This window comes from Ruegeria sp. K7, assembly GCF_056531785.1.
On record NZ_JBQFMJ010000005.1, the window covers coordinates 172058 to 229376 of the forward strand.

The following is a 57319-nucleotide window of genomic DNA, read 5'->3' on the forward strand; positions in this document are numbered from 1 at the left end:
TGATGCTTGCGAGGCTTGCGGCGCGCTACAGCGTGCCACATGTCGTATCGACCGTGGCCTCGACGCCGATGGAAGAGATCATTACCGAGGCCGAAGGTAATGCCTGGTTTCAGTTGTATTTCAGCGGAGACGGGACGGGATCTTTCAAACTGGCCGAGCGTGCGAAACAGGCCGGGTATGACGTCCTTGTCCTGACCGTCGATGTCCCCGAGGTCGGCCGTCGCCCGCGCGAATTGCGCCATGGGTTCAAGATGCCGTTCCGCATTGGCCCGCGCCAGTTCATCGACTTCGCGCTGCACCCGTGCTGGTCATTGAACACCCTTCTGAAGGGCAAGCCTGTGATGGCCAATTTCGAGATGGAAGGCTATGACTTCGATCGCACCGAAAGCCGGGCGCGTGCCACATGGGACACTTTGGTGCAATTGCGCGAGCTTTGGCCTGGAAAACTTGTCGTCAAGGGCGTGCTGGACGTCGAAGATGCCCGCAGCCTGATGTCGGCAGGCGTGGATGCCATCCAGGTTTCAAGCCATGGCGCGCGGCAGCTGGATTCCGCGCCTGCGCCGATTGACATGCTTGCAAGGATCCGTGCCGATCTTGGGCCAGACTTTCCCGTGTTCTACGACAGCGGCGTCCGGTCAGGCGAAGATGTTCTCAAGGCATTGTCGGTCGGGGCGGATTTCGTATTTATCGGAAGGATCCTGCAGTATGCCATTGCGGCCGCGGGTGAATCCGGTCTGGAGCAATTGTGGGACGCGCTTAGCGAAGAACTGAGCATTGCCATGGCGCAGACCGGGAAGACCTCTCTGACCGGACCCTGACTGCGAGCACTGCGCGCCTAAAACACCCGACAATCCGGCCGAAATAGCGGTCGCTTACGGCTTGACCTATTTTGCGGAGCTGCGACGCTTGGGGGAGGCCGTTGAGTTCGGCTCGGGCTGGCGCTGCACCACCTCTTTTGCGGAACTGCGGGACAGAAGGGACTTCATGTCGTGCCCCACACGGAGTGGTTTGATCAGCGCCTTGACAAGATCTCGGGTTCAATTAATTTTATCAACTAAAATAAAAACGGGGATTTGCGTCGAATGTACCTTGGGTTGGATTTGGGAACATCTGGTCTCAGAGGGATTTTGGTAGATGAAAACGGCTTGGTCGTAAGCAGCGCCGAGGTCAGTGTTTCAACTTCGACGCCGAAGCCTGGATGGTCCGAACAGAACCCATCAGATTGGATCGATGCGTGCGAAGAAGTTGTCAGGCAAATCCGCGTCAGCAACGAAAGTGCCTTCGCAAAACTGCTGGGTATCGGTCTTAGCGGACATATGCACGGTGCCACCCTTCTGGATAAAGCCGGCAATGTTTTGCGACCATGTATTCTTTGGAACGACACACGGTCCGCTGATGAAGCGAGGATGTTGGATCAGACACCGCAGATGCGCGCCATATCAGGGAATATCGTGTTCCCGGGGTTCACGGCGCCAAAATTGGAATGGGTGCGCTCACATGAGCCGGAGGTATTCGCAAAGACCGCTAAAGTTCTGCTGCCAAAAGACTATTTGCGATTCTGGCTGACGGGCGAATATGTCTCGGACGTGTCAGACAGTGCGGGGACCTCCTGGTTGGATGTTGGCGCTCGGCAATGGTCCGAAACCGCGCTGGCCGCTGGCCACATGCGCATGGACCAAATGCCTCGATTGGTTGAAGGCAGTGAGCCCGGTGGAGAGTTGAAAGCCGAGTTGCGGCAGGAGTGGGCGCTTTCCGATCGTGTTGTCGTAGCCGGAGGAGCAGGGGACAACGCCGCAGCTGCTTGTGGTATTGGCAGCATTCGGGATGTGGCAGGCTTTGTCTCACTGGGAACCTCCGGCGTTTTGCTTGTTGCCAGGGATACCTATGCGCCCGCACCTGAAACTGCTGTGCACTGCTTTTGCCATGCTATCCCGGACAAGTGGATACAAATGGGGGTTATCCTGTCGGCCACAAACAGCATGAACTGGCTGTCAAGGAACCTCGGCACACCAGTGGAAGAACTGGTTGCGGCGTTGCCTGAAGGGGTGACTGGTCCCTCGTCGGTTACGTTCCTTCCCTACCTGTCCGGCGAACGAACCCCGCACAACGACAGCAAGATCCGGGGCGCATTTCTGTGCGTGGACGTGGCAACCGAACCTGTCGATCTTACCCGGGCGGTGATGGAGGGTGTTGCATTTGCGATGAGAGATTGCCTGGAAGCCCTGAAAAGTACAGGGACAGAACCAAACAGCCTGATGGCCGTAGGAGGGGGCGCGCGGTCGAGGTTTTGGTTGGAAACACTCGCCACCGTTTTGCAGGTGCCGCTGGACGTGCCCAAAGGCAGCGAATTCGGAGCGGCCATGGGCGCCGCGCGCCTTGCCATCTGTGCTGCCAACAACACAAATCCGGCAGATGTCATGACGCCGCCGGAGATCGAGGAAACTATAGAGCCGCGTAGTGACCTGATCGACCTTTATGAAAGCGAATACGGGCGATACCGGCAATACTACAAGGCGCTCGCGCCGTTGGCGGCAAGATGACACCGGACACGGAAAAGCTCTCTCGGGTCGAATCAGCTGTGTTGACGGATGGGGAAATGCGTGCCTCGGTCCTGAATTACGGCGCAATCACGCAAGAGTGGTTGTACAAGGACAGGCCGCTCATTCTGGGGTTCAATGACCTGTCCGCGTACTTCGCGGATACAAGTTATACGGGCGCAATTGTTGGGCGCGTCGCGAACCGGATTGGCGGTGCGCGCTTTGATCTGGAAGGCACTGGTTTTGAACTGAGCGCCAATGAAGGTGAAAACACCCTTCATGGTGGAGTGGAGTGCCTTTCCACGCAATTCTGGTATCTCAAGCAGATTGCACTGAACGAGGTCGCGCTGAGCTATCTTTCGCGCGACGGGGAAAGCGGTTTTCCGGGGGAGGTCAGGTTCGAAGTCCGGATCTCGCTGCAGTTTCCGCGATTGATTTATTCGTTCACAGCCAATCCGGACCGGCCCACGCCCATTAGCTTGACGCAACACAACTACTACACCTTGGGAAGCTCAGACGGGGTCGACGCGCACAGGTTGAAACTTGCTTCAAACCAGTATCTGGAAATCGACCATCAAGGAATTCCTTCCGGTCGGGTCTGTTCGACCACGGAAAACGAGTTGGACTTTGAAGAGTCAAAATCGATCGGAAGTATTTCTGCAGGGATCGATCACTACTTTTGCTTCGACCAAAACCGTGATCCAAAGGCTCCGGTAGCGGTATTTGCGTCACCTTCTGGTCTTGCTTTGACAGTCTATTCTGACCAGCCTGGGGCGCAGGTGTATTCAGGGGCGAAGATGGCAAAACCGTTTCGTGGTTCGTCCGGTCTTTGTATTGAGCCATCGGGATACCCCAACGCCCCAAATATCCCGTCGTTTCCGTCGATTATCTGTACGCCTGAGAACCCGTACCGTCAGGTGCTTGCCTTAGAGATCTCCGAGGGTTGGCATGAGGGCTAAGTCGCTAATCACAGTTTTTAGCCTGTCCATGTGGGGCACCGGTGGCATAAGTGCTCAAGAGCTTGGGCCGAGGCCGGAGTTCCTTGAGCCTGGTTTCGACAGCGTCGAGTTGGGACGGTTTCTTTTCTACGACCCGATCTTGTCGGGCAACAAGAACATCAGTTGCGCGACCTGTCATCATCCCAGGCTGGGTACGTCAGATGGTCTTTCCCTTGGCATCGGGGAAGGGGGAATAGGGCTGGGTACGGATCGCACGCTGGATCCCCTGAACACGCCCGAACAACGAATTCCCAGAAACTCGCCAGGTCTTTGGAACCTCGGAGCCATTGAATTCACGACGTTCTTTCATGACGGGCGGCTTGAGACGGACCCAAGCCAAGTCAATGGCATCAGGACGCCGCTGGGAACGCATATGAGGCCCGGGTTCCAGTCGGCACTGGCGGCACAAGCCATGTTCCCGGTTTTGTCGGCGGACGAAATGGCAGGTCATTATTCCGAGAATGACGTCAGCAAAGCGGTGCGACTTGGGTTTTTGACACAACCAGGCGGCGCATGGGATCTGATTGCAGCCCGTGTCGCGGCTGTTCCGGAGTACCGGCAAAGGTTCGATGAGATCACGCCGGGCAAAGAGATCACATTCACGGATATTGCCAACGCAATCGCGGATTTCATCGCATTTGAGTGGCGCGCGGATAACAGCCCGTTCGACCGCGCGATGAGAGGTGAAGGTGAGTTGTCGGAAAAGGCCACATTCGGCATGAGCCTGTTCTACGGCAAGGCTGAGTGCAGCAGTTGCCATTCGGGCTGGTTCCAGACGGATCACCAGTTTCATTCAATCGCGATGCCGCAAATCGGCCCCGGAAAAGCGGCGCGGTTTGAGAGCCACACGCGGGACGACGGGCGTCTCCGCGTGACTGGTCGCGCGGAGGATACATTCGCTTTTCGAACGCCCTCACTGCGTAACGTGACGCTGACTGCTCCGTATGGACATAACGGAGCTTTTGCCCGTCTTGAGGACATGGTGCGCCACCATCTGGATCCGGTGACGTCCTTGAAAAACTACTCGATTGAAATGGCCTGGTTGCCAGACTTCCCGGGTTCCGAAGATCAAAATCCAATGCTGGACCAGCAAAATGTGGATGCGATTGCCGAAAGTAACGGCTTGTCTAAAATCACCCTGACAGATCAAGAGATTGAGGCGCTGCTGAGCTTTCTGGCAAGCCTTGAACATCCGGCGGAGCGGCTCGGTGTGCCCGATCAGGTCCCCAGCGGCCTGCCCATTGACAAGTAACTAACGCCGAATTCGGAAGATCTGGTTGGCGGGGGGTTCCAGCCACTCGCTTTTCTTTCCATCCGGCCAGATCACACGAACCTGCACGCGGTCCTCATTCCCCAGGCCAAAATGATGGAACCCGGCTATGCCCCCGGCATGACCGCCGCCAACTGTTATTTCGCGGGTCTGAACACCTTTCGAGGTTCTGAGTTCTAATAAACCTCCTACGGCTGCTCGATTAGATTGATCCTGAGTAAGATCAATCAACAGCCAATTGCCACCCTGCGAGATGTTCTGGCTGACTTCGAGTGCCGAACCACGGTTCACGACCACCAGATCCAACCTTCCATCGTTGTTCAGATCTGCCAGGGCCGCACCGCGAGACTTTGCCATCGACGCCACCCTGGCATCGACTGAGGCTTCGACGAACTGACCTTCCGGGGTTTGCATGAGCAGGTTGTTGGGATCGTTCAGGGCGGCGTCGGGCATTTGCTCGACATTGCCTTTCGCAACGAAGATGTCGTCCTTACCATCGTTGTTGACGTCGCCAAATTGAGCGTGCCAGCCGGTCGACGGTCTTCCGTCACCGCCACTATGCGGTCTGTGGGCTGTTGTTCCCTTTTCGTAGGTCGAATCGCGCCATGTCGGGCCGTCGGCGCTTGAGTCAAAAACCTGAAGCTTCTGATCGCCCATGGACGTCAGATAAACCTCGGGAAAGCCGTCGCCGGTCAGATCCCTTGAAGCGATCCCCATTCCCCAGATCGAATAGGGTAACCAGCCTTCATCCAGATCATACAATCGCGGTTCGGCTTCCATGGCCCACAATTGCTCTTGTCCACCGCGGACGTAGTAATGGCGGTCATTGCTGACGCGAAGGTCCGCGCGTCCGGTCCGGGCCCAGTCTGAAAACAAAATTGAAAGCGAACAGTGGCCGGGTTCAAGGTGCAGCGGCTGCTGGTAGCCGTTGCCATGGGGGCGGTAGAGGAGGGTAGGTCCGCAAGTTTCAAAAGGGCCGTCGGGATCGAACCGATCAACATAAGCCCCGAATGCCAGCGTCGGCAAGGACTGCCCATCTTCCCAAGTGGCTGAAAAACCTGTGGTCCAGTGGTCTTCCGACAAGAAGCCAAGGTTATCAAAAGGGCCGAACCGACAATTTGGGCGGCCTTTGAGAAGAAGGTCCGGACCAACACGCAAAACCGCCAGATCCATCAAACCGTCGCTGTCGATATCCAGCGGATACGCGCCGGTTACGCCGGTCAGAGACAATTCATCGGGCGTCTCGACCTTAAAAGAAATCGTGCCCTGCGAGGTGTTGTGGAACAGTTGCGACCGGTTCGATCCGCCGGCCACGAACAGTTCGGGTAAAGAATCTCCGTTGCAATCGAACACGGCGACACCGCCGCCGACAAAATGCTCCCAGCCGCCATCGTAAATATGTTCAGGCACCTCGATGCCAACGAACTCGGGGGCGTTCGGCCCGGCATTTGCTGTGGTGACAAGAACCACAAGGGCAGCAAACTCAGGACGCATTCGCCGAGAGTTCCTTGACCTTTAGGATCGAAATCTGTTCGATCCCGTATGCTGCGGCGCCTTTGGCCCACATCAAATCGCCCCAATGGTGAACTTTGATATCCGGCAAGGGCGCATCGACTTTAACGACGCCGCTTCGGATGCGGGTCATAACCTCGCTTGAACACAGATGCTCAAAGCTTTTTTGCGTGCCCGAGACGATAATGCATTCTGGGTCAAAAAGGTTGATCAGATTGGAAACCCCAAGTCCAAACATCTGACCAGCACGGGCCAACACGGAAGACGCTCTTTCATCTCCAGAGTCGGCCAGATCATGAATGTCGGAAACAGCCTTCATTTCATTGGAATGGCCTGTGACCGTCATTTCACGGATCAGTGCATAATCTCCGACATAGGCTTCCAGACATCCGCGTTGACCGCATTGGCACAATGCGCCGTCAAGCTGTACCTTGGTGTGCCCAAACTCAGCTCCGCAGCCGCGCTCTCCTCGATATAGCTTTCCGTCCAGAACAATACCCAGACCGACCCCATGTTCGATCGTGACAACAAGGAAGTTGCTCAGCCCCTTACCAAGTCCGAACAACTGTTCAGCCTTTGCAACAAGGTTCGCGTCGTTATCCACGAAAGCAGGGCAGGACAGTTCTTTGGACAGCAGGCGATTGAAATCGATGTTTCTTTCGGCAATCGAAGATGACCAGTGCACGAAGTTTCCTCTGGCATCAACAAGACCAGCCACCCCGATTGAGACGCCAGCAAGGTCGCCGACAGAGGCATCAATCTTTCCGCAGGTCTCCTCGAGTGCCTCGCGGATCGCCAGCACAAAATCCGTCGACGACATTCTGGCGGATTCCAGCGCATACTTGTGTGAAGCCACCTCATTGCCTTGGAAGTCGACCAGAATGACCGAGATCACCTGACGCGCGACCTTGAGCCCTGCCACAAGGTAAGACTGACCGTCCAATTGCAGCAAAACCCTTGGTCTGCCTCTTTTCCCGGATTTCAGCTGCGCTTCGCTTTGGGTTTCTTTGATCAATCCGGCCGAGATGAGATCTGCCGTCGCCGCCGTTACCGTAGCAGGGCTGGTTTGCAAGGCCGAAGCGATATCGATCCGCGAGACGGATCCTTTTGTTCTGATGTGCTCCAACACCCGTAGCCGGGTTGCATTTCTTTGTTCCAAAGAAACCGGAGAGGCTTTGCTTTTCAGCATCTTGTCCTCGCGAATCTCACCGTTGGCTCAACTTATTTGAATTTCAGTTCGTCTAATAGAGTAAATATTTTACCGGCTGAAATAAATATGCTATTCAAAATTGTGAAGCCGCGAATCGAGAAGCGATGGCTCGGCATATGGGAGGAAATCATGAAACGAATTCTCAGCTTTTCGGCTGCGGCCACTATGCTGGCCACGGTTGCATTCGCAGAGCCGGTGGTCGGTGTAAGCTGGTCCAACTTTCAGGAAGAACGCTGGAAGACGGACGAAGCGGCCATCAAATCGGCGCTGGAAGCAGGGGGCGCCGAATACATTTCGGCAGATGCGCAATCGTCTTCCGCAAAGCAGCTTTCGGACATCGAAAGCCTGATCGCCCAGGGTGTGGACGCCCTTATCATTCTGGCGCAGGACGCACAGGCTATCGGACCGGCGGTTCAGGCGGCGGCTGACGAAGGCATCCCGGTCATTGCTTATGACCGCCTTATCGAGGACGACCGTGCGTTTTACCTGACCTTTGACAACGTCGAGGTTGGCAGAATGCAGGCCCGGGCCGTTTTTGCGGCCATGCCCAAGGGCAACTACGTCATGATCAAAGGTTCGCCGACCGATCCGAACGCTGACTTCCTGCGGGGCGGCCAACAAGAAATCATCGGAGCAGCCGTCGACAGTGGTGACATCGTAATTGTCGGCGAGGCCTATACGGATGGCTGGCTTCCCGCGAACGCACAGCGGAACATGGAGCAGATTTTGACCGCAAATGAAAACAAGGTGGACGCGGTTGTCGCTTCGAATGACGGAACTGCAGGCGGTGTTGTTGCGGCCCTGACGGCACAGGGCATGGAAGGCATTCCGGTGTCGGGTCAGGATGGCGACCACGCAGCGCTGAACCGGGTTGCACTGGGCACTCAAACCGTTTCGGTTTGGAAAGATGCCCGTGAATTGGGCAAAGCGGCTGGTGAAATCGCATTGGCGCTGAGCGGTGGCACAAGTCCTGCAGATGTTGAAGGCGCGGTCAGCTGGACTTCGCCAGGTGGCACTGCGATGAACTCGGTCTTCCTGGCGCCGGTACCGATCACCAAAGACAACCTGACTGTTGTGGTGGATGCCGGATGGATTCCGCTGGAAGACTTGTGCCAGGGCGTCGAAAACGGCCCGGCCCCCTGTAACTAAAACCTAAAGTCCCTGGCCCTTTTTGGGGGCCGGGGACTATTGCTGACTATGAAAGATCGGAAATGACCGAAACTTCGTCTCAGCCGGTACCTGAAAAAGCGAAACCCAGCCTGTTCCAGCAATTGGAACTGGATATGCGGCTTTTGGGAATGATCGGCGCGTTTGTCATCCTGTGCATCGGGTTCAACATCGTCACCGATGGGCGGTTCCTGACACCTCGCAACCTGTTCAACCTGTCAATTCAGACGGTTTCGGTGGCAATCATGGCCTGCGGGATGGTGTTCATAATCGTCACGCGTCACATTGATCTGTCGGTCGGCGCGTTGCTGGCAACGACTTCGGCCGTGATGGCAATGACGCAAACCGAACTTTTGCCACAGGTCCTCGGGATGGGTTTGAACAACCCGGCAACCTGGGCGATTACCATAGTCGTGGGGTTGTTTGTCGGCACATTGATCGGTGCTTTTCACGGCTGGATGGTCGGGTACCTGACGATACCGGCCTTCATCGTCACTCTAGGCGGGTTTCTGGTCTGGAGGAACGTGGCATGGTATTTGACCAGCGGCCAGACCATTGGTCCTCTGGACAGTAAGTTCCTGATGTTTGGCGGAACCAACGGAACCTTGGGGGCAACGACAAGCTGGCTGTTTGGCTTGTTTGCCACCGGGATCGCCATCTGGGCCTTGTGGAGCGGCCGTCGCGCAAAAGCCGCGCATGGCTTCCCCGTTAAGCCTGTTTGGGCCGAGGCCACCCTGGCCGGGATAATCGCAATTGCCATCCTTGGCTACGTCTACATCGTCAACAGCTACGCCATTCCGACGCGCCGATTGCAGCGGATGTTCGAGGCGCGCGGAGAGACGATGCCCGAAGGGCTGGTCGTCGGGTACGGCATACCGATTTCTGTCCTCATCCTGATCATCGTGGCGGTGACACTTACGGTCGTGGCGCGAAAAACCCGGTTCGGGCGCTACATCTTTGCCACTGGTGGCAACCCGGATGCGGCAGAACTTTCGGGCATCAATACACGTCTGCTGACCGTGAAGATTTTTGCACTGATGGGCTTTCTGTGCGCTGTTTCGGCCGTGGTCGCCTCGGCCCGCCTTGCAAACCATTCGAACGACATTGGCACGCTGGATGAACTGAGGGTCATTGCCGCTGCCGTCATCGGTGGAACCGCGTTGTCTGGCGGCATCGGCACCATATACGGCGCGATCCTTGGCGCATTGATCATGCAAGCGCTGCAATCTGGCATGGCCATGGTTGGCGTCGATGCACCGTTTCAGAACATCGTGGTCGGTAGCGTTCTTGTACTGGCCGTCTATATCGACATCGTCTATCGCAAGCGACTGGGGGCAAAGTGATGCAAGCTCAGGACACGCAGAAAACACCAACCAATGCTGGCCGCGGATCTGGCGCGCCCCCATTGGTCGAGATGCGCGATATCTCGATCTCCTTCGGCGGGATCAAGGCCGTCGACCATGTGTCAGTCGATCTCTACCCCGGTGAGGTGGTTGGTTTGCTCGGACATAACGGGGCCGGGAAATCCACGTTGATCAAGGTTCTGTCCGGTGCCTATCAAATGGATCAGGGCGAAATTTTGATCGACGGCAAACGTGTCGAGATCGGAAACCCCCGTGATGCCCGCGCGAACAACATCGAAACGATCTACCAAACGCTCGCCTTGGCCGACAATCTGGATGCAACGTCGAACCTTTTCCTGGGGCGCGAGATGACGACGCCTTTCGGGTTGGTCAACGATGCAGCCATGGAGGCCGAGTGCCGCAAGATCATGGCGCAGCTGAACCCCAATTTTCAGAAGTTCAATGACCCGGTTTCCGCGTTGTCGGGGGGGCAAAGACAATCCGTGGCAATTGCCCGGGCCGTCTACTTCAACGCACGTATTCTGATTATGGACGAGCCAACAGCGGCTCTTGGGCCGCATGAAACGCAGATGGTTGCGGATCTGATCCACCAGCTAAAGGCGCAAGGTATCGGTATCTTCCTGATCGATCACGATGTTCATGCCGTTATGGAGCTGTGTGATCGCGCTTCGGTCATGAAGAATGGGAAATTGGTTGGAACGGTCGATATCGCAGAAGTCACCGATGATGACCTTCTGTCGATGATCATTCTCGGCAAGAAGCCAGAACAAAAAGCAGAGTAGGGGGCAGAAATGCCAAGCGGATTTTTTGAAGGGATCGAGCGGATCCGGTTTGAAGGCGTGGACAGCACAAACCCGCTGGCCTTCCGGCACTATGATCCGGACGAGATGGTCATGGGCAAACGCATGGAAGATCATCTGCGGTTTGCAGTCGCCTGGTGGCACTCATTCGCGTGGGAGGGCGGAGACCCCTTCGGTGGTCCTACCTTTGAACGCCCGTGGCATCCTCAGGATGATATGGGGCGGGCTCGTTTGAAGGCAGATATTGCTTTCGAAATGTTCGAAGTTCTTGGCCAGCCCTACTTCTGCTGGCACGACGCCGACATCCGGCCCGAACAGGGAAATTTTGCCGACAACCTGAGAACTCTGGAAGAAATCACGGATTACATTGGCGAAAAGATGCAGGTGTCCGGGACGAAACTGCTTTGGGGCACGGCCAATATGTTCAGCCATCGCCGCTGGATGGCCGGCGCCAGCACCAATCCTGACCCCGACGTTTTTGCCTTTGCGGCGGCAACGGTGAAATCCTGCCTGGACGCGACCCACAAACTCGGTGGTGAAAACTATGTACTTTGGGGCGGGCGCGAAGGGTACGAGACCCTGCTGAACACGGATATGAAAACCGAACTGGACCACATGGGTCGGTTTCTGAATATGGTCGTGGAGTATAAACACAAGATCGGGTTCAAGGGCACCATTCTGGTAGAACCCAAACCACAGGAGCCGTCCAAACACCAATACGACTATGACGCGGCAACCTGTATCGGGTTCCTCAGGAAATACGGTCTGGAGAACGAGGTGAAACTAAATCTCGAGCAGGGGCATGCGATCCTTGCAGGGCACAGCTTTGAGCATGAAATTGCAGTGGCCGCAGCCGAGGGAATGCTGGGCTCGATCGATATGAACCGCAACGACTACCAGTCGGGTTGGGACACTGACCAGTTCCCAAATAACACGCCGGAAGTAGCCTTGGCTTATTATTACATATTGAAGGCCGGCGGCTTTACCACCGGAGGCACAAATTTCGACGCAAAAATCCGACGCCAGTCCATTGATGCAAAAGATCTGGTGGCTGCCCATGTCGGGGGAATGGATATCTGCGCCCGGGGTTTGAAGGCCGCTGCCGCCATGATTGAAGATGGCGGTTTGGAAGCTGAGCTGTCGAAGCGTTACTCGGGCTGGAACACGCCTTCAGCGGCGACGATGCTGGATAGCGGTCTGGAAGAGATTGCTGCGCGCGTTTTGCGTGAGAACATTTATCCGAGGCCGCAATCGGGACATCAGGAAATCCTGGAGAACTATGTAAACAGGTTTGTCTGAACAGGGGCTGCATTCAATAAGCGGGTACTGAGAGATTGACACATTTGGCAGTCCATAGCGCTTGCGGGACCTGTCCAACAAATTGATCCGCAGAACAATTCGACATGCCGACATGTCAGTCAATCTGCCCTGTATCTTTGCGTAGCGCCAATGATCGCTGAATAATTGAGCAATTCTGCCGCCGAAGGAAGGGGTGGAGGACTTTCCAATTGTGGTTGAGGTGGGCAGAGCTCAGTTGACTAGTCATGAGCCAAAACCTGACCGTCGTTGTGGTCGAGCAGAACCACGACCGCGCTTTCGCTATAGTTGACGCCTTGAAAGCGTATGGGGATGTAGATGTCTTTGTGATCGGCAATGTTTCGGGCCTGGCGCGCAAGATTGCCACCCACGACCCGGATATTGTGTTGATTGATATCGACAATCCGTCCCGCGATATGCTGGAGGAACTGACGGTCGCGTCCGGCCCGTTGGAGCGCCCGGTTGCGATGTTCGTGTCCGGCGCGGCAGGGGGATTGGCAAGGGCAGCGGTCGAGGCCGGAGTGTCGGCTTATGTCGTGGATGGATTGCAGGCCGACCGCATCAAGCCAGTGATGGATATTGCAATCGCCAGGTTCCAGGTCCTGCGCCAAATTCGCGTGGAACTGGCGGAAACGCGCCGCGCCTTGGAAGAGCGCAAGGTGATTGACAAGGCCAAAGGCTTGATAATGAAGTCCAGAGGCGTGCCGGAAGATGAAGCTTACGCCCTGTTACGAAAGACGGCCATGAATCAAAACCGTCGGGTGGCCGAAGTGGCCGACGCACTGGTGACGGCGTCGGGGTTGTTGTCATGAGAACCGTGACGCTCCCGGTTGCTTATATGCCTTTGGTGGATGCTGCCCCCTTGGTTGTCGCCCGCGAGATGGGCTTTGACCACGCCGAAGGGATCTCGCTGGATCTTCGTCCCGCACCGTCCTGGTCTTCGTTGCGCGACATGTTGGCTTTTGGGCACGTCGATGCTGCACATTTATTATCTCCGATCCCTGTCGCAATAGCACTTGGGCTGGGTGGGATCACGACCCCGATATCCGCTGTTTCCGTTCTGTCGCTGAATGGCAATGTCGTCGGAGTTGGCGCACAACTGGCCCGGAAGTTGGTGGATCAGGGATATGGTTTCGACTTCATCGATGCAAAAGCTGCCGGCGCTGCACTCGCAAAGGCCGCCGACGACACTCTGATCTTCGGGGTGCCGTTTCCATTTTCAATGCATGTCGAGTTGCTGCGATATTGGGTGGCCGGAACCGAGCTGGCTTCAAAAAACGTCGAGATCCGTACTGTTCCTCCACCTTTGATGGCGCAGGCGCTTGCTGCACGAGAGATTGATGCGTTCTGCGTTGGGGAACCCTGGGGGTCGTTTGCTGTCGAGGACCAGTTTGGGGCTTTGCTGTTGCCCGGTCGGGCAATCTGGAATTGCGCGCCGGAAAAGGTGCTGGCCGTCAGAAACGATTGGGCCCAGACCGAACCACATCTTCTGGGCAGCCTTATGCGCGCGGTTTGGCGTGCCGGGCGGTGGTTGTCCAATCCCGACAGCCGCTCTACGGCGTCCGAGATGTTGGCGCGCAAAGCCTATCTGAATGTGTCCCCGGAACTGGTCGATCGCGCCTTGATGGGGGAATTTGCGATCTCTCCAAGTGGAGAACACCGCCATGTTGAGGGGTTTGTAGAGTTTTTTGAAGGCGCGGCAACTTTTCCGTGGCGCAGTCAGGCCAAGTGGATTGCACATCAAATGGCGAAGCGAAACGGCCTTGAAGTGGGTGCTGCCGAACATGCAGCAGCCAAGGTCTTTCGGAGCGACTTGTACCGGCAAGCGATGCATCGATCAGGAATTGAGACCCCGGGTGCGTCCGAGAAACTGGAAGGTGCCTTGCCGGAACCAATGGCAGTTGCATCAGCCAAGGGCAGCCTGATTCTGTCTCGGAATGTCTTCTTCGATCGACGTATTTTCGAGCCTTCCGAGTAGGTGTGCACATTTTTTCCGCATTGCAGCATCGCGCAATGCTGCAATGCGGAAAAATTTCAGCCATCCTTCAAAATACAGATGACGCGACCAAGTTTTGTCGGCTTACTGAAGCCATCGGCAGGCAACGGAGCCATCCGACAGAATGCGCCCATGTCCATGGGCATCTATCAAGAGCAAAGCCGCTCGACCAACCGCCAACTCCTCCCGGCGGTGTGTGTCGGCGGCTTTTTTTGTGCCCGAAGGCAAACGGGCTGCCACGCGCCCTGATTGGGCCGAACCGAAGGGAAATGTGATGAAGAAACTGATCTTGAGCTTTGCGGCAACTACCGCGCTTGTTTCTCCCGCTCTGGCCGAACTTGAACTGGAAAAAGATGAACTGACCTTTGGTTTTATCAAGTTGACGGACATGGCACCGTTGGCAGTGGCCTATGAGCAGGGATATTTCCTGGACGAAGGTTTGTTCGTCACGCTTGAGGCGCAGGCCAACTGGAAAGTGCTGTTGGACGGTGTGATCGACGGGCAGCTGGACGGCGCGCATATGCTGGCGGGGCAGCCACTGGCTGCGACCATCGGATACGGGACCGAGGCGCATATCATCACGCCATTTTCGATGGATCTGAACGGCAACGGCATCACCGTGTCCAACGAAATCTGGGAAGAGATGAAACCGAATATCCCGGTGATGGAGGATGGTCGCCCGCAGCATCCGATCAGTGCCGAGGCTCTGGCCCCGGTGGTCGAGAAGTACAAATCCGAAGGCAAGCCCTTCAACATGGGCATGGTTTTCCCAGTTTCGACGCACAATTACGAATTACGCTACTGGCTCGCCGCTGGCGGTCTGCACCCCGGCTACTACAGCCCCGAGAACGTAACTGGCCAGATTGGCGCGGATGTGTTCCTGTCCGTAACCCCTCCGCCGCAGATGCCTGCGACGCTCGAGGCTGGTACGATCTATGGTTACTGCGTGGGGGAACCGTGGAACCAGCAGGCCGTGTTCAAGGGCATCGGCGTTCCGGTCATCACCGACTATGAGCTCTGGAAGAACAACCCCGAAAAGGTTTTTGGCATCACCGCCGAATTTGCGGAGGAGTATCCGAACACCACGCTGGCCGTGACCAAGGCCTTGATCCGCGCCGCCATGTGGTTGGATGAAAACGATAACGCCAACCGCCCCGAGGCCGTCGAAATCCTCAGCCGTCCGGAATATGTCGGCGCGGATTACGACGTTATCGCCAACTCGATGACCGGCACGTTTGAATACGAGAAGGGTGACAAGCGCGAAGTTCCTGATTTCAACGTGTTTTTCCGTTACAACGCGACTTACCCGTTCTACTCGGACGCTGTCTGGTACCTGACCCAGATGCGCCGATGGGGTCAGATCGCCGATGCAAAACCGGACAGTTGGTATGACGAGGTCGCCAAGTCCGTCTACAAACCCAAGATCTATCTGGAAGCCGCGCGCCTGCTGGTCGACGAGGGCTTGGCCAATGAGGCTGACTTCCCTTGGAACAGCGACGGTTACAAGGCGCCGACCCCGGTCGAGGATATCATTGACGGCATCGCCTATGACGGCCGCACCCCCAACGCCTACCTCGAAAGTCTGTCCATTGGTCTGAAGGGCGATCAGAAGATCGTCGGTTCGGACGTGCAAGGCTAACCCCGCAACACTGCGCCCGGCTTGGGTCAGGCGCGACGCTCACAAGTGCCCCGCAATCGCAAGGACACATCAGATGACAACGGTCGATCCAGAATTCAATGCAGACGCCGCCCGAGAGGAACGCCGCGCCCGCCTTTTTACCCGTATTAATGCCGCCGACAAATGGTTTCAGGTCCTTGGCCTCAGTTGGGCCACCCCGGTGCTGAAAGCAGCAGCGGGGGACAACCCGCGCGCCCAGATGACCGAGATCTGGCGGTTGCTGGTGGTCCCCCTTCTGTCGATTTGCGCATTTCTGCTGCTGTGGGCGACTTTGGCCCCCAAGGTGCAGACCTCTTTGGGTGCGGTCCCCGGACCGGCTCAGGTCTGGGCGGAAATGGTCAATCTGAACGAGGACGCGCAAGCCAAAGCCACCAAACGCGCCAAGTTCGAGGGGATGGTCGAGAAGCGAAACCAAAAGCTGATCGACGCGGGCCGCGCGGAAGAGGTCAAGCAGGTCGCTTACACGGGCGCGCCATCCTACTACCAGCAGATCTGGACCTCGATCAAAACCGTGTTCTTCGGGTTTCTGATCGCAACGGTGGTGGCCGTCCCGCTTGGCATTGCGGCGGGTCTGTCGCCAACAGCAAACGCTGCGCTGAACCCGCTGATCCAGATATTCAAACCCGTGTCTCCACTGGCATGGCTGCCGATCGTCACCATGATCGTCTCGGCAGTTTATGTCACCAATGACGGGTGGTTTGCCAAGTCCTTCCTGATCTCGGCCATCACCGTGACCCTGTGTTCGCTGTGGCCAACGCTGATCAACACTTCACTGGGTGTAGCCTCTATCGACAAGGACCTGGTTAACGTCTCCAAGGTACTGAAAATGAACACCTATACCAAGATCACTAAGCTGGTGCTGCCTTCGGCCCTGCCGTTGATCTTTACCGGTCTGCGCCTGTCGCTTGGTGTTGGCTGGATGGTCTTGATCGCGGCTGAAATGCTGGCGCAGAACCCCGGTCTTGGCAAGTTTGTCTGGGATGAATTCCAGAATGGCTCGTCCAGCTCTCTGGCCAAAATCATGGTTGCGGTTTTCACCATCGGCATCATCGGCTTCTTGCTGGACCGGGTGATGTACGCGCTGCAATCCCTCTTTACCTTTACGAATAACCGGTGATCGAGATGAGCATTCTGAGCTTCAAGAACGCCTCGAAATCCTTTGGTGAAGGCACCGCGCGGACCGTTGTTCTGAAAGGGATCGATCTGGATGTGCAAGAGGGCGAGTTTCTGGTGATCCTCGGCTTCTCGGGTACCGGCAAGACGACGCTGATCAATTTGATGGCCGGCCTGGATATGCCGACCAAGGGCGAGGTCACGTTCAAAGGCACTCCGATCAAGGGGCCGGGCCCGGAACGTGGCGTGATCTTCCAGAACTACTCGCTGATGCCGTGGTTGACGGTCAGCGGCAATGTGGGTCTGGCGGTGGATACGGTCTTTCCTGGCCTAAGCAAGGCCGAGAAAGCCGAGAAAGTGGCGGATTACGTCAAGATGGTTGGACTCAGCCACGCCGCCTCGCGCCGCCCGGCGGAGTTGTCCGGCGGGATGCGCCAGCGGGTTAACGTGGCGCGCGCGCTGTCGATGAACCCCGAAGTTCTTCTGCTTGATGAGCCTTTGTCGGCGCTGGATGCGCTGACCCGCGCCAATCTGGCCGATGAGATCGAACATATCTGGGAAGCCGACAAAAAGACCTGTGTCCTTATCACCAATGATGTGGATGAGGCGATCATCCTGGCCGACCGGATCATCGCTCTGAACCCGGACGGGACTTTGGGGCAGGAGTTCCGCGTGTCGATCCCGCGTCCACGGGATCGGGGCGCGATCAACAACGACGAGACCTTCAAACGTCTGCGTGCAGACGTCACCAAGTATCTCATGGATGTGGGTATCGAGGCCAAAGTCGAAGGCTCGCGCATCCTGCCCGATGTCACGCCAATCCACGGAGTCCCCACTGCTGTTGCCGAGGCACAGAAAGGAATGATCGAGAACCGCTTTCTCGATTTCTCGCAACTGCACAAGGTCTACCCGACGCCCAAAGGTCCGCTGACCGTGGTTGAGGATTTCGATCTGAAGATCGACAAGGGCGAGTTCATCTCACTGATCGGCCACTCCGGCTGTGGCAAGTCCACGGTTCTGACTATGGCTGCCGGGCTAAACGAAATCTCGAAGGGTGCGATCAAGTTGGATGGCCGCCACGTCGAAGGCGCCGATCCCGAGCGCGCCGTGGTGTTCCAGTCGCCCAACCTGTTCCCCTGGCTTAGCGCCAAGGAAAATGTCGCCATTGGCGTCGACAAGGTCTACCCCAAGGCAAGCATGGCCGAGCGGCAAGATGTGGTCGAATACTATCTGGAACGTGTCGGTCTAGCTGACGCGATGGACAAGTCTGCCTCCGATCTGTCGAACGGCATGAAACAACGCGTCGGCATCGCCCGCGCCTTTGCGCTGTCGCCCAAACTGCTACTGCTGGATGAGCCCTTTGGGATGCTCGACAGCCTGACGCGCTGGGAATTGCAGGAAGTCCTGATGGAGGTCTGGTCCCGTACCAAGGTCACCGCGATCTGTGTGACCCATGACGTGGACGAGGCGATCCTTCTGGCCGATCGCGTGGTGATGATGACCAATGGTCCGCAAGCGACCATCGGGAAAATCACCGAGGTCGACCTGCCGCGCCCAAGGACCCGTAAGGCATTGTTGGAACACCCCGATTACTACGCCTACCGGCAGGAAGTTCTGGACTTCCTTGAAGAATACGAACACGGCGCCAAGCCGAAATCGCCTGCCCCCAAGGCGATTGCAGCGGAGTGAAACCATGAAACAAAGACTAGTTGTCATAGGCGCAGGCATGGCTTCGGGCCGGGTGCTGGAGCACCTGACCGATGCTGCACCAGATGCGTTCGATATCACCCTGTTCAACGCGGAACCGCGCGGAAACTACAACCGCATCATGCTCAGCCCGGTTCTGTCGGGTGAGAAGACCTATGAAGAGATCGTCACCCATGACGACGCTTGGTACGCCGAGCGAAGGATCACCTGTCGCTTTGGCGAAAAGGTGGCCAGGATCGACCGCGAGATGAAGGTGGTCGAAGGGGCGAACGGCCATGTTCCATACGACAAGCTGTTGATCGCGACGGGGTCAAACCCGTTCATGATCCCTCTGCCTGGGCATGATCTGGATGGCGTGATCGCTTATCGCGATCTGGAAGATACCCGGCAGATGATGGGTATGGGCCCGGGCAACAAGGTCGTTGTGATCGGTGGCGGTTTGCTGGGTCTTGAGGCGGCTGCAGGCATGGCCGCCCACGGCGTGGACGTTACCGTCGTTCACATCATGGGCCACCTGATGGAGCGCCAGCTGGACGAAGCAGCCGGGTATTTGCTGAAGAAGTCGCTGGAGGACAAAGGCATCAGGATTTGCCTGCAGGCGAACTCCAAGGAAATCCTCGGACAGGATGGCAAGGTCCGCGCGCTTTTGTTGGACGATGGGACCGAGTTGCCCTGCGACCTGCTGGTCATGGCAGTTGGAATCCGCCCCAATACGGCACTGGCGCAGGAGGCCGGTCTGGCCACTGGGCGCGGCATTCATGTGGATGACCAGATGCTGACCTCGGACCCGGACGTTTTTGCCGTGGGCGAATGCGTCGAACATGACGGAGAAATCTTTGGCCTTGTCGCGCCGCTTTACGATCAGGCGAAGGTGGCAGCGCAGTCGTTGCTGGCGGAAGACGCTGCATTCGCACAGAAAACCCTCTCGACCAAGTTGAAAGTCACCGGCTGCGACCTGTTCAGCGCAGGCGATTTTGCCGAAGGCCCCGAGCGCGAGGATATTGTGTTCCGAGACCCCTCGCGCGGGGTCTATAAACGGCTTGTGATCGAAGAAGATCGTCTGGTTGGCGCCGTGATGTATGGCGACACTGCCGATGGCAGCTGGTTCTTCGGGCTAATCAAAGACGGCACCAGCATCGAAGAGATGCGCGAGACGCTGATCTTCGGCCCTGCCTATCAGGGGGGTGACACTGCGGACCCTCTCTCAGCCGTTGCAGCATTGCCGCTTGAGGCGGAGATTTGCGGCTGCAACGGCGTATGCAAGGGCAACATCGTCGAGGCGATCAATGCAGGGGCCGGCGATCTGGGCGCGGTGCGCGCTAGCACCAAGGCCAGTGCCTCCTGCGGCACATGCACGGGTTTGGTCGAACAGGTCTTGCAAGTCACTTTGGGTGATGACTTCCAAATGCCAACGGCGCAACCCGTCTGCCGCTGCACGGATCTGACCCATGAGGATGTGCGCCGCCTGATCAAAGGGCAGGAGTTGAAAAGCCAGGCTGCCGTCTGGCAGAAGCTTGGATGGAACACGCCCAACGGCTGCCATGTCTGCCGCCCCGCGATCAACTATTACTTGCTGGCTGATTGGCCGCTTGAGTATCAGGACGACCCGCAAAGCCGGTTTGTCAACGAACGCAAGCACGCAAACATCCAAAAGGATGGCACGTTCAGCGTGGTGCCCCGTATGTGGGGTGGGATTACCACACCAGAAGAACTGCGCGCCATCGCGGATGCGGCGGATAAATACGACGTGCCAACCGTCAAGGTCACTGGTGGCCAGCGGATCGACCTTCTGGGCGTGAAGGGTGAGGACCTGCCCGCGATCTGGTCGGATCTGAACAAGGCGGGTCTGGTCTCGGGCCATGCTTATTCCAAGGGTTTGCGCACGGTGAAGACCTGTGTCGGAACCGATCATTGTCGGTTTGGAACGCAGGACAGCACCGGGCTTGGGATCAAGCTTGAGAAAATCCTGTGGGGGTCGTGGACGCCTCACAAGCTGAAGCTGGCCGTGTCGGGCTGCCCGCGCAACTGTGCCGAGGCCACCTGCAAGGATATCGGCGTGGTTTGCGTGGACTCGGGCTTCCAAATCAGCATCGGCGGGGCTGCCGGCATGGATGTGAAAGAGACCGAATTGCTGTGCCAGGTGCCAACCGAAGACGAAGCAATCGAGGTTGTGATGGCCGTCACTCAGGCCTATCGGGAAGGCGGCAAGTACTTGGATCGTTTGTATAAATGGATGGGCAAAGTCGGCATGGGTTGGATCAGGGGGCATGTGGTCGACGATCTGGAAAACCGCGAGGCTCTGGTCGAAAGGTTCGAGCTGTCTCAAAGCATCTACCGCAAGGACCCGTGGGCCGAACATGTGCGGGACAAGGCGCAAACCTACGCGCCGATTGCAGATTTCACATTGGAGGCCGCGGAATGAGCTGGATCGACGTCGGGCATATCGATGAGGTGCCACTGCGCGGGGCGCGCCTGATAAAAACTCATATCGGCTGCATTGCGATTTTCCGAACTGCCGAGGCCGAAGTCTTCGCAGCTACCAATAATTGTCCCCATAAGGGCGGCCCGCTGTCCGAAGGCATCGTGCATGGTCAGTCGGTGACTTGTCCCTTGCACAATTGGGTCTTCGATCTGAACACGGGCGAGGCTCAGGGCGCGGATGATGGTCGCATCACCACCTATCCGGTGCGGCTGGAAGGCAGTCGTATCCTGCTGGACGACAAAGCGGCAACCCGGCGGAGTGCGGCCTGATGGACGGAACCGGGCTGCCTGAAATCCGGTCCACCTGCGCTTATTGCGGTGTTGGTTGCGGTGTTCTGTTGCGCCCTGATGGCGCCGGCGGTTTGGCGGTACGCGGCGATCCGGATCATCCGGCGAACCATGGGCGTTTATGCTCAAAGGGATTGGCATTGGGTGAAACGGTCGGGCTGGATCATCGCCTTCTGGCCCCGCAAGCATTTGGAAAGGATGTGCCGTGGGACGAAGCACTGCAACTGGTCGCCGATCGCTTTTTGTCCACTATCGAGGCCTACGGACCGGACAGTGTCGCGTTCTACGTGTCAGGGCAGATGCTGACCGAGGACTATTATGTCGCCAACAAGCTGATGAAAGGGTTCATCGGTTCGGCCAATATCGATACGAATTCCAGGCTCTGCATGGCCTCAACCGTGGCTGGCCACAAACGCGCCTTTGGGTCAGACACGGTGCCGGGAATCTACGAGGATATTGATCAGGCCGACCTGGTGGTTCTGGTCGGATCCAACCTCGCCTGGTGTCATCCGGTTTTGTACCAGCGCGTTCTGGCGGCGCGACAGTCACGTGGGACAAAGATCGTTGTTGTCGACCCGCGCCGTACAGCAAGCTGCGATCAGGCCGACCTTCATCTGGCTTTGCATCCGGGCAGCGATGTTGCTTTGTTCAACAGATTGCTGGTCAGCATTCACGAAGGCGGACACGTCGTGCCTGAATTTCTGGAGCAGACTGTCGGCTTTGATGAGGCGCTTAGAACGGCGCAGCGGGACGACCCGACAGTTACGGGCCTGACCACCGAAGAGATCGAGACATTTTGTGATCTTTGGACCGGGACCGAGCGTGTGGTCACCATCTTCAGTCAGGGCGTGAACCAATCCTCTAGCGGGACGGACAAAGTGAACGCGATCCTCAATTGTCATCTGGCGACGGGTCGGATCGGGCGCGAAGGGATGGGCCCGTTTTCCGTTACCGGTCAGCCCAATGCCATGGGTGGCCGAGAGGTGGGTGGATTGGCCAACATGCTGGCCTGTCACCTGGATATCGAGAATGAAAGCCACCGCACGGCCGTTCAACATTTCTGGAACGCGCCGAAGATCTGTGAAAAACAGGGGCTTAAGGCAGTGGACCTGTTTCGTGCCGTGAAAGCGGGTCAGATCAGGGCGCTTTGGGTCATTCACAGCAATCCTGCGGTTTCAATGCCTGATGCGGATAGCGTGCGACAAGCCCTTGAGAAATGTCCCTTCACCGTTGTCAGTGACCTGACGGTCCGGACGGATACGGCACGTCTTGCGGATGTGCTGTTGCCAGCGACAGGCTGGGCGGAAAAAAGTGGCACCGTAACCAATTCGGATCGCACAATCAGCAGACAGCGCGCCGTTCTGGCACCTCCCGGGCAGGCACGTGCAGACTGGGATATCCTTTCGGACGTCGGTCGTCGCATGGGGTGGAAAACGCCATTCAGCTACGACTCTCCGGCGCAGGTTTTTCGGGAATACGCGGCGTTGTCCTCAGTGGCTAAATCGTTTGGCAGGGATTTTGACGTCTCAAAGCTCGCGGATATTACGGAGGAAGAATACAATGAACTAAGCCCGACGCGATGGCCGGTGATACCTGGTGGAACGGACGGACGGTTCTTTGGTGACGGTCAGTTTTTCCATCCTGATAGGAAAGCACGTTTTGTGCCCGTTTCCCATAAGCCACCGGTTGCGAAAACATCAACGCAATACCCATTTCTTTTGAATACGGGGCGAAATCGGGACCAGTGGCACACGATGACCCGGTCCGGATTGTCACCTCGTCTATCGGCTCATCTCGCCGAACCTTATGTGGAAGTGAACCCCGAGGACGCGCGCCATCTGAGCCTCGGCTCTGCCGATTTGGTCGAGATCAATAGTTCGGTCGGAACTGGGATATTTCGACTTCGCATCACCGACACCGTCGCGCCCGGCCAAGTGTTCGCGCCGATTCACTGGACGGGGGAAACGGCCCCGGCGGCCCGTGTGGATGCGCTGATTCCAACTGTGACGGACCCCATCTCGGGACAACCGGAGAGTAAGGCAACGGCCGTGTCTGTTCGGCGCATGAATGCTGCCTGGTACGGGTTTGCAGTCTCTGTTGGGGGCCCATCGCCAAAGTCGGAGTATTGGGCGATTGCAAAGACGGACAAAGGTTACAGGCTGGAACTGGCAGGATACCATGTTGCCGAGGATTGGGAGAGTACTGCCCGAGAATGGTTCGGCCTGCCCGATGCCGTGTCTACTTTGATAGAAGATCAAAGGCGCGGGTCATTCAGAATTGCGTTCTCAGAGGGGCAACGCCTGTTGGCGGTGCTGTTTGTATCTTCTGAGCCGGTCACGCTGATGCGAGACTATCTTGCAACTTTGCCCGAGGTCGCACCACACCAGATTTTGTCCGGTCGGTCATCAGCGGAACTGGAAGACTGCGGCCCGATGATTTGTTCGTGTTTCGGCGTCGGGCTAAAAGCCATAATCCGCGCAATTCACGACGAAAAACTGGTTGATGTGGATGAAATCGGAGACGCCCTTCAAGCTGGAACGAATTGTGGTTCGTGTCGGCCGGAGCTTGCCGATTTGGTCGTTGAACATTCGGAACGGCTTTGCCAGACGAACTTGGCCTGAGGTGGAGTAGGGGGCTGTCCAGCGTCTGGAAACAGCGAAGCCAAGTTCTATTTTCTACGTCCATTTGGCTTGAGAGGGCACCCTTTTTTACGGTGCCAGATCAGTCTGGAGAGGGAGTCGAAGCCAGATACTCAGCTATCGCTGCCCGGCATCCCCGCTGCCAGATCGCTGTCAGCCAGCGGGCGAAATCGTTGGCGAAGGGAGTGTCTCGACCAAACGCACCACAGTACTGGCTTTGTTCGATCCACAGTTGCGGATTGGCCCTTGATGCCAGCGCCGTTTTTTTCAAGTCCTCCCAGTGAGGGTCGTTTGGGGCGATTTCGGATCCATTCTCGCGAACCCCCGCGCACATCCGGCACCAGAAAGCTTGGGACAGCGCAAGCCCGTTCAGGGATGAACCGGCCGCAAGCGCATCGCGCATCGAGGGTAGCAAGAACCCCGGATGGCGTGATGATCCGTCGAACGCGACCCGACGCGTCGAATCGTGGATTGCGGTATTCGAAAAACGCCCCTCGACCAATCCAAGATATTCAGTCGCGGTTGTTCCGGGGACAGGTTTGACATGGGGAAGAATTTCTTCGGCCTGAACTTTGCGGAAAAACGACACGATGTCGGGGTCCTGCATGCAATCTGCAATCGTGGGGACATTCAGAATTTCCCCGGCATTTGCCAGCAATTGGTGGCCGCCATTCAGTATGCGCAGTTTCATTGTCTCGTAACTATGGACATCTTGGGTCAGCGTCACGCCAACCTCATCCAGCGGCGGCCGCCCGTCACAAAAATCGTCCTCGATCACCCACTGGCGAAAGTTTTCATGCGAGACCGGCGCGCGGTCGTCGATGCCGAGGTTGCGGCATTGCGATATTAATTGTTCCGTCGTCGCGGGCACAATGCAGTCCACCATCGAGTTCGGAAACGCGCAATTCCGGTCTATCCAGTCGGCCAGATCGGGGTCGGACATACGGGTCAATCCAACGATACAGTTTCGCAAAATCGCACCGTTGCCCTGAAGGTTATCGCAGCTGAGCGCGGTAAAGGGTTTCAGACCGTTCGTCCGGCGCTGCCCGAGCGCGGCAACAATGGCGCCAAAAGCGGTGCGGGGCTGGTTGGGATTTGCCGCGTCATGGCGAATATCATCGTGGTTCAGGTTGAACGCACCGGTCTTGGCGTCCAGAAAATACCCGCCTTCGGTCACGGTCAGCGATACGATCCGGATGGCCGGATCAGCCATCTTCCGGATCAGAGATGCGTTGCCATCCTGAATCGGAAGGTAGTCGATCATAGGGCCGATCACCTCGGCAGATATTCCCTCGGGGTCCAGTTCGATCAATGTTGTCAGGCAGTCCTGCGCCAGCAATTTCTTTCGCATATCGGCGTCGTAGCTTCGCACACCCGCCCCGATAATCGCCCAGTCCAATGCCTGACCCTGCTGCATCAACTGGTGGATATACCAGGCCTGATGCGCACGGTGAAAATTACCCAAACCTATATGAACGATGCCCGGTCTCAGGTCCGCGCCATCATAATCCGGTGTTCTGACGGATGCCGGCAGGCCTTCAAGGCTGTCGCGCCGCACCCGAACCGGAGGTTTTGCGTTCGCCATGGGGTCCATCAGCTCATCCAGTTTCCGCCATCGACATTGTAGGTTTGAGCGACGATGTACTTGGCCTCGTCAGAGGCCAGAAACACCGCCATCCCGGTCAGATCTTCAGCGCGGCCCATCCGGCCATACGGAACGGCGGCCGCCACTTCGCGCTTTTTCTGACCCGGGGCCTTACCTTCGTGTTTTGCAAAAAACGCATCTACGCCGTCCCAGTGTTCTCCGTCGACAACGCCCGGGGCGATGGCATTCACGTTGATCCCATGGGAAATCAGGTTCAGGCCCGCCGATTGAGTCAGCGATATGATCGCGGCCTTGCTGGCACAGTACACAGCGACCAAAGGTTCGCCCCTTCGCCCAGCCTGCGATGCCATGTTGATGATCCGGCCCTTGATCCCGTGTTCGATCATGTGGCGCGCAACGGCCTGCATCGTGAACAATGTGCCAGCGACATTGATGTCAAAGACACGATTGTAGTCGGCACGCTCAATCTCAACGATTGGTGCGGCAGTGAAGATGGCCGCGTTGTTGATCAGAATGTCGATCGGACCGAAATGTGCGGCTGTTCGCGCGACGGCGTCATCTATGCTGTTCTGGCGGGTCACGTCCATCTCGACGGCCAGGGCAGCCTCGCCGATTTCACAGGCCGCCTCCTGCGCACGTTTGCTGTCAATGTCGGCGATTGCGACCCGCGCGCCTTCTGCAACATAGGCTTTGGCAAAGGCCAGCCCGATGCCTCGCGCGGCCCCGGTGATCAGGGCGGTTTTGCCTGTCAGACGTGTCATTCGAGCCGCAAGCCTTGCGCGTCAAACCGGTGGATCACATCTGCACGCGGCGTCAGGTGGATGCGGTCTCCGTGGCGGAACCCGACCTCGCCATCAGCTCGGACCGTGATTGTTTCTGCCAGACCGGTTTCGTGGACGTGAAAGAAGGTGTCCGAGCCCAAATGTTCGGAGACGCTGACGACACCGGACCATTCTCCTTCGGTCTCGGAAACGGCGATGTGTTCGGGGCGAATTCCGATGGTTTGCGCGCCATGTTTTGCGGCCTCTGGGCCTTCGATAAAGTTCATCCTGGGTGAACCGATGAACCCTGCCACAAACAGATTTCGGGGCGTGCGATACAGTTCCAGCGGGGTGCCGACCTGTTCGATCACACCGGCCTGAAGAACGACGATCTTGTCGGCCATTGTCATGGCTTCAACCTGATCGTGGGTCACGTATATCATTGTTGTCGCTAGGCGTTCGTGCAGTTCGCTGATCTCAAGCCGCATGCCGACGCGCAACGCGGCGTCAAGATTCGACAGAGGTTCATCAAACAGAAACGCTGCCGGCTCGCGTACGATGGCGCGACCAATGGCAACGCGCTGGCGCTGCCCGCCGGACAACTGCCCGGGGCGGCGGTCCAGATAGTCGCTCAGGTTCAGAACACTTGCCGCGCCTTCGACGCGTTTGTCGATCTCGGCCTGATCCAGCTTGGCCATGCGCAGGGGAAAGGCGATGTTCTTTCGTACAGTCATGTGCGGGTACAAGGCGTAGGACTGGAACACCATCGCCAGCCCCCGCTTGGCAGGTGGGACATCGGTGGCATCCGATCCGTCAATATCGATGGAACCCGACGTGATATCCTCCAACCCCGCGATCAGGCGTAATAGGGTAGACTTGCCACACCCCGACGGACCGACGAAGACGGTGAACTCACCATCCTCGATGGTCAGGTCCAGCGGGGGGATGACCTGTACGTCGCCGAAGCTTTTGGTCACGGACTTGAGTTGAATACGTCCCATGTGTCGTGTTCCTTATTTCACAGCGCCGAAGGTCAGGCCGCGGACAAGTTGTTTCTGGCTGAACCAGCCAAGGATCAGGATTGGTGCAATCGCCATGGTCGAGGCCGCGCTGAGCTTGGCAAAGAACAGGCCTTCGGGGCTGGAATAGCTGGCGATAAACGCGGTGAGCGGAGCCGCGTCGACGGCGGTCAGGTTGAGGGTCCAGAACGCCTCGTTCCAAGCCAGGATGAAGTTCAGCAGAACCGTCGAGGCGATGCCCGGGATGGCCATGGGCGTAAGGACATAGAGGATTTCCTCTTTCAGCGTCGCGCCATCCATCCGCGCGGCTTCCAGAATTTCACCCGGAATCTCGCGGAAATAGGTGTAGAGCATCCAGACGATGATCGGCAGGTTGATCAACATCAGAACCACGACCAGCCCCCCGCGCGTGTCCAGCAGACCCAACCGGATGAACAGCAGGTAGATCGGGTAAAGCACGCCAACGGCAGGCAACATCTTGGTGGACAGCATCCACAGCAGAATGTCCTTGGTGCGTTTCGAGGGGACAAATGCCATGGCCCAGGCGGCGGGCACTGCGATGATCACACCCAGAATGGTTGATCCGCCCGCGATGATGACCGAGTTCCACAGGAACCGCATGTAGTCCGAGCGCTCCTGTACGATCGCGTAGTTCTCCAGCGTCCAGTCGAAATTCAGGAACAGGGGTGGGCTTGCGATCGCCTGCGCCTCGGTCTTGAAGCTGGTCAGGATGGTCCAGAGGATCGGGAAAAAGATCAGCAAACCGACGGCCCATGCCAGGGCGGTGTTCAGCGATTTGCGGCGGGTTGTGACGGCGCGGGCCATGGTCTTACCTCCTCACGCGTCCAGGTTCTTGCCAACGATGCGCATCAGGAAGATGGCGACGATGTTGGCTAGGATGATGGCGTAGACACCTCCGGCTGATCCGAGGCCGACATTCTGGCTTTCCAAAACGCGCTGGAAGATCAGGTAGGTGAGTGTGCGGGTGCCGAACGCGCCGCCCGTGGTCACGAAGATTTCGGCGAAGATCGACAAAAGAAAGATCGTCTGGATCAGGATCACGATGGTAATCGCGCGGCTAAGGTGCGGCAGGATGATGTGATAGAACCGCTTCAGCACCGGCGCGCCGTCCATCTCGGCCGCTTCCAGTTGTTCACTGTCCAGCGACTGGATTGCGGTCAGCAGGATCAGCGTCGCAAAAGGCAGCCACTGCCACGACACGATCATGATGATCGAGGTCATCGACGCCTCGGACAGCCACGAAATTGGTTCGGCCCCGAAAAAGCGCCACAAGTGGGCAAGCAAGCCATTGACCGGGTCCATGAACATGTTCTTCCAGACCAGCGCGGACACAGTGGGCATGACAAAAAACGGTGCGATCACGAGGATCCGAACGACGCCTTGTCCCCACATTGGCTGGTCCAGCAACATCGCCAATAGAATGCCCAGAATAACCGTGATCACCAGAACGCCGCCGACAATAACCAGCGTTGCTTGCACCGCGGGCCAGAACGAACTGGATGAGACGAACCGGACATAGTTGTCGAAACCAACCCAGCCCAGATCACCGCCGCGCAGCGGCAGATACTTCTTGAAGGAAAAATACAGTGTCATCGTCAGAGGCACGAGCATCCAGCCAAGCAGCAGGACCACGGCAGGTGCCATCATCAGGCGCGCAACGGATCGGGAGTGTTGAGTAGCCATGATGCAAGACCTCTCTGTTCAGGCGTAAGCATAGCCTGCGAGAAAAACGGGAATTGTGGAAGTCAGAGTGGCGGGTGGGACATTGCCCACCCACCGGGGAGGGATGCCTCAGTATCCTGCGGCTTCCATTTCTTCAGCCGTGAAGGCCTGCGCTTTGGCAAGGGCCTCGTCCACTGTCTGCTGCCCGGCATAGACTGCCGAGAACTCCTGGCTTACCTGAGTGGCGATACCCGCAAATTCCGGGATCGCGACAAACTGGATGCCGGTATAGGGCGTCGGCTGTGCGCAGCAATTCTGCGGGTCGGCCATCAGGATCGATTCCAGCGTCATTTTTGCGAACGGGACCGCCTTGTAGTTGTCGTTCTCATAAAGCGACGTCCGCGCGCCCGGAGGCACATTGGCCCAGCCTTCATTTTCGGCCACCAGCTCGATGTAGTCTTTCGAGGTCGCCCATTCGATAAACTGTTTGGCAGCGTCTTCCTGCTGAGTGCCTGCCGGAATCGCAAGGGCCCAAGCCCAAAGCCAATTGGCGCGTTTGTCCACGCCTTCCGAATTGGGCGCCAGTGCGAAGCCCACCTTGTCGGCGACTGTGGAATCGTCGGGGTTGGTCACGAAAGAAGCGGCGACCGTTGCGTCAATCCACATGCCGCATTTGCCCTGCTGGAACAGCGACAGGTTTTCGTTGAAGCCGTTGGTGGCATAGCCAGCGGGGCCGGACTCACCCATCATATCGACAAAGAAGGTCAGGGCCTCTTTCCATTCAGGCTGATCGAACTGAGGTTTCCAGTTTTCGTCAAACCACCGCGCACCGAATGAGTTTCCGGTCACGGTGATGAAGGCGCCGCCTTCACCCCAACCCGCCTTGCCGCGCAGGCAGATGCCGTTGATGTCGTTGTCGCGGTCGGTCATTGCCGCCGCCGCTTCGCGAATGAATTGCCAGGTCGGTGCCTCGGGCATTTCCAGACCTGCCTTTTCCATCAGGTCCGTACGATACATGATCATCGAGCTTTCGCCATAGAACGGCGCCGCATAAAGCGTCCCTTCATGGCTCAGGCCACCGGCCATCGCGGGCAGAATGTCGTCGACGTCATATTCCGCGGACATTCCGTCCAACGGCACCAGCCAACCATTCGCACCCCAGATCGGCGTCTCGTACATGCCGATGGTCATGATGTCGAACTGACCGCCTTTGGTGGTGATGTCGGTGGTCACGCGTTGACGCAGGACGTTTTCCTCGAGCGTCACCCACTCCACATCGATCCCGGTCGCTTCGGTGAATTTATCGGTATAGCCCTGCATCCGGATCATGTCGCCATTGTTCACTGTAGCGATCGTGATGGATTGCGCGTGGGCTGCTGCCGTGGCGACGAATGTCAGTGCAGTCGCCGCACGAAGTGCGTTCTTCAGATACATCCCTGTCCTCCCTGAGCTTGGATGTCGTGCAGAGAGGTTAGAGCGTAAATTGTCGCGGCGTCAATAAAAACTTTACGCGCGTTAAAAAGTTGCGACTAAGCAGAATCCCTTAAAACAAGCCGTGCAGGGAACAGCGTCTCTGTCCTCGTTTCAAATTTCCCTCCACTTTCAATGAGTTCGAACAGCGTCTCGACGCTGCGCCCGGCAACATTGTCATAGTCATGCGCGGCTGTTGTCAGGGATGGGCACGTAAACTTTGCGAAAGGATGGTCGTCATTCGAGGCCACGCGAAGCGCGCAATCATCCTTGCGACCGACCCGAATCCCCTGTTCGTAGCAGGCCGCAAGAAAGCCGATGGCCAGTCGGTCATTGCTGCATAACACCGAGTCGCTCGGCAACATGCGCTCCTCCAGAACCTTCAGTGCACCCCTGTGGCCAATTTCTTCAAACGCCCAGCCCGTGCCGTCGACCTTGATGATATGTGGCTCAAACCCGAGACGCTCCATGACCTCAACATAGGCCTTGCGTCTTTTGTTGGCGTTCGGGTTGGCAGGCGTCCGCATTTCGAAGAACGAGGGCGGTTCGCCTGTGCGCGTCATGTATTCCACAGTTTGCGAGACAAAACTGAAATTGTCCGACCCGACGAATGCCGCGCCAAGGCCATCAAGGTTACTGTCAAACAGAACTGCCGGCACATTGGAGCAGAACTTTTCGATCGCCGAACGGTCTGAAATCCGCCCCAATGGCGCCAGCAAAACCCCGGCGGGTTTCAGGGATTGCAGCCCGTCCAGGATTTCGTTTTCCAGCTTCTGTTCGCCATGAGAGCTGAACAGGGAAGGGCGATACCCGGCCGCTATACAGCTTTGTTCCAGATAACGCGCGATTTCGGCAAAGAACGGATCGGCCAGATAGGGAACGACAATGCCGATATTCTTGGTCAGCTTCCGGTTCTGGTTCACCGCAAAGATATTGGGGCGATAGTCAAACCGTTCCAGCGCTTCTTCGATGCGGGCCCGTGTCGTCGGGCGAACACTATCGGGGTCGTGAAAGTACTTGGATACCGTCGGTCGCGAAATCCCGCTGAGGGCCGCGAACTCTTCCATATTCTTTATTTTGGTCATGCCAGTCTGCCTGCGGATACTGTCCGCCTTGATCTTATCGTAGCTTTACATATTCTTTGCGCGCGCTAAAAAATCAATAGCCCGGCTGGCAACAGGTGTTGACAGCGTGCCGGCCATTGCGGGAACTTGCGCAACAGTCTTTCAACTGGAAAAGGAATGGCCATGTCTCGACTATCGGAACGCCGGGATTTTGCCGTTGCGGTTTGTAAAGAAGCTGGGGCAATCGCCAAAAAATACTTTGCGGACAGGGGTGATCTTGTCGTTGACCAAAAGGGCGCTCAGGACTGGGTCAGCGAAGCGGACAGGAACGTCGAGACATTCATCCGTCAGAGGATCGCGGAATTCTGGCCCGAGGATGGAGTGTTCGGTGAAGAGCATGGTGCGACCGAAGGGAAAAGTGGCTTCGATTGGGTAATAGACCCCATCGACGGGACAACGAATTTTGTCAACGGCATTCCGGCTTATACCATTGTACTGGCCGGCGTCGCTGAAGGGCGCACCATGGTCGGGGTGATCCATGAACCAAATGTCGATGAGACATTTGTGGCAACGCGCGGAGAGGGAGCGACCTTGAACGGTACGCGGATTCACGTCGCGTCCGGAGTGGCGTTGCGGGATGGAACCGTAGCCGTAGGATACTCGAACCGGGTCGAAACACGCCATGTCCTGCCTGTCGTTGCAGAACTGATCGAACGTGGGGCCATGTTCCACCGGAACGCCAGTGGGGCGCTGTCTCTTGCTTATGTCGCCGCCGGAAGACTTCTGGGTTATGTGGAAGAGCACATGAACGCCTGGGATTGTCTGGCCGGGCAATTGCTGGTCGCGGAGGCTGGTGGCACAATCGAAGATCAGGACGCAGATGCAATGATCCGGGACGGAGGGCGTGTCATTGTGGGCACGCCAGATGTCTTCGAGACCTTGCTTGAGATCGCCGAGGACGCGTGGAGTTCTTGACCTCTAGGTAAAGGCGACCCACCCGGACTGAGGTTTGAGTGTCAAAAGATCTGCCTGCCAGAAATGACCCTGTGAAGGCTGATCGTAACGGCGGTCAATTGAACGGCCAGAAAGTGCGCACCATAATAGTGTTCCGACCGCCCCATGAGTGACTATGGCCAGGTCTTTACCCCGGTGCATTCCTACAATCTCGGTCACCGTCCGATGAATGCGCGCCTGCGCTTCGACCGCTGTTTCCCAACCGCGATAGCTGGTTTCCGGTCGGGCAAAAAACGCGTCAGCGGCGGCTTCGAACTCATCCCTGGGTAGGAATCCGGTTGCACTGCGGTCGTTTTCGCCAAGGCCCGCATGTTGTCGCGGGCGCAGGTTTCGAGCGGCGGCAAGGATCTCGCCCGTTTCGCGGGCCTTCTGCTCGTTGCTGGTCCAAATCTGGGTGACATTCGCAAGAACACCATTCAAGGCGAATACTCTTGCACGATCACGGCCGACGGCACTCAGCCCCCAATCCGTGATCGGGATGCCCGGATCAATTGAAACCTCGGGATGTGTGATGATCAGAAGTTTCGGCATCTAATCGGGCAGTAGCACTGGCCCCTTATCGGCAAAACTCATCCTGACCTCAGCGCCCGGCTCAAGTGGTGCGTCGACGTCATCGTGAACAGCAAAGGCCTGACCGAAAGTGCCAGTCAGCGTGTATTCCATCCGGACGCCGACATATGTCGCCTTGGCCACGGTAGCGGGGATACCCTGATCAGAGCCGATCACCAGACGCGAGGGTCGGACGGCGATGGTGGCGCCACCCGGTGTCAAACCACGGCGCGGCAGCGTATGGCGGTAGCCTTCGATTTCGATTGTGGCGGTGTCACCATCTGTACCAACGATCTGGCAATCAAGCAGGTTTGCCTCGCCTATGAAGTCTGCGACAAAACGGTCGTTCGGCGCATCATATAGCTCGCGCGGGGTGCCCATCTGAGCGATGGCCGCGTTACGCATCACGACGATCTCATCCGAAACCGCCAGAGCCTCTTCCTGATCGTGCGTGACGTAGACGACAGTCAGGCCAAGGTCTTGCTGGATGGCCCGGATGTCCTCACGCACCTGACGACGAAGCTTGGCGTCGAGATTGGACAGCGGCTCATCAAACAGCAGCACCTGAGGCTCAAGAACCAGCGCCCGGGCGACGGCGACACGCTGTTGCTGACCGCCGGACAGTTCGGACGGAAGACGACTGTCGAACCCTTTGAGGCCAACCAGTTCCAGACCGTTCAGGGCGCGACTTCGGGCTTCGTCCTTCGCAAAGCCCGAAAATGTCAGGCCGTACATCACGTTCTCCAACACACTCATGTGCGGAAAAAGCGCGTAGGATTGGAATACCATCGACACGTCGCGGTCGGTCGCAGGCAGTCTGGTCACGTCCCGGTCACCGATCAGAATCGTGCCCGAGCTTGCCATTTCCAACCCTGCGATCATGCGCAAGGTCGTGGTTTTCCCGCACCCGGAAGGACCCAGCAGCGTAACCAGCTTGCCAGCCTCGACATGCAGATTGATGTTGTCAACGGCGACCACATCCTTGCCGAACATTTTTGTAACGGATTCGAACCGAACCGGCGCGGCTTTGGACTGCAGGCTCATGTCATTCTCTCCTAAACATTAGTGCGCGACTGGGTCATTCGCCGTCCGATCTGTGTCCGCCCGACAATCAACTGCATCAGCGCAACAACCGACAGCATCACGAAAATCAGTGTGGTCGAATAGGCGATGGCAAGACCATAGTCGTTGTTTTCGACCCGCCCGATAATATAGCTGGTTGCCATGTCATATTCCGCGCTGACCAGAAAGATAACGGCAGAAATCGCCGTCATGGCCCGCACAAAACTGTAGACCAGCGCGGCCAGTATCGCGGGGCGCAGCAACGGCAGAATGATACGCCGGAACGTTTGCCACGAGTTTGCCCCAAGCGTCAGCGAGGATTCGTCCAGGCTGCGGTCAAGCTGCGACATGCTGGCAATGCCCGCGCGAACGCCGACCGGCATGTTGCGGAAGATGAAGCTGACAATGAGGATGACGCCCGTGCCTGTGATTTCGATAGGAGGGACGTTAAACGCAAGGATGTAGCTGACACCGATCACCGTTCCGGGGATCGCGAACGACAGCATGGTTCCGAACTCAAAAGCGTTCTTGCCCGCAAAGCTTTGCCGGGTCAGCAGATATGCCGTTACCAATCCTACGGCTGCAGTCAGCGGCGCGGCAATGGCGGCGATTGTAATGGTGGTCCAGAAGCTGTCCCAAGCTGCACCGGTCCAGCGAATGCCTTCTTCTTCGAAACGCACAGAAAAGGCGGTCACATAGTGCTTAAGGGTCAATGAATTGTTGACGCCCCACAACTCGACCACGCTGCCGTATACGATCATTGCATAAACGATGACGGTGAACAGCGCCCAGCCAAGCGCGACTACCAACACCGGGACTGACAGGCCGGTCGGCATCAGTGGGTGCACGCCTGCGTCACCTTTTCCGGTCACAGTGGTATAGCTTTTCTTGCCCAGCCAGACCCGCTGCGCGTAGAAGGCTGACAAGGTGAAAAACAGAAGCACCATGGCCAGAACGGCAGCGCGACCCTGATCATATTGAGCGCCGACGATTGCGAAGAAAATCTCGGTCGACAGAACGTCGAAGTTTCCGCCTAGCACAAGCGGGTTTCCGAAATCGGCCATGCTTTCGATGAAACCCAGAAGAAAGGCATTGGCAAGACCCGGGCGCATCAGGGGCAGGGAGACCGTCTTGAACGTCTGCCATCTGCTGGCGCGGAGCGTTTGGGCTGCTTCCTCCATCGAAGGAGAGACGCCTTCCACCACGCCGATCAGAACGAGAAAGGCAATGGGCGTGAACGCCAGCGTCTGCGCGATCAGAATGCCGGGCATTCCGTAGAGCCACCGTGTTGGTTGCGTGCCCAACAGATCGGCAATGAAGCGGGTAACAGACCCGGACAGGCCAAACAGTAGGATGAGGGCAAGGCCGATCACGAAAGGCGGGGTGATGATCGGTAGAACGGTCAAGGCCCGCAATGCACGCTTGTAGCGGAAGCCCGAGCGCGTCACGACCAAAGCGAAACACAGGCCCAGGATCGTAGTGACGAAGCCGACCACGATGGCAAGGAACAGGGAATTCCAGGCCGCGCCGCACTTGGCCCCATAAAAACAACCCAATCCCCAAAGCCGGTCATCGAAGAATTTTGAAAAGAATACCGCAATTGAATAGGCGCCATCTTCGGTGACGAAGGCGGCAAACAACATCTTTGCGATAGGGAAAAAGACAAAGGCGGTGACGATGGTGATCACGCCTCCGATTGCGCTGACGACGAAGACATCACCGTTGATGGCGCCTCGTGCCGCGATGCCCTGGGTCAGCAGGAACAAAAAGCTCGATGCGCATATCATCGCGCCATAGCCCATGCCGAACTGGCGATCGCCGAGTTCACCAAAAAACGCTTCCATCCAATCGAAGTTGAAACCTCTGATGCCGATACTGAACCCCTGAGCAATCAGCCAGCCGAAGCCGAGTGCGCCGGACAGGATCAGAATGCGAGCATAAAGCGGGTCGGATTTGACGCGCCCCAGTGCAAGCAAAGGCAACAAAAGGGCAATCACAAGCGGTGCAAGCCAGAGCTTCTCGCCTTGTCCGATCAGAAATGCTGCGGGTGCATAATCTTCGTCGAACGGGTAGCCGTCAAAAAGCCATTCGAACGACCACAGGCCGCCGTCAACCATGTACCAGGGTAACAGGCAGAATCCGACCCAACCGGCAATGATCCAAAAGATCAGAACCGGATGGGTCGTTTTTGTCGTCTTGTCAGTCATTTATTGTGGCAGAACTGAAACCTCTTCATCCCATTTCTGCAACAACCGCTTCCGTTCGTCTGACGAGCCATACTTTTTGAAATCATAGTCGATCAGCTTGATCTGGCTCATGTCAGGCGCGCTTTCCGAGGTTTCGGCGCTTTTGTTCGATGGAACCTGGAACGCGTTGACCTGAAGGGCAAGATTCTGAGCTTCGGGCGACAGCGCCCAATCGTAGAACTTCTTCGCCTCTTCCACGTTGCGGGCACCTTCGATGATCGACATCGAGCCAATTTCGTAACCGGTACCCTCGCAAGGCGCCACGACCTTGATCGGGAAACCTGAAACAGCCTGCTTCACGGCGTCATGCATAAAGACGATACCGATGGTGTTTTCACCGCGCCCCGCGGCCTTGATCGGGGCCGAGCCTGACTTGGTGTATTGGTTGATGTTCGAATGAAGGCCCTTCATGAACTCAAAGCCTTCATCCTCGCCGAAGATCTGTACCATCGAGGCCAGCGTCGTATAGGCCGTGCCCGATGAGTTTGGGTTCGCCATCTGAACGTGGCCCTTGTACTCAGGCTTCAGAAGGTCTTTCCAACAGGCAGGTTCGGGCAGATTGTTCGCCGCGACAAGATCTGCGTTGTAACCATAACCAAGCGCACCTGAATAGATACCGATCGTCCGGTTGCCGGCGCTTTCAGCCTGGGAAATCGCCCAGTCGTGCAGTTGGTCGCGCATTGGAGACACGTATTCCATCGTCAGGCCTTCTTCGGCGGCCTGAAGGTGCGGGTCGCCCGTGCCACCCCACCACACGTCGCCTTTAGGGTTCGAGCTTTCGGCGCGAATTTGCGCAAAGGTTTCACCCGACGATTTCCGGGTCATGTTCACATCGATGCCTGTCGCATCTTCGAAGCTGCGTGCCATGAGTTGACACCAATCTTCCTGGGCCGAGCAATAGAAGGTCAGCTTGTCTGCCTGCGCCGCCGACATGGAGGCAGCTAGGGCAATCAGCGACCCGACGGCCGTGGATGTCAATTTCTTCATCATACGTTCCTCCCTTTGAGAATAATTTGTCCGGGTTTCCCGGTTCTTTTAAGCTCTTCCTCATGCGGTGTTTCGTAGACCCTGAAGCGCCAATTCGTACTCAATGACAACCTGCGCTGGATTTCTGGTGGTGCCAGTTACCAGGGCGGTTTCGTGAGCGGGGTCAATCGGTGAATAATGTGTCTTGCTTCCAGATCTCCGTGCAGCCTTCTGAATTCTCACAATGAAATGTGCGTTGTGCAACAAAAAAGGTCTGCCCAGAAGAACTTGGCCCGGATCGGGCAAGGTCTGGTTTCGGTACAAGAGCGATCAATTGGATGGCTTTGGGCTGCATCCGGTCAAGCAGATTGGGCAGTTGGGTGACAAGGTAACGATTTCGAAAGACATTTGGTTTGGCTGTTCCAAGCTATGTCACTTCATTCGAAAGGGTGGCGCGATGGCTATTGGCCTCGACCAGCGCGCCCGTTGTTACAAGGAACGGGTAATGCGGAAGTCTTGAAGTGGCTGGAAACTGAGCCAGCGTATCAGCTACGTCGGAGGCGAGATTTCAGATCTGTGGGAGCGCATGAGGCGGGTCGCGCGAATGAGCCTGATGCCCCTGTCCTGCAGTTGGCAGATTAACCAGCGTCACACTGAGTGGGGCGGGCCGCTAAGGCCGGCCCCCGATTGAGCATCTGTCGATCACCAGTGGCCGGTGCTTTCCATGCTTGCCCAGGGTTCGGCCGGCTCAAGGGCATTGCCGTTTTGCAGCAATTCAACCGAGATGTTGTCAGGCGAGCGGACAAAGGCCATGCGTCCGTCGCGGGGCGGGCGGTTGATGATCACTCCATTGTCCTGCAGGTGCTGGCACGTCTCATAGATGTTGTCGACGCCGTAGGCCAGATGCCCGAAATGGCGGCTGTCGCTGGGCAGTGCATCATCGCCATCCCAATTATACGTCAGCTCGATCGGTGCATCTTCCTGACCCGGAGGTGCCAGAAATATCAGGGTAAAACGCCCTGCTTCGCTTTCATAACGTCGCGTTTCCTTCAGTCCCAGCAGTTCGTAGAAAGCCAGTGATTTTTCCAGATCTTTCACGCGGACCATGGTGTGAAGATAAGTCAGCCCCATCGTGCCATCCTTTTTTGTGCAGGTGATGCGCTGCAGCTTAGCGCGCCAAGGCAAGGTGTCGAGGGGCAGAGGGCAAACAATTGTGCGTTTGGGCAATTGGGCGCACATATCGCGGTTCCTGTGCCTGATCTACCGATATATAGTGGGCGGCGACTCATTGCTGGAAAGGACCATTTCATGCCGCTGTCTTCTGACCAACTGGCCGAGATCGAAGCGCAACGCGCGCAATCGCATCCCACACGCCGCGTCGTCGCAGCGGGAATGGAGGAGCATCTGTATACGGCCCATCAGGTGCTGGATCATGGATTTGTCCGCGTCATCGACTATATGGGCGATGATGCCGCGATTTGTCAGGCCGCGCGTGTGTCTTATGGCAAAGGCACCAAATCGGTGCAGAATGACGAGGGGCTGATCCGCTATCTGATGCGGCACTGGCATTCGACCCCGTTCGAGATGTGCGAGATCAAGCTGCACGTAAAACTTCCGGTCTTTGTGGCCCGCCAGTGGATTCGTCATCGTACGGCCAATGTGAACGAATACTCGGCGCGGTACTCCATTCTGGATCGCGAATTCTATATCCCGGCCCCCGACCATGTGGCGGCCCAGTCCGAGGTGAACAACCAGGGGAGGGGCTCAGCCCTGGAGGGCGAAGAAGCGGCGCGTGTATTGGAAATTCTCAAAGCCGACAGCACGCGGTGCTATGACAATTACGAAGCCATGATCAGCCAGGAAGGGCAGCAGGGGCTGGCGCGTGAACTTGCGCGGATGAACCTACCTGCCAATGTTTACACGCAATGGTATTGGAAGGTGGATCTACACAACCTGTTCCACTTCCTGCGGCTGCGCGCCGACCCGCATGCCCAGTACGAGATTCGGGTTTATGCCGACACAATGTGCAAAATCGTGGCAGACTGGGTTCCCTTTGCCTACAGGGCCTTCGAAGACTACCGCCTGGGTGCCGTGAATCTATCCGCGCAGATGGTCGACAGCTTGCGCAGAATGCTGGCGGGTGAGGCCGTTACGCAGGAAAACTCTGGCATGACAGCGCGTGAATGGCGCGAATTCGAGGACGTGATCCGGCAGGGATGATGCAAGTCTCCGAACCGTCGGTTGTCCTTAAATCGTGCCATGCGGCTGTCACGCTGGCCGCATGTTATGTGCAGTATGCTTTTTTGGGATCTGCATGATACGGGCCAATCCCGCACCTGCAAAAGCTCGGATCGCCGAGGTGATTTGCGAGCCCACATCAAGAATGCACTCGAAACCCGAGCGTCAGTGCGGTGCAAGCCGTGCAGCCTCTGGGGTGCAGGCGCCCGAGTTGATCATGGAAGTCTGGGTCAGCAAATCGGGTGACTGAACCATGGTTGTTACCCATTCCAGCGGCACGTCCTGTATCGTTGCGATGGGACAAGACGAGCACACTCATGCCGGAGCGAAATCGGCGCGAGGGTAAGGATTGGGACCTTTTGAAACGGTCGGCGGCCTGAAATTGGCCGCCAACCTTATTGATCTTCCCACACTTGGCGGGGGGTTAAAGAGGCTTCAAATCAGCTGCCATCTGGCGGCCGTCACGTCCGTCTTGTAACTCGTACGAGACCTTCTGATTGTCAGCAAGCCCGGTCAGACCGGATCGTTCTACGGCCGAGATGTGAACAAAAACGTCCTTGCCGCCCTCATCGGGAGCAATAAATCCATAGCCTTTGGTCGTATTGAACCATTTCACGGTGCCAGTTGGCATTTCCCGTGTCTCCTTCTACTTTCACGTTGTCCCACAAATTGGTGGGGGCAGTGGTTGACGTAACCGCAACACATCACTGTTTCGCCCAAACGATACGGCCCGAATTGCGTGTTTCGTCTTTTTCAACATTGCACGGTGAAGTAAAAAATCAAGAATTACCGAAGAAAACCGGTGATTTTGCCTAAATCCCAAGCAGAAACAGGAACAGAAGAAAGATGCGCCTTTATGGTTTGAAGACTTGCGATACGTGCCGTAAGGCGTTGAAATCAATGCCAGATGCAGAGTTTGTGGATGTCCGAACCCAGGGTGTCCCGGCCTCGGTGCTGTCTCAGGCACTGGAGCAATTCGGCGATGCCTTGCTGAACGCCCGTTCGACAACGTGGCGGGGATTGGACCAAGAACAGCGGTCACGACCTGCGCAAGAGCTTCTCGCCGATTACCCGACGTTGATGAAACGCCCGTTGATCGAATCCGGGGGGGCTTTGTTGCTGGGCTGGACGCCGGAAACACGTACGGCACTTGGAGTTGCGTGATCGGATGACTATCTGCTCAAGCGCAGACAGAAGGGAAGATTATGCGTAACGCTGCAATGATCTTGGGTGTTATCGCCGGGCTTATCGGAATGGTCGTGGGCTTTTTCGGCTATGGCTACGTCGAACTGGTCAACCGGTTTGGCGAAATCGAAGGTGTTGCTGAGCAGGTCGAAAACGCCACTTTGGTGCAGACCACTTCGATCCTTGCGCCGTTGCTCGCCATAGCGGGCGGAGCCATGGCCCATGCCCGTGCCTTGATCGCCGGCGTCTTGCTGCTGCTGTCGGCCGTCGGCATGTACTATGCCTTTGGTTTCAATGCGTTTACGATGTTCCCGGTCGCTTTTGCAGCAGTTGCCGGCCTGCTTGGGCTGGCTGCGGGAAAACCGGACCAGCCCAAGGCTCATTTCTAGTTCACTTCAGTCGCAACAGCCGATCCAGCGATATTGGACCTGCGCCGTTGATGACAATGACTAGGAACATGAAGGTCCACATCACACGCTGATCCATCAGCGAGATGGCGTTGTCGAACAGGCTGCCCAACGGAACGTTATGGCCTGTTACGTCGGTCAGGGTTTGCACCCACACAAACCCGATCATGCCAAGTGCGGCCAGGCGTGTGAACAGCCCGACCAGCAACAATGCCGGCAGAACGAACTCGGCGACGGTTCCAAAGAAGATCACGATACGCTGGAAAAAGGTCATCTGGCTGACATCATACAGAACGGCTTCGGCCGCCTTGGGGAAAATCTGGCCAAAGGCACCTGCGGATGGCGAAAAGATCGAGCCATCGATCTTCAGCATCGCCGAGTTCCAGTAATAAACCAGAAGGACGGCGACAAACACCAGTCGTGCCAGCGTCGGTGTCAGCCAATTGGATGCCAGGTCCACCTTTTCCATCGTGTTGTTGTAGGTTGAGATCAGAGCAGTCATGTCTCCAGCCTTTCAATAGTCACAGAGGTTATTGCGCCGCCCTGCAATAGGATGGCCAGTGTGGTTCCAAGATCGAACTCGGGGCAGGTTTCAGCCGTTTTTTCATACGCTTCACCGATTGTGTCGCCTGTTTGCAGATGGCTGATCCACTTGGCGCCGCCCACGGGCAAAAGATGCGGAATCGGGTCATATTCGGGACGCGAAATCAGAACGTCTTGCGGGCCGGGCTCGGGTTTTGGGGCATTGTCTTCAGTATTGAAGCGCCAGATCGCGTGTACCGGCCATTCCGATTGCAAGACCTGCATCGCAGGAGCAAAGCTCAGCCGCGATTGCATAACGTCTTCGGGTGGCAAATTCAGGGCGTCAGCTGGCGCAGGTGTGCTGTCGGCGGCGTGGTAGGAACGGCGCAGAGACAGTTCCAGGCGCGCCATGTCCGGCAGATATCCCAGATGGGCAAGTTGCGGCAGATCAGCCAGAAAACCGGGGAACGCTTCGCCATAGAACATCATCAACGGGGAAGACGGGGGGTGCTGTCTCAAGAAAATCCCGGCAAGACCGTCCATGTTCTGCGCGCCCAGCAACTTGGCGATGACAGGAAAAGCCTGATGTAACGCTTCGGTCAACGAGACGGCGACATTATTGCGATAGACGCTGAACCTGCGCCCGGCGGGCTGGTCCGCCGCGTCAAGCAACCCGTGGGGAACCGGAACAGACGCATCCAGCAACGCGGAATGGAAGACCGACTGAGAAACGCTCATGCCGGAACCCGGTCCAGCGCAGACTGCGCGCGTTCGGCTTCGGCGCGCAAAACGGGCCATTCGGGGACGTCGGTATCCCATTCTATCAGAACGGGTTTCGGGCCCGAACGCTCGAGAACATAATCCAGCAGCGCCCAGACCGGATCGACCACTTCGCGCCCATGGCTGTCGATCAACAGCGGGTGCCCGTGGTCGTCTTCATCCTCATCATGTCCGCCTAGATGGATCTCGCCGACCTTGTTCAGCGGATAGGCATCGATATAGCCCTGAGGCGAGAAATCCAGGTTTGTGGCAGATACAAATACGTTGTTCACATCCAGCAGCAGGCCACAGCCTGTGCGACGCGTGATTTCGCGCAGGAAATCGGGTTCGGACCATGTGCTTTCTTCGAACGCCAGGTAGCTGGACGGGTTCTCGAGCAGCATCTGGCGGCCAACGGTGCCCTGCACCTGATCGATGTGGTCGCAGACGCGATCCAGCGTCGCATCAGTATAGGGCAGGGGCAGCAGGTCGTTCAGAAAATGACTGTCATGCGTGGACCAGGCCAGATGTTCGGAAAAGCTGGCGGGGTTCAGCCAGCCGATCAGATGTTTAAGGCGGGCCAGATGATCCGGGTCCAGCGGCGTTTCGCCACCGATGGATAGGCCAACGCCATGAACGGAAACGGGAAATTGTTCGGACAGGTGACGCAACTGCGCCAGCGGGCGACCGCCGTCGCCCATATAATTCTCGGCATGGATTTCCAGCCACGCCACCGGTTTCGCGTGTTCAAGGATTTGCGCAAAATGTTGCGGTTTGTAGCCAACACCGGGTGCCGCAGGCAACCGGTTTGATCTGAGTGCATCATCCAGCATGAGCATTTTTCCTGATCACGACGAAAAGGGCGGGCGACATTGCCCGCCCCGGTAATCTCGTGTGGCTGGCCTTATGCCGGCAGATCACGCTCGAGCGGTTCCAGCGAACCTTTGCGGGCCGCGCCATCAGCGGCTTTGGGCAGCTCGATATCGGCGCAGGTGCCTGCGTCAACCAAGGTCCATGCGTTGCCCTGATAATCTACGGTCGAGGTGCCCGCGCAGGTGGTGCCGGGTCCTGCGGCGCAGTCATTCTGACCGGCCAGCGAAACGCCATAGCATTTCTCTTTCGCTTGCGCTGTTGCGGTGGTTGCGGCACCAGAAACAGCGGCTGCGACTGCGCTTGCGATGACAAGGGTTTTTGCGGTGTTCGACATCTCGTTAATCCTTTTAGTGACTGCGTATGTCTGTGTTCGACAATGACAAAGGTAGTGGCTTGAAGCTCATAGTTGAATTCACGAGCCCGTGTCTCACAACCCCGTCAAAGAGCGTCATGCCCTCTTGCAGGTTAACAAATTGTTTTTGAAATGAAAATTAGATTTTGTTTCAATCCGGCCCCGGATGTGGGGCCGGATTCAGGGCGATTTGCCGCCGAATGTTACAGCAGGTCGGGCGCGGTTGCGGCCTGAGCCAGCTCTTTTGTTACAGCATCAAGTGACTGTACCTGCGTTTGTTTTTCACCCAGGCGCCGGACGCTGACAGTACCCTCATCAACTTCCCGGTGTCCGACGGCCAGAATGACCGGCACCTTGCCGACCGAATGCTCGCGGACCTTGTAGTTGATCTTTTCATTGCGGATGTCGGCCTCGGCACGGACCCCGGCGGCTTTCAGCGTTTCGACAACTTCCAGGACATAATCGTCCGCATCGGAAGTGATCGAGGCCACGACGACCTGACGTGGTGCCAGCCAGAACGGCAGCTTGCCCGCATGTTCCTCAATCAGGATGCCGATGAAACGTTCGAACGATCCGAGGCAGGCACGGTGCAGCATGACCGGCGTGTGCCGTTCCCCGTCCGCCGCAATATAGGTCGCGCCCAGACGTTCCGGGATGATGAAGTCCACCTGCAGGGTGCCGCACTGCCAGTCGCGCCCGATGGCGTCCGTCAGAACGAACTCCAGCTTCGGTCCATAGAACGCGCCTTCGCCCGGGTTCAGGTCATAGGCACAACCTGCGGCATCGCAGGCGGCTTTCAGCAACTCGTCGGCCTTGTCCCATTGTTCATCCGTGCCCGCACGCACCTCGGGGCGATCCGAGAACTTGACCTTGAAATTCTCGAACCCGAGATCCCTGTAGACATTCGACAGGAAGTCGAGGAACCGCTTGGTCTCGTCCGCGATCATCTCTTCGGTGCAGAAGATATGCGCGTCATCCTGGGTGAAGCCGCGTACCCGCATGATGCCATGCAGCGCGCCCGACGGTTCGTACCGGTTGCACGATCCGAATTCGGCCATGCGCAGCGGCAGGTCGCGATAGGATTTCAGTCCCTGTTTGAAGATCTCCACGTGGCAGGGGCAGTTCATCGGCTTGAGCGCGTTGATCGCCTTGTCGCGCGCGTGCTCCTCGTCCACTTCGACGATGAACATGTTTTCCTGATATTTGTCCCAGTGGCCGGAGGCTTCCCAAAGCTTGCGGTCCACAACCTGCGGCGTGTTCACCTCGACATAGCCGCCGCGTTTCTGCTGACGGCGCATGTAGTCCTGCAACTGGGTATAGATGGTCCAGCCATTCGGGTGCCAGAAGATCTGGCCCGGTGCTTCGGGTTGCAGATGGAAAAGGTCCATCTCCTTGCCCAGCTTGCGGTGGTCCCGCTTGGCGGCTTCTTCCAGCATATGCAGGTGGGCCTTGAGCTTTTCCTTGCCGGTGAAGGCCACGCCATAAATGCGCTGCAACATCGCGCGGCTGCTGTCGCCCCGCCAATAGGCGCCCGCGATGGACATCAGCTTGAACGCGTCGCCCGGAACCTGTCCGGTGTGCTGCAGATGCGGGCCACGGCACAGGTCCTGCCAGTCGCCGTGCCAGTACATGCGCAGCGGTTCGTCGCCCGGAATGGCGTCGATCAGTTCGACCTTATAGGGCTCGTCATTGGCGGTGTAGAAATCGATCGCACGCTGACGATCCCAGACCTCGGTGGTCACAGGGTCGCGCTTGTTGATGATTTCCTTCATCTTTTTCTCGATCAGGCCAAGGTCTTCGGGCGTGAAAGGTTCCGCCCGGTCAAAGTCGTAGTACCAGCCATTTTCAATGACAGGGCCGATGGTGACTTTGGTGTCGGGCCAGATTTCCTGCACGGCGCGGGCCATGATATGCGCCAGATCGTGACGGATCAGTTCATTGGCCTGAATCTCGTCCTTCATGGTGTGGATGGCGATGTCGGCATCCGCTTCGATGGGCCATTGCAGGTCCCAGTGCTGGCCGTTCACAGTGGCCGAGATGGCCTTTTTTGCCAGTGAGGTTGAGATATCGGCAGCCACCTGCGCGGGCGTTACGCCTGCGTCATAAGAACGTGCATTGCCATCGGGGAAGGTGAGTGAGACGGATTGGGAATCCAGGGCCATGATCTGGCTCTCCTCGTCGGTTTGGCGCCCACTGAACGCCCGGTTGCGGGTTATGCGTGTGCGGTTGCTTTGGCAGGTGCAAGGCAGAGTGTCAAGCACCGTGCAGGCGAGGGGCCAGCCCCTCGCGCTCCCCGGAGTATTTTCAAAAAGATGAAATGGTCAGGGAATTGCGCTTGGGCGAGCGGCGTGCATGATGCTGACAAGGAAGCGAGGATTTCATGGCAGCGACGGAATTTCTTGAAACGGCGCAAGGTCGCCGACTGGCCTATCACAAGAGCGAGGGCGCGGGGCCGACCATAGTTTTTCTGGGCGGGCTCAAGTCGGATATGGAGGGCACCAAGGCCGTTCATCTGGAGGCATGGGCGCGCGCGCGGGGGCGGTCCTTTCTGCGGTTCGATTATTCCGGGCATGGGGAAAGCTCCGGCTCGTTCGAGGAGGGATGTATTGGCGACTGGCATCAGGATACCGTGGCCTCGGTTTCCGCGTTGACCGATGGACCGTTGATTGTTGTCGGATCTTCGATGGGGGGCTGGCAGGCCCTGCTGCTGGCGCGCATTTTGCCTGACCGGATCGCCGGGATGGTTACAATCGCGGCCGCGCCGGATTTCACCGAGGACGGGTACTGGGCCTCATTCTCTGCCGAACAGAAAACGGCGCTTGAGACGGTTGGGCACGTCGAACTGCCGTCGGACTACATGGAGCCATATGTCATCACCAAGCGGATGATCGTGGATGGTAGGGAACATCTGGTTTTGCGCGATCCGTTGCGTTTGCCTTTTCCGGTTCGTTTTTTGCAGGGAACGGCAGACACTGCCGTATCGACCGAAACCGCCGTGCGTCTGCTGGAGCGTGCGGAAAGTCCGGACATGCGTCTGTTGCTGGTTAAGGACGCCGATCACAGGTTCTCGGATGATCGTTGTCTGGGGTTGATTGAAGACGCGGTGCTGGATGTGATGGGGGATCGCTGATGCGGCGTTTTGGCTGGTTTCTGGGACGTTTTCTGATTGTGGTGCTTTTGGCCGGCGGGGTGATCTATTGGTTCGGTCCCCGCGAAGAGGTCAATCTGCACCCAGACTTTGATGCGAGGAAATTCGGCGAAGGCGTGCAGGTCTATTTCGAAAGCACTGAGTCTGCGTTTGACGACATCGTGCCGGGTGTTGAAAAGAGGGTGATCTGGCAGGACGGATATAAGGAGCAGCGAACGCCTGTTTCCGTGCTTTACGTTCACGGGTTTTCGGCATCGTCCGAAGAAATTCGCCCGGTGCCGGATATGGTGGCCGATGCGCTGGGGGCCAATCTGGTCTACACGCGTCTGCAAGGTCACGGGCGGAGCGGCGACGCCATGGCCGAAGGTACGGCTTCGGGATGGATGCAGGACTACGCCGAAGGTTTGGCGGCGGCGCGGGCGGTGGGCGACCGGGTGGTGGTGATCTCGACCTCGACCGGTGGCACCTTGGCCGCGGCGGCCGCATTGGATGAGGATCTGAGCCGCGATGTAGCGGGTCTGGTCTTTGTCTCACCTAATTTCGGTGTGAACACGACGGCGGCTTGGCTTCCCGGCCTCCCTTGGGCCCGGCATTGGTTGCCGCTGATCATGGGGCAGGACAGGGATGTGTCAGGGCCGAACCCGGAAAAGAACAAATACTGGTCGACATCCTACCCGTGGGAGGCGGTGGTGCCGCTGACCGTGCTGGTCGAGGCTGTTAATGAATTGGACTTCGCAGAAGCAAAAACTCCTGCTCTGTTTTGGTTTTCAGATGACGATAAGGTTGTGCGGCCTGACCGAACACATAGGGTTGCAGAAGCCTGGGGCGCGCCCGCGACAGTACATCTTGTGACGACGGGGCCGGGGGACGATCCGTCTTCGCACGTGATTGCCGGACGTCTGATGTCACCCGGCCAGACCGATGTAACCGTCGCAGGCATACTGGGCTGGCTAAAGGAGCTGGGTGTGGAATGATGCCGGGAGAAGCACCAAGTCGGCACAGGCGCGATGCCTTGGGCGGAGGTTGAGAATGCGCAAGCCGGGCAGCATGTGGAGCCTTGAGACCTTGGGCCGAGTGCGCCTGTCCCGGCATTTTTTCATGCGTGATTTTCTGTATTCCGAAATCAGTAATTTCCACGAAAAACAGAACCTGCCGGACAACCCGGACCTGGCCATCGAGACTGGCCGGGCGTTTTGCCAGTCCCTGTTGGACCCGCTGGAAGAAACATTTGGCCGGGTGGCCGTTCGGTCGGGATACCGGTCGCCGTCTCTGAACAGATTCGGGAACGAAAACCGGCTGAATTGCGCGCGGAACGATCATCCGTTGGAGTGCCACATCTGGGATCTTGGAACCGGGGATGCCAGAATAGCCGGGGCGTCCATCGTCATTCCATGGTTTGCGGATCAATATGACGCAGGGCGGGACTGGCGCGATCTGGCCTGGTGGATACATGATCATCTGGATTATTCGGAGATCTGGTTTTTTCCGAAACTGTGCGCCTTTAACCTGGTTTGGCGACCAAAGCCGCAAAGGCGGATCGACAGTTACATCGCGCCACGCGGATGTCTGTTGCGGCCCGGTGCAGAGCCAGAAGAAGATGCCGAAACACGACGCGGGCGTTACAGTGATTTCCCCGGGTTCCGGGCCATCCGATACCCCTGAAAAACGGCTTGTCTGCCACTTGCAAAACTTCCATCCTGAAAGAAACGGGGACGCCGGGATTGGCGGAAGGATGGAGGCCCCGCGTGATCGAGCCGCTGGTATTCTTGCCTGGATTGATGTGCGACGCTCGGCTGTTTCAGTCGCAAATGACTGTCCTGTCGCATGAGCGTGCAGTGACCGTGGCCCCGGTCTCGACCGGTGAGCGGATTGAGGAGATAGCCTCTTCGCTTCTGGATGTGTTGCCTCGGTGTTTTGCGCTGGCCGGGTTCAGCATGGGCGGCGTCGTTGCGCTTGAGGTTATACGCCGCGCGCCCGAGCGAGTCTCGCGCCTGTGTTTGATGTCGACCGATGCGCAGGCAGACACCCCGCAATTGGCCGCAGCGCGCGAGGATCTGATAGTGGGTGCGCAGGCCGGGCGACTTGAAGACATCATGCGCGATGTTATCGGTTCGGATGCGCTGGCCCCGGGACCCGACCGCATCCCGATTCTGAATGAACTTCTGACGATGGCGGTAGAATTGGGTCCTGACCTGTTCGTGCGCCAGTAGCGCGCCCTTCAGCGCCGCCCGGATCAGCAGGGTGCATTGCGGCGGATCAATGTCCCGACGCTGATCCTGTGTGGGGTGCATGATACGCTGACACCGGTGCGAAAACATGCCTTTATGACCGAGCTCATTCCGAATGCCGAGTTGCAGGTGATTGACGACGCCGGGCATGTGCCAATGCTGGAATCGCCGCAGGCCGTAACGGATGCACTGCAGTGCTGGCTTTCACGTCCGGCGCGGATCAGTCACATATGACGCTGATTGGAAAAAGGCGGCCCGCCTGAAATTAAGGATCAGGCCACTTTGTTCTTGTTTGCGGCCGTGCGTTGCGGTTTGCGGCTGTTGGCGTTCATGAAGTCGATCACCAGGGGCCGGATATTGTCGCGCCAGCTGCGCCCGGCAAAGATGCCGTAGTGACCGGCCCCGGGTTCGACATGGCTGGCCTTCTTGCCGTCCGGCAAACCGGTGCACAGGTCCAGTGCCGCAATGCACTGGCCGGGGGCCGAGATGTCGTCATTGGCCCCTTCAACGGATTTGACCGCGACATCTGTGATTTTCCCGATATCCACCTTGTGGCCGGCCACAATGAACTCATTTCGGGCAATTTCGCGGTTCTTGAAAACACGTTCTACAGTGGACAGGTAGAATTCGGCCGTCATGTCCATGACTGCGAGGTATTCATCATAGAACCGGTTATGGGCGTCGTGGTCTGAGGCTTCGTTGCGCATAACTCGCTGAATCTGATCCGAAAACGCCTTGGAGTGACGATCCGCGTTCATCGACATGAACGACGCCAGTTGCAACAGGCCGGGATAGACCATGCGGCCGACGCCCTTGTATTTGAAACCGACGCGCTGGATCATTGTCTCTTCCAGCTGGCCCATTGTCACCCTGCGCCCGAAATCGGTAACTTCGGTCGGGGTGGCATCCGGATCGACCGGGCCGCCGATCAGCGTCAGTGTGCTGGGCTGCGCCTTCGGATCATGTTCCGCCAGATAGGCTGTTGCGGCCAGTGTCAGCGGCGCGGGCTGACACACGGCAACAACATGTGTGTCCGGACCCAGTTCCTTCATGAAATCGACAAGGTAAAGCGTGTAATCCTCGACATCGAATTTGCCTTCGGACACCGGGATATCACGCGCGTTATGCCAATCGGTTATGTAGACTTCGCAATTTACAAGCAGGCTTTTGACGGTCGAGCGCAGCAATGTGGCGTAGTGCCCGGACATCGGCGCCACCAGCAGAACCTTGCGCGGCTGTTCTTCGCGACCATTGACCCGAAAATGGATCAGATCGCCAAAAGGGCGTTCGACGACGGTTGTGATGTCGACAAGGTGGTCCTTGCCATCTTCGCAGGTGAAGGTCCGAATACCCCAGTCCGGCTTGACGACCATGCGCTGAAACGTCCGTTCGGTAACCTCTCCCCAGGCAGCCATCATGCTGAACGCAGGGCTCGGCGCCATTGCGAAAAGCGGATAAGAGGCCATGGCGCTGGCGGTTGCACCCAACCATTGGTTGGTATTGCGCATGGTTTCCATCAGGTCATACGTCATCATATAGCGCATGTATTCGGGCCTCCTGAGTATTATCCTGAGATTTCGGACCATTCGCCGCTTTGCGCTACGCGTTCACGACGTTATTCTGCATAGCAGCGACGTTAGGGGGGAATCCTTATAATGACAACTACCGAAGACAATACGCCGGACCTGTCGGACGAACATATTGAACGTCTTAAGGAAAATTTGTCCAAAGTCGAAGACCTCTCGAAACGGCTTGTTGAAGTGATGGCTGGAAAAAAGTCGCACACCCCCGCCCTGGATGGTCCGAATCAAGAGCTTTTTGCAAAAGCAGCAACGGCCTATTGGGCCGAAGCGATGCAGAACCCGGCCAAGCTGCTTGAGCATCAGATCGAGTTCTGGGGCAAGTCTGTTCTGAACTTTGCCGAAGCTCAGCAGGTATTGTCAAAAGGTGAGCCTGATACAGAAGACAAACTGCCCGAAGACCGGCGGTTTTCTAACCCGATGTGGGAGAACAACCCCTATTTCCGCTTTATCCGTCAACAGTATCAGACCAATGCCGAAGCGATCGCGCAAGCCGTAGCCTCGGTTGAAGACCTTGAAGACAAGGACAAGCGCAGACTGGCCTACTTCTCTCGTCAGATCATCGACATGATGGCTCCGACCAACTTTCTGGCTACCAACCCGGACGCACTCGAGAAAGCCATCGAAACCGACGGACAGTCGCTGATCCAGGGGTTGGAGAACCTGGTTGCAGATCTTGAGGCCAACGACGGCGAACTTGTGGTTCGGCTGGCGGATGAGAGCGCGTTTGAGATCGGTGGAAACATCGCGACCACGCCCGGCGATGTGGTGTTTCGCAACCGCATGATGGAGCTTATCCAGTACAAGCCATCGACCGAAACAGTCCATGAAACGCCCATTGTCCTGTTCCCGCCCTGGATCAACAAGTTTTATATCCTGGACCTGAAAGCGCAGAACAGCCTGATCAAGTGGGTGACAGAGCAGGGCTATACCCTGTTTGTCGTCAGTTGGGTCAACGCAGACAGTTCACATGCCGATATCGGACTTGAGGACTATATCGAAGAAGGGTTTCTGGCCGCCATCGAAGAGGCCAAGAATATCTGCAAGGTCAAACAGGTCAACGCCGTGGGCTATTGCATTGCCGGCACTACGCTTAGCCTGACGCTTTCGCTGTTGAAGAAACGTGGTGATAAATCGGTCAAATCGGCCACGTTCTTTACAACGCTGACCGATTTCGGAGAGCAGGGCGAGTTCACGCCTTTCCTGCAGAACGATTTTGTGGACGGGATCGAGGATCAGGTGTCAAAGGATGGCATCCTAAAGGCCTGGATTATCGGACGCACAATGTCCTTCCTGCGGTCGCGGGATCTGATCTACACACCTGCAATCCGCAGCTACATGATGGGTGAAACACCGCCGGCATTCGATTTGCTGTATTGGAACGGAGACGGCGCAAACCTGCCGGGCCGAATGGCAATCCAATACCTGCGCGGGCTTTGTCAGAACAATGAATTTGTTACTGATGGGTTCAAACTGCTGGGCGAAAATCTGCATATCAGCGACGTGGATGTCCCGTTGATGGCCATCACGTGCGAGACGGACCACATAGCAGCCTGGAAGGATTGTTATCGCGGTGTTCAGCAGATGGGATCGCGCTCGAAAGCCTTTGTTGTTTCGGAATCCGGTCATATTGCCGGAATTGTGAACCCGCCCAGCAAGAAGAAATACGGGCACTATACGAACCCGGACCTGAAGACGGACGCGGACACCTGGTTGAAAGAAGCGGATTTTCACGAAGGATCCTGGTGGCCGATGTGGGAAGCCTGGCTAAGAAAGTGGTCTGGCAAACAGATACCGGCCCGCGAAACGGGCGATTCGAAACATCCGAGCCTGTGTCCGGCCCCAGGGACCTATGTTCTGGTCAAGGCAAATCGCTGATTTCATTCTGAAACTAAATTTTTTCTGCATCGCAGCAAAAAGAACTTGAAATGCTGCGATGCAGAAAGCATATTGTCCTCAAGCTGACGAACGCCGGGGTGGGCCCGGTCCAGCAAAGAGGATTAAGACAATGGCAAAGACTCAGGATTTTACCGCCGTCATGAAAGACATGATGGGTGCATTCCCGGTTGACACAACCGCACTGGAAGACGCGTTCAAATCGACCGCTTCGCTGAACGAAAAGCTGTCGGGCGTTGCTCTGGAAGCTGCTGAAAAATCGGCAGAAATCTCCAGCAAATGGACCAAAGACACTCTGGCCAAACTGACCGAAATGTCGAAAGCAAAGGCAGAGCCTGCCGACTACGCAAAAGCCGCAACCGATTTCGCCAGCGCTTCGGCTGAAGTTGCTGCTGAAAACATGGCTGCTTTCGCTGAAATCGCCAAGAAACTGCAGAGCGAAACCGTCGAACTGCTGATGGCTGCCGGCAAAGAAGCTGCTGAAGAAGCAAGCTCGGCTGTCAAGAAAGCCACCAACGACGTGACTGCTGCGGCCAAAAAGGCAACCGCTGCCAAGTAAGAACGTCCGCGAGGCGCACCCTCTCCTCCCATTTGGTGCCATCGCGCTGGGCAGGTCGATTGACCTGCCCTTTCTTTTTGTGCTGCACTCGCATAACCTGTGCTGCAACGCATCATCCTTGGGGAGGGTAAAGGGTGTCGGACCAAGAAAAACCGTTATTGATCAAGCGCTATGCCAGTCGCCGGCTGTATAACACCGAGACCAGCGACTACGTAACACTTGAAGATATCGCCGGATTTATCCGGGATGGCCGCGAAGTTCAGATAATCGACCTGAAATCCGGGGACGACCTGACGCGGCAATACCTGCTGCAAATCATCGCTGAACATGAAAGCCGGGGTGAAAACGTTCTGCCGGTAAACGTGCTGAACGATCTTGTGCGCAGCTACATGGTGCCCGGTGGGGGCATGATGCCGCAATTTCTGCAAAGCTCGTTCGAAATGCTGCGCGAAAGCCAAAGCAAGATGATGGAAAACATGAACGCCATGAACCCCATGAGCAACATGCCAGGGTTTGAGGCGATGCAGGCGCAGCAGCAGGCTTTCCTGAAGGCGATGACCAGCGGATTGTCGGGCGGGTGGTCGGCGCCGACCCAGGACGACGAGGCGAAGGAAGAGCCTAAAGAAGACCTGGATGAGATCAAAAAGCAGCTGGCTGAGCTGCAGAAAAAACTATCCAAACTGAACTGAGGGTGAAGACCGGAAGCCAACAAGGCCCGCCAGAGGCGGGCCTTTTGGTTTTTCAGGTTCCAAAGGCCATCGCCGGCGCTGTCACGTCACCGACCGAAGCCAGCAGGATATCCGCGATCACATCCAGTTCTTCACGGGTCAGGCGCACGGGCAGTCGAACATCGCAAGCTTTCATCAGCATTGCCCGGGTTTCCGGCAGGTCGAACGTTTCCGGCAAGAACTGCCAGTTCCAGAACGCGCGCGCGTTGTCCTCGCTCAGGCCAAAAACCTGCACTTTCACACCGCGAGACTCTGCTGCGGTTGCAAAGGCGCGGATCTCGTCCTCGTTCATGCCGACAAGGTTGAACTGAATTGAATCCGGTGCGCGCTTTTCAGGATCAAGCGGGGCGGGCACGGAAATGTTGGGTGACGCGTTCAGACGATCCGCCACGTAGTCGTGATTTGCCAGACCGTCCCGGACACGACGGGCCAGTTCCGGAATTTGCGGGCGGATAACGGCGGCGCTGAGGTTGCTCATGCGCAGGTTGTATAGCGGCAACCGGTTCTGCCAACGTGCAAAGGCTAGTTCCAACTCGGGCGAGTTGTCGCCATGCGGGGTTTTATGCTTTTTCCAGTTATGCTCATAGGCACCCGACATGATAACGGCCTGCGCCACCAGATCGGCATCATCGGTGATCAGAATACCGCCTTCGCCCGCGTTGATCATCTTGTAGGACTGGAACGAGAAACAGCCCATCTTGCCGATCGTTCCGATGTTGCGGCCGTGCCAGGTGGTGCCAAGCGAGTGGGCCGCATCCTCGATTACAGGGACGTCGCGGGCATCGCACAGCTCCATAATGGCATCCATATCCGAGGTATGGCCGCGCATGTGGCTGATGATGACAGCCTGAACTCCGTCCAGCTTGGCCTCAAAATCCTTTAGGTCTATGCGGTAGTTTTCTCCAACCTCGCACAGGACAGGGACGCAGTCGGCATGAACGATGGAAGATGGCACTGCGGCAAAGGTGAAGCCGGGTATCAGCACCCGCGCGTCCCGTGGCAAACCCAGCGCCTTCAGGGACAGGAACAGTGCGGCCGAGCAGGATGAAACCGCCAAAGCGTATTTGGATCCCAAAAGCGCGGCAAATTCCGCTTCTAGCAGTGCGACGGGTGAATCCTGGGGTGCTGTGTAGCGAAACAGGTCACCGGATTGCATCAGCGCATCAATCGCTTCGCGCGCGGCTGCGGGGATGGGTTCGGCTTCGTGAACATTGGGTGGCAGCGACATATTTGGTTTTCCTGAATTCTAACTTTTGTAAATATAAATTCACAACGCCGGCAAGCCAAGAGCGTAATCGCCCGTCGGCGAAATTTCACCAAATTGTCGCAAGTTTAGTCGGACCTGACCCCCAGATCAGACTAAAGGCCCAGACGGTCGCGCAAGGCGAACCACGTCATGGCAAGAACCAGTAGCGGGCTACGCAGGGCAGGGCCGCCGGGAAACGGTTGGGCGGGAACGCGCGCCATCGTATCGAATCCTTCGGCCTGTCCCTGAATGGCCAGAGCCATCAGCTGACCAGCATGGGTGGCCGTGCCTACCCCGTGACCTGAGTAGCCTGAGGCAGACAGGATATTCGGGGCAAGGCGCGCCAGATAAGGCATCCGACGCATCGTTATGGCCAGTGTTCCACCCCAGGCGTAATCGATCCTGACATCTTTCAGATGCGGGAAAATCTCGACCATCGGTTTTCGGACTTTTGCTGCAATATCAGTGGGAAAGCGATAGCCATAGCTTTCGCCGCCGCCAAACAAAAGGCGGCCATCCGCGCTGAGCCGGAAATAGTTCACAACGAATTTTGTGTCGGCAACGGCCACATCCCGCGTCAGGACGCGCGCGGCGTCGTCTCCCAGCGGTTCGGTGGCCGCTATGAAATTGTTGATGGGCATGACACGTTCGGCAACCTTGCGATTCAGATCACCGAGATAGCCATTACAGGCCAGTATGACGTGGTCAGCCTTGACTGTTCCCTGTGCCGTCCGAAGACTTGCGCCATTACCATCCGAGATATTCAGGACCTCGGTCCTCTCGTAGATGCGAACACCCGCTTTTCGGGCCGCCTGCGCAAGTCCCAAGGCGTAGTTCAGGGGGTGCAGATGCGCTGCCCCCATGTCCAGATACCCGCCCTGATAAGTCGGAGAAGGGCAGAGCGTATGGCCGGCCTCGCGGTCCAGCAACTGTATCTCGTCATATCCATACCGCTTGGACAGGTGTTCCGCATGAGAGTGCAGTCCGACCCGATCTGATTTGCTTAGCCCCAGATTGGCGATTCCTGGCTTCAGGTCGCATTGAATCCGGTGTTTGGAGATCAGGGACTTGACCAGATCCTTGGCGTCTTCGGCAAGATCCCAAAGCTTGGCGGCGTCATCATCGCCGACCAGGCGCTCCAGATCTTCCTGATTCATTCGCTGCGCGCTGCCCAACTGGCCGCCGTTGCGCCCCGAGGCACCGAAGCCAACGCGGTGCGCTTCCAGCAGAACGACGTCAAATCCGGCTTCAGCCAGATGCAGCGCCGCCGACAGGCCGGTGTATCCGCCGCCGACAACACAGACATCCGCGGTGCAATCGCCGGTCAGGGCAGGGTTAGGATCAGCCGCATGTGCGGTCGCGGCATACCAGCTGGGCGGGTATTCCGCCTTGCGGTCATTGGAATAGAGCAGGTTCATCGCGCAAGTACCTTAGACGTTCAGCAGAAGATGCTCGCGCTCCCACGGGGAAATCACCTGCAGAAATTCTTCGTATTCCGCCTGTTTGACGATGCTGTAGACGCGGGCGAATTCCGGTCCCAGAACCTCGTGCAGGGCTGTGGCCTTGTCAAACAGATCCAGCGCACTGCCCATGACTTGCGGGATGTCACCGTCGCCTTCATAGGCGTCGCCGTAGAACTGGCGCCGGGGCCGTTCCTGCTGTGTCAGTCCCAGATACCCACAGGCCAAAGACAGGGCGATGCCCAGGTAGGGGTTGCAATCCATACCTGCGATGCGGTTCTCAACGCGACGCGCTTCGGGGCTGGACAGCGGAACACGGATGCCCGTCGTCCGATTGTCACGCGCCCATTCCAGATTGATCGGGGCGGCGTGGTCCTTCACATAACGGCGATAGGAATTCACGTAGGGCGCCATGACGGCCAGACCGGCGGGCAGGTGGTTCTGCAATCCGGCGATGTAATGATAGAACGCGTCCGTCTCGCCCCCCTGCGGCCCGGAAAAGATGTTCTCACCGGTTTCGATATCAATGATCGAGTGGTGGATATGCATCGCCGAGCCCGGTTCGTCCTCGATGGGTTTGGCCATGAAGGTCGCAAAGCAGTTGTGACGCAGTGCAGCTTC

The 57319-nt window shown here is 57.3% G+C and carries 51 protein-coding genes and 1 pseudogene (2 of these 52 cut by a window edge); 28 read left to right on the forward strand and 24 right to left on the reverse strand.

The window, feature by feature from the left end; all coding sequences use genetic code 11:
* From ACR0FE_RS11280 to ACR0FE_RS11295, 4 genes are all read left to right on the forward strand, one after another.
* Nucleotides 1-818: the 3' portion of an alpha-hydroxy acid oxidase gene (locus tag ACR0FE_RS11280; RefSeq protein WP_480912803.1), read on the forward strand. 277 nt of this gene lie to the left of the window's left edge; the window shows 818 of its 1095 coding nt (coding positions 278-1095); its start codon lies off the left edge, out of view; it ends in the stop codon at nt 816-818.
* Between the two features lie 264 nt (nt 819-1082).
* Nucleotides 1083-2540 (forward strand): xylulokinase, encoded by a 1458-nt coding sequence (gene xylB, locus ACR0FE_RS11285; RefSeq protein ID WP_480912804.1) that lies wholly within the window; start codon nt 1083-1085, stop codon nt 2538-2540.
* Nucleotides 2537-3496: an aldose epimerase family protein gene (locus ACR0FE_RS11290; protein WP_480912805.1), complete on the forward strand. Its 960-nt coding sequence runs from the start codon at nt 2537-2539 to the stop codon at nt 3494-3496. Before xylB ends, ACR0FE_RS11290 begins: the two co-directional genes overlap by 4 nt.
* The gene (locus tag ACR0FE_RS11295; RefSeq protein WP_480912806.1) at nt 3486-4787 is read left to right on the forward strand and encodes a cytochrome-c peroxidase; all 1302 of its coding nucleotides are present in this window, start codon (nt 3486-3488) and stop codon (nt 4785-4787) included. The genes ACR0FE_RS11290 and ACR0FE_RS11295 overlap by 11 nt, the downstream gene beginning before the upstream one ends.
* Here ACR0FE_RS11295 and ACR0FE_RS11300 read toward each other — a convergent pair whose 3' ends face one another.
* Entirely contained in the window at nt 4788-6299 is a 1512-nt protein-coding gene (locus ACR0FE_RS11300; protein ID WP_480912807.1) for a CRTAC1 family protein, read from the reverse strand.
* Nucleotides 6289-7506 (reverse strand): ROK family transcriptional regulator, encoded by a 1218-nt coding sequence (locus tag ACR0FE_RS11305; protein ID WP_170614604.1) that lies wholly within the window; start codon nt 7504-7506, stop codon nt 6289-6291. The genes ACR0FE_RS11300 and ACR0FE_RS11305 overlap by 11 nt, the downstream gene beginning before the upstream one ends.
* A gap of 186 nt (nt 7507-7692) precedes the next feature.
* On the opposite strand from ACR0FE_RS11305, the gene xylF reads away from it, so the two are divergent.
* The 12 genes from xylF to ACR0FE_RS11365 all read left to right on the forward strand — a co-directional run bounded on the left by xylF (nt 7693) and on the right by ACR0FE_RS11365 (nt 24059).
* Complete coding sequence (xylF, locus tag ACR0FE_RS11310) at nt 7693-8676, forward strand: D-xylose ABC transporter substrate-binding protein (RefSeq protein ID WP_480441309.1); 984 nt, start codon at nt 7693-7695, stop codon at nt 8674-8676.
* A 62-nt stretch (nt 8677-8738) separates the two neighbouring features.
* Nucleotides 8739-10037, forward strand: coding sequence for a sugar ABC transporter permease (locus ACR0FE_RS11315; RefSeq protein ID WP_170614606.1), 1299 nt, complete (start codon nt 8739-8741; stop codon nt 10035-10037).
* A complete protein-coding gene (locus ACR0FE_RS11320) occupies nt 10037-10840 on the forward strand; it encodes an ATP-binding cassette domain-containing protein (RefSeq protein ID WP_480525431.1) in 804 nt (267 codons plus the stop codon). The genes ACR0FE_RS11315 and ACR0FE_RS11320 overlap by 1 nt, the downstream gene beginning before the upstream one ends.
* 9 nt (nt 10841-10849) lie before the next feature.
* Entirely contained in the window at nt 10850-12157 is a 1308-nt protein-coding gene (gene xylA, locus ACR0FE_RS11325; RefSeq protein ID WP_170816020.1) for a xylose isomerase, read from the forward strand.
* A 245-nt stretch (nt 12158-12402) separates the two neighbouring features.
* Nucleotides 12403-12987, forward strand: coding sequence for an ANTAR domain-containing protein (locus tag ACR0FE_RS11330; protein ID WP_170614609.1), 585 nt, complete (start codon nt 12403-12405; stop codon nt 12985-12987).
* Nucleotides 12984-14153 carry an ABC transporter substrate-binding protein gene (locus tag ACR0FE_RS11335; protein ID WP_170614610.1) on the forward strand — a complete coding sequence of 390 codons (1170 nt, stop codon included), beginning with the start codon at nt 12984-12986 and terminating at the stop codon, nt 14151-14153. The genes ACR0FE_RS11330 and ACR0FE_RS11335 overlap by 4 nt, the downstream gene beginning before the upstream one ends.
* A 292-nt stretch (nt 14154-14445) precedes the next feature.
* A complete protein-coding gene (locus ACR0FE_RS11340) occupies nt 14446-15810 on the forward strand; it encodes a CmpA/NrtA family ABC transporter substrate-binding protein (protein ID WP_170614611.1) in 1365 nt (454 codons plus the stop codon).
* Between the two features lie 73 nt (nt 15811-15883).
* Nucleotides 15884-16966, forward strand: coding sequence for an ABC transporter permease (locus ACR0FE_RS11345; protein ID WP_480912808.1), 1083 nt, complete (start codon nt 15884-15886; stop codon nt 16964-16966).
* A gap of 5 nt (nt 16967-16971) precedes the next feature.
* Nucleotides 16972-18651: an ABC transporter ATP-binding protein gene (locus tag ACR0FE_RS11350; protein WP_480912809.1), complete on the forward strand. Its 1680-nt coding sequence runs from the start codon at nt 16972-16974 to the stop codon at nt 18649-18651.
* A gap of 4 nt (nt 18652-18655) precedes the next feature.
* A complete protein-coding gene (nirB, locus tag ACR0FE_RS11355) occupies nt 18656-21091 on the forward strand; it encodes a nitrite reductase large subunit NirB (RefSeq protein ID WP_480912810.1) in 2436 nt (811 codons plus the stop codon).
* Complete coding sequence (gene nirD / locus ACR0FE_RS11360; RefSeq protein ID WP_170614615.1) at nt 21088-21420, forward strand: nitrite reductase small subunit NirD; 333 nt, start codon at nt 21088-21090, stop codon at nt 21418-21420. The genes nirB and nirD overlap by 4 nt, the downstream gene beginning before the upstream one ends.
* The gene (locus tag ACR0FE_RS11365; protein WP_480912811.1) at nt 21420-24059 is read left to right on the forward strand and encodes a molybdopterin-dependent oxidoreductase; all 2640 of its coding nucleotides are present in this window, start codon (nt 21420-21422) and stop codon (nt 24057-24059) included. Before nirD ends, ACR0FE_RS11365 begins: the two co-directional genes overlap by 1 nt.
* A 100-nt stretch (nt 24060-24159) precedes the next feature.
* Here ACR0FE_RS11365 and ACR0FE_RS11370 read toward each other — a convergent pair whose 3' ends face one another.
* The 7 genes from ACR0FE_RS11370 to ACR0FE_RS11400 all read right to left on the reverse strand — a co-directional run bounded on the left by ACR0FE_RS11370 (nt 24160) and on the right by ACR0FE_RS11400 (nt 31701).
* A complete protein-coding gene (locus ACR0FE_RS11370) occupies nt 24160-25671 on the reverse strand; it encodes a mannitol dehydrogenase family protein (protein WP_480912812.1) in 1512 nt (503 codons plus the stop codon).
* Nucleotides 25671-26444 (reverse strand): L-iditol 2-dehydrogenase, encoded by a 774-nt coding sequence (locus ACR0FE_RS11375; protein ID WP_480912813.1) that lies wholly within the window; start codon nt 26442-26444, stop codon nt 25671-25673. Before ACR0FE_RS11375 ends, ACR0FE_RS11370 begins: the two co-directional genes overlap by 1 nt.
* Nucleotides 26441-27445, reverse strand: coding sequence for an ABC transporter ATP-binding protein (locus ACR0FE_RS11380; protein ID WP_480912814.1), 1005 nt, complete (start codon nt 27443-27445; stop codon nt 26441-26443). Before ACR0FE_RS11380 ends, ACR0FE_RS11375 begins: the two co-directional genes overlap by 4 nt.
* Nucleotides 27446-27457: 12 nt before the next feature.
* Entirely contained in the window at nt 27458-28288 is an 831-nt protein-coding gene (locus ACR0FE_RS11385; protein ID WP_170614620.1) for a carbohydrate ABC transporter permease, read from the reverse strand.
* 12 nt (nt 28289-28300) lie between these two features.
* Nucleotides 28301-29167, reverse strand: coding sequence for a carbohydrate ABC transporter permease (locus ACR0FE_RS11390; protein WP_170375757.1), 867 nt, complete (start codon nt 29165-29167; stop codon nt 28301-28303).
* Nucleotides 29168-29275: 108 nt separating this feature from the next.
* Nucleotides 29276-30580 (reverse strand): ABC transporter substrate-binding protein, encoded by a 1305-nt coding sequence (locus ACR0FE_RS11395; protein ID WP_170614621.1) that lies wholly within the window; start codon nt 30578-30580, stop codon nt 29276-29278.
* Nucleotides 30581-30675: 95 nt separating this feature from the next.
* Nucleotides 30676-31701, reverse strand: a complete 1026-nt coding sequence (locus ACR0FE_RS11400; protein ID WP_480912815.1) for a LacI family DNA-binding transcriptional regulator — start codon at nt 31699-31701, stop codon at nt 30676-30678.
* 162 nt (nt 31702-31863) lie between these two features.
* Here ACR0FE_RS11400 and ACR0FE_RS11405 point away from each other — a divergent pair, with 162 nt between their 5' ends.
* Nucleotides 31864-32655, forward strand: a complete 792-nt coding sequence (locus ACR0FE_RS11405) for an inositol monophosphatase family protein (protein ID WP_480912816.1) — start codon at nt 31864-31866, stop codon at nt 32653-32655.
* 3 nt (nt 32656-32658) lie between these two features.
* Here the strand turns inward: ACR0FE_RS11405 and ACR0FE_RS11410 are convergent, their stop codons facing one another.
* From ACR0FE_RS11410 to ACR0FE_RS11430, 5 genes are all read right to left on the reverse strand, one after another.
* Nucleotides 32659-33225, reverse strand: a complete 567-nt coding sequence (locus tag ACR0FE_RS11410) for a histidine phosphatase family protein (protein ID WP_480912817.1) — start codon at nt 33223-33225, stop codon at nt 32659-32661.
* Nucleotides 33226-34287 (reverse strand): ABC transporter ATP-binding protein, encoded by a 1062-nt coding sequence (locus ACR0FE_RS11415; protein WP_170614625.1) that lies wholly within the window; start codon nt 34285-34287, stop codon nt 33226-33228. It abuts the gene before it with no gap.
* Between the two features lie 11 nt (nt 34288-34298).
* Entirely contained in the window at nt 34299-36512 is a 2214-nt protein-coding gene (locus tag ACR0FE_RS11420) for an ABC transporter permease (protein WP_480912818.1), read from the reverse strand.
* Nucleotides 36513-37538 (reverse strand): ABC transporter substrate-binding protein, encoded by a 1026-nt coding sequence (locus tag ACR0FE_RS11425; RefSeq protein WP_170619677.1) that lies wholly within the window; start codon nt 37536-37538, stop codon nt 36513-36515. It abuts the gene before it with no gap.
* A gap of 681 nt (nt 37539-38219) precedes the next feature.
* The gene (locus ACR0FE_RS11430; RefSeq protein WP_170614628.1) at nt 38220-38648 is read right to left on the reverse strand and encodes a VOC family protein; all 429 of its coding nucleotides are present in this window, start codon (nt 38646-38648) and stop codon (nt 38220-38222) included.
* A gap of 177 nt (nt 38649-38825) precedes the next feature.
* On the opposite strand from ACR0FE_RS11430, the gene thyX reads away from it, so the two are divergent.
* Nucleotides 38826-39737 carry an FAD-dependent thymidylate synthase gene (gene thyX, locus ACR0FE_RS11435; protein WP_170680383.1) on the forward strand — a complete coding sequence of 304 codons (912 nt, stop codon included), beginning with the start codon at nt 38826-38828 and terminating at the stop codon, nt 39735-39737.
* A gap of 442 nt (nt 39738-40179) precedes the next feature.
* Here thyX and ACR0FE_RS11440 read toward each other — a convergent pair whose 3' ends face one another.
* Nucleotides 40180-40386, reverse strand: coding sequence for a cold-shock protein (locus ACR0FE_RS11440; RefSeq protein ID WP_008758035.1), 207 nt, complete (start codon nt 40384-40386; stop codon nt 40180-40182).
* A gap of 215 nt (nt 40387-40601) precedes the next feature.
* Here ACR0FE_RS11440 and ACR0FE_RS11445 point away from each other — a divergent pair, with 215 nt between their 5' ends.
* Together ACR0FE_RS11445 and ACR0FE_RS11450 are read left to right on the forward strand one after the other, a co-directional pair.
* Entirely contained in the window at nt 40602-40919 is a 318-nt protein-coding gene (locus tag ACR0FE_RS11445) for an ArsC/Spx/MgsR family protein (protein WP_480912819.1), read from the forward strand.
* 41 nt (nt 40920-40960) lie between these two features.
* The gene (locus ACR0FE_RS11450) at nt 40961-41329 is read left to right on the forward strand and encodes a hypothetical protein (RefSeq protein ID WP_170806414.1); all 369 of its coding nucleotides are present in this window, start codon (nt 40961-40963) and stop codon (nt 41327-41329) included.
* A gap of 1 nt (nt 41330) precedes the next feature.
* On the opposite strand, the gene ACR0FE_RS11455 is transcribed toward ACR0FE_RS11450, so the two are convergent.
* From ACR0FE_RS11455 to thrS, 5 genes are all read right to left on the reverse strand, one after another.
* A complete protein-coding gene (locus ACR0FE_RS11455; protein WP_170680379.1) occupies nt 41331-41849 on the reverse strand; it encodes a DoxX family protein in 519 nt (172 codons plus the stop codon).
* Nucleotides 41846-42607 (reverse strand): HvfC/BufC family peptide modification chaperone, encoded by a 762-nt coding sequence (locus tag ACR0FE_RS11460; RefSeq protein WP_480912820.1) that lies wholly within the window; start codon nt 42605-42607, stop codon nt 41846-41848. The genes ACR0FE_RS11455 and ACR0FE_RS11460 overlap by 4 nt, the downstream gene beginning before the upstream one ends.
* The gene (gene bufB / locus ACR0FE_RS11465; protein WP_480912821.1) at nt 42604-43461 is read right to left on the reverse strand and encodes an MNIO family bufferin maturase; all 858 of its coding nucleotides are present in this window, start codon (nt 43459-43461) and stop codon (nt 42604-42606) included. The genes ACR0FE_RS11460 and bufB overlap by 4 nt, the downstream gene beginning before the upstream one ends.
* 71 nt (nt 43462-43532) lie before the next feature.
* A complete protein-coding gene (locus ACR0FE_RS11470; protein ID WP_170614635.1) occupies nt 43533-43835 on the reverse strand; it encodes a BufA1 family periplasmic bufferin-type metallophore in 303 nt (100 codons plus the stop codon).
* A gap of 221 nt (nt 43836-44056) precedes the next feature.
* A complete protein-coding gene (gene thrS / locus ACR0FE_RS11475) occupies nt 44057-46015 on the reverse strand; it encodes a threonine--tRNA ligase (protein WP_480912822.1) in 1959 nt (652 codons plus the stop codon).
* Between the two features lie 218 nt (nt 46016-46233).
* Between thrS and ACR0FE_RS11480 the strand changes: the two genes are divergently transcribed.
* The 5 genes and pseudogenes from ACR0FE_RS11480 to ACR0FE_RS11500 form a co-directional block, all read left to right on the forward strand.
* On the forward strand, nt 46234-46983 hold the full coding sequence (locus ACR0FE_RS11480) for an alpha/beta fold hydrolase (RefSeq protein WP_480912823.1): 750 nt from the start codon (nt 46234-46236) through the stop codon (nt 46981-46983).
* Nucleotides 46983-47975 carry an alpha/beta hydrolase gene (locus tag ACR0FE_RS11485; RefSeq protein WP_480912824.1) on the forward strand — a complete coding sequence of 331 codons (993 nt, stop codon included), beginning with the start codon at nt 46983-46985 and terminating at the stop codon, nt 47973-47975. The genes ACR0FE_RS11480 and ACR0FE_RS11485 overlap by 1 nt, the downstream gene beginning before the upstream one ends.
* Nucleotides 47976-48048: 73 nt before the next feature.
* The gene (locus ACR0FE_RS11490; protein WP_480912846.1) at nt 48049-48663 is read left to right on the forward strand and encodes a hypothetical protein; all 615 of its coding nucleotides are present in this window, start codon (nt 48049-48051) and stop codon (nt 48661-48663) included.
* A gap of 83 nt (nt 48664-48746) precedes the next feature.
* Entirely contained in the window at nt 48747-49211 is a 465-nt protein-coding gene (locus tag ACR0FE_RS11495; protein ID WP_480912825.1) for an alpha/beta hydrolase, read from the forward strand.
* A gap of 30 nt (nt 49212-49241) precedes the next feature.
* Nucleotides 49242-49463 (forward strand): annotated as a pseudogene (locus ACR0FE_RS11500) (alpha/beta fold hydrolase); the annotation flags it as partial.
* 38 nt (nt 49464-49501) lie between these two features.
* Here the strand turns inward: ACR0FE_RS11500 and phaZ are convergent.
* On the reverse strand, nt 49502-50773 hold the full coding sequence (gene phaZ, locus ACR0FE_RS11505; protein ID WP_170680357.1) for a polyhydroxyalkanoate depolymerase: 1272 nt from the start codon (nt 50771-50773) through the stop codon (nt 49502-49504).
* A gap of 111 nt (nt 50774-50884) precedes the next feature.
* Between phaZ and ACR0FE_RS11510 the strand changes: the two genes are divergently transcribed.
* From ACR0FE_RS11510 to phaR, 3 genes are all read left to right on the forward strand, one after another.
* Nucleotides 50885-52687, forward strand: coding sequence for a PHA/PHB synthase family protein (locus tag ACR0FE_RS11510; protein WP_480912826.1), 1803 nt, complete (start codon nt 50885-50887; stop codon nt 52685-52687).
* A 130-nt stretch (nt 52688-52817) separates the two neighbouring features.
* Nucleotides 52818-53264, forward strand: a complete 447-nt coding sequence (locus tag ACR0FE_RS11515; protein ID WP_170614642.1) for a phasin family protein — start codon at nt 52818-52820, stop codon at nt 53262-53264.
* 134 nt (nt 53265-53398) lie between these two features.
* Complete coding sequence (gene phaR, locus ACR0FE_RS11520; protein ID WP_170614643.1) at nt 53399-53953, forward strand: polyhydroxyalkanoate synthesis repressor PhaR; 555 nt, start codon at nt 53399-53401, stop codon at nt 53951-53953.
* 52 nt (nt 53954-54005) lie between these two features.
* Here the strand turns inward: phaR and ACR0FE_RS11525 are convergent, their stop codons facing one another.
* The 3 genes from ACR0FE_RS11525 to ACR0FE_RS11535 form a co-directional block, all read right to left on the reverse strand.
* Nucleotides 54006-55220 carry a DegT/DnrJ/EryC1/StrS family aminotransferase gene (locus ACR0FE_RS11525; protein ID WP_480912827.1) on the reverse strand — a complete coding sequence of 405 codons (1215 nt, stop codon included), beginning with the start codon at nt 55218-55220 and terminating at the stop codon, nt 54006-54008.
* 131 nt (nt 55221-55351) lie between these two features.
* The gene (locus ACR0FE_RS11530) at nt 55352-56656 is read right to left on the reverse strand and encodes an NAD(P)/FAD-dependent oxidoreductase (protein ID WP_480912828.1); all 1305 of its coding nucleotides are present in this window, start codon (nt 56654-56656) and stop codon (nt 55352-55354) included.
* 12 nt (nt 56657-56668) lie between these two features.
* On the reverse strand, nt 56669-57319 hold the 3' end of the coding sequence (locus ACR0FE_RS11535) for a glutamine synthetase family protein (protein ID WP_480912829.1). The gene runs 708 nt beyond the window's last position; 651 of the gene's 1359 nt are visible here — the last part of the coding sequence; the start codon falls outside the window, past its right edge; its stop codon occupies nt 56669-56671.

What these genes read in the sequence shown, in the direction of transcription:
- ACR0FE_RS11390 (WP_170375757.1), bottom strand. Translation starts at nt 29,167, where the DNA reads ATGGCTACTCAACACTCCCGATCCGTTGCGCGCCTGATGATGGCACCT.
- ACR0FE_RS11415 (WP_170614625.1), bottom strand. Translation starts at nt 34,287, where the DNA reads ATGAGCCTGCAGTCCAAAGCCGCGCCGGTTCGGTTCGAATCCGTTACA.
- ACR0FE_RS11395 (WP_170614621.1), bottom strand. Translation starts at nt 30,580, where the DNA reads ATGTATCTGAAGAACGCACTTCGTGCGGCGACTGCACTGACATTCGTC.
- thyX (WP_170680383.1), top strand. Translation starts at nt 38,826, where the DNA reads ATGCCGCTGTCTTCTGACCAACTGGCCGAGATCGAAGCGCAACGCGCG.
- ACR0FE_RS11410 (WP_480912817.1), bottom strand. Translation starts at nt 33,225, where the DNA reads ATGCCGAAACTTCTGATCATCACACATCCCGAGGTTTCAATTGATCCG.
- ACR0FE_RS11340 (WP_170614611.1), top strand. Translation starts at nt 14,446, where the DNA reads ATGAAGAAACTGATCTTGAGCTTTGCGGCAACTACCGCGCTTGTTTCT.
- ACR0FE_RS11510 (WP_480912826.1), top strand. Translation starts at nt 50,885, where the DNA reads ATGACAACTACCGAAGACAATACGCCGGACCTGTCGGACGAACATATT.
- xylA (WP_170816020.1), top strand. Translation starts at nt 10,850, where the DNA reads ATGCCAAGCGGATTTTTTGAAGGGATCGAGCGGATCCGGTTTGAAGGC.
- ACR0FE_RS11530 (WP_480912828.1), bottom strand. Translation starts at nt 56,656, where the DNA reads ATGAACCTGCTCTATTCCAATGACCGCAAGGCGGAATACCCGCCCAGC.
- nirD (WP_170614615.1), top strand. Translation starts at nt 21,088, where the DNA reads ATGAGCTGGATCGACGTCGGGCATATCGATGAGGTGCCACTGCGCGGG.
- ACR0FE_RS11430 (WP_170614628.1), bottom strand. Translation starts at nt 38,648, where the DNA reads ATGGGGCTGACTTATCTTCACACCATGGTCCGCGTGAAAGATCTGGAA.
- ACR0FE_RS11295 (WP_480912806.1), top strand. Translation starts at nt 3,486, where the DNA reads ATGAGGGCTAAGTCGCTAATCACAGTTTTTAGCCTGTCCATGTGGGGC.
- ACR0FE_RS11370 (WP_480912812.1), bottom strand. Translation starts at nt 25,671, where the DNA reads ATGGACCCCATGGCGAACGCAAAACCTCCGGTTCGGGTGCGGCGCGAC.
- ACR0FE_RS11315 (WP_170614606.1), top strand. Translation starts at nt 8,739, where the DNA reads ATGACCGAAACTTCGTCTCAGCCGGTACCTGAAAAAGCGAAACCCAGC.
- ACR0FE_RS11525 (WP_480912827.1), bottom strand. Translation starts at nt 55,220, where the DNA reads ATGTCGCTGCCACCCAATGTTCACGAAGCCGAACCCATCCCCGCAGCC.
- ACR0FE_RS11305 (WP_170614604.1), bottom strand. Translation starts at nt 7,506, where the DNA reads ATGCTGAAAAGCAAAGCCTCTCCGGTTTCTTTGGAACAAAGAAATGCA.
- ACR0FE_RS11490 (WP_480912846.1), top strand. Translation starts at nt 48,049, where the DNA reads ATGTGGAGCCTTGAGACCTTGGGCCGAGTGCGCCTGTCCCGGCATTTT.
- ACR0FE_RS11345 (WP_480912808.1), top strand. Translation starts at nt 15,884, where the DNA reads ATGACAACGGTCGATCCAGAATTCAATGCAGACGCCGCCCGAGAGGAA.
- ACR0FE_RS11405 (WP_480912816.1), top strand. Translation starts at nt 31,864, where the DNA reads ATGTCTCGACTATCGGAACGCCGGGATTTTGCCGTTGCGGTTTGTAAA.
- ACR0FE_RS11375 (WP_480912813.1), bottom strand. Translation starts at nt 26,444, where the DNA reads ATGACACGTCTGACAGGCAAAACCGCCCTGATCACCGGGGCCGCGCGA.
- bufB (WP_480912821.1), bottom strand. Translation starts at nt 43,461, where the DNA reads ATGCTGGATGATGCACTCAGATCAAACCGGTTGCCTGCGGCACCCGGT.
- ACR0FE_RS11480 (WP_480912823.1), top strand. Translation starts at nt 46,234, where the DNA reads ATGGCAGCGACGGAATTTCTTGAAACGGCGCAAGGTCGCCGACTGGCC.
- ACR0FE_RS11380 (WP_480912814.1), bottom strand. Translation starts at nt 27,445, where the DNA reads ATGGGACGTATTCAACTCAAGTCCGTGACCAAAAGCTTCGGCGACGTA.
- ACR0FE_RS11460 (WP_480912820.1), bottom strand. Translation starts at nt 42,607, where the DNA reads ATGAGCGTTTCTCAGTCGGTCTTCCATTCCGCGTTGCTGGATGCGTCT.
- thrS (WP_480912822.1), bottom strand. Translation starts at nt 46,015, where the DNA reads ATGGCCCTGGATTCCCAATCCGTCTCACTCACCTTCCCCGATGGCAAT.
- ACR0FE_RS11385 (WP_170614620.1), bottom strand. Translation starts at nt 28,288, where the DNA reads ATGGCCCGCGCCGTCACAACCCGCCGCAAATCGCTGAACACCGCCCTG.
- ACR0FE_RS11335 (WP_170614610.1), top strand. Translation starts at nt 12,984, where the DNA reads ATGAGAACCGTGACGCTCCCGGTTGCTTATATGCCTTTGGTGGATGCT.
- nirB (WP_480912810.1), top strand. Translation starts at nt 18,656, where the DNA reads ATGAAACAAAGACTAGTTGTCATAGGCGCAGGCATGGCTTCGGGCCGG.
- ACR0FE_RS11485 (WP_480912824.1), top strand. Translation starts at nt 46,983, where the DNA reads ATGCGGCGTTTTGGCTGGTTTCTGGGACGTTTTCTGATTGTGGTGCTT.
- ACR0FE_RS11440 (WP_008758035.1), bottom strand. Translation starts at nt 40,386, where the DNA reads ATGCCAACTGGCACCGTGAAATGGTTCAATACGACCAAAGGCTATGGA.
- xylF (WP_480441309.1), top strand. Translation starts at nt 7,693, where the DNA reads ATGCTGGCCACGGTTGCATTCGCAGAGCCGGTGGTCGGTGTAAGCTGG.
- xylB (WP_480912804.1), top strand. Translation starts at nt 1,083, where the DNA reads ATGTACCTTGGGTTGGATTTGGGAACATCTGGTCTCAGAGGGATTTTG.
- ACR0FE_RS11470 (WP_170614635.1), bottom strand. Translation starts at nt 43,835, where the DNA reads ATGTCGAACACCGCAAAAACCCTTGTCATCGCAAGCGCAGTCGCAGCC.
- ACR0FE_RS11330 (WP_170614609.1), top strand. Translation starts at nt 12,403, where the DNA reads ATGAGCCAAAACCTGACCGTCGTTGTGGTCGAGCAGAACCACGACCGC.
- ACR0FE_RS11290 (WP_480912805.1), top strand. Translation starts at nt 2,537, where the DNA reads ATGACACCGGACACGGAAAAGCTCTCTCGGGTCGAATCAGCTGTGTTG.
- ACR0FE_RS11300 (WP_480912807.1), bottom strand. Translation starts at nt 6,299, where the DNA reads ATGCGTCCTGAGTTTGCTGCCCTTGTGGTTCTTGTCACCACAGCAAAT.
- ACR0FE_RS11350 (WP_480912809.1), top strand. Translation starts at nt 16,972, where the DNA reads ATGAGCATTCTGAGCTTCAAGAACGCCTCGAAATCCTTTGGTGAAGGC.
- ACR0FE_RS11420 (WP_480912818.1), bottom strand. Translation starts at nt 36,512, where the DNA reads ATGACTGACAAGACGACAAAAACGACCCATCCGGTTCTGATCTTTTGG.
- ACR0FE_RS11450 (WP_170806414.1), top strand. Translation starts at nt 40,961, where the DNA reads ATGCGTAACGCTGCAATGATCTTGGGTGTTATCGCCGGGCTTATCGGA.
- phaZ (WP_170680357.1), bottom strand. Translation starts at nt 50,773, where the DNA reads ATGCGCTATATGATGACGTATGACCTGATGGAAACCATGCGCAATACC.
- ACR0FE_RS11425 (WP_170619677.1), bottom strand. Translation starts at nt 37,538, where the DNA reads ATGAAGAAATTGACATCCACGGCCGTCGGGTCGCTGATTGCCCTAGCT.
- ACR0FE_RS11445 (WP_480912819.1), top strand. Translation starts at nt 40,602, where the DNA reads ATGCGCCTTTATGGTTTGAAGACTTGCGATACGTGCCGTAAGGCGTTG.
- ACR0FE_RS11320 (WP_480525431.1), top strand. Translation starts at nt 10,037, where the DNA reads ATGCAAGCTCAGGACACGCAGAAAACACCAACCAATGCTGGCCGCGGA.
- ACR0FE_RS11515 (WP_170614642.1), top strand. Translation starts at nt 52,818, where the DNA reads ATGGCAAAGACTCAGGATTTTACCGCCGTCATGAAAGACATGATGGGT.
- ACR0FE_RS11455 (WP_170680379.1), bottom strand. Translation starts at nt 41,849, where the DNA reads ATGACTGCTCTGATCTCAACCTACAACAACACGATGGAAAAGGTGGAC.
- ACR0FE_RS11400 (WP_480912815.1), bottom strand. Translation starts at nt 31,701, where the DNA reads ATGACCAAAATAAAGAATATGGAAGAGTTCGCGGCCCTCAGCGGGATT.
- ACR0FE_RS11365 (WP_480912811.1), top strand. Translation starts at nt 21,420, where the DNA reads ATGGACGGAACCGGGCTGCCTGAAATCCGGTCCACCTGCGCTTATTGC.